Origin of the sequence: Rhodospira trueperi (genome assembly GCF_900101965.1) — a bacterium.
GTDB classification, from domain to species: Bacteria; Pseudomonadota; Alphaproteobacteria; order Rhodospirillales; family Rhodospirillaceae; genus Rhodospira; species Rhodospira trueperi.
The window spans coordinates 57,672-114,498 of the sequence record NZ_FNAP01000003.1 but is presented as its reverse complement, the minus strand read 5'-3'; the positions used below and the strand labels follow the sequence as shown (position 1 = coordinate 114,498).

Sequence of the window (56,827 nt, the reverse complement as noted above, 5' to 3'; positions counted from 1 at the left end):
GGCCTCATCGTCGGTCAGGCCGGTCCGGTTCAGTTTCTCGTACGACACGGCCGGAGCCGGTTTTGCGGAAGCAGGTTTTTCAGCCATTACGTCATCCCCTCAGCAAGGATTGATCCTCAATCCGACCCGGATTGTCCTCGACATGGCTCCGCGACGCGGAACCATCGCCGCACCACGAACGCCCCGCCTAGGGCCGTCTGTCAGCCATTTCCGTCTCATGAACGGAATTCGGCGCGCCAGGAGCGTTCGCTGCATCTCCACAAACTGGAAGCAGTTTTCCCCCATTGGCATGGGGGTGTCAACATTGGTTTTCGTGTCTGATGTCATTCGCGATTGACACTGGGGGCGCACGGCTGGAAAGCGTCGCCTTATCTCATCGAAAGGTTGGACCGGCGGGGCATCGCATGCGGTCGTCCGGGGGGCGCTGGTCCCGGCGGGGCGGCGGCGCGGTTTCGAGTCGGGCCATCCGCGATCCGCGCAGATTAACAATTCTTCATATTGCGGACGGAGCATCGTTAGGGGCACCTCAGCACTATAAAGGGGTCGCGGGTCATCGGCGAGAGCGGTCTCAGGTCGGTGCGTCCGTTGACACGGATTGCCAGCGCGCCCGTGCCTCCAATCGAACCGGCGCCGCCATCCGGGATCACCGCGTACCCACCGATCACCGCGTCTGTTGTCTCGTTGCTTTCGTCTCACACCACGTACATGACCTTTCCGGGTACCGGCGGCGCGCCCTGATCGCGCCGCCGGTTCGCTTTTGTATCGCCGTCCGAAAAGGGTGACCCTTTCGGAGGGGGCGGCGCGGCGGGTCAGAAAGCGGCGGGTCAGAAAGAAGACTCGTCGCCTCCGGTTCGTTGCAATGATCCCGAGATCGATGCGTCAATCCTGTCGTCGGCCGGTCCCCGTTCTCCCGCGTTCAGCGGGCCAGCACGCTCTTCACCGTTTCGGCCAGCAGCTTGAGGCTGAACGGCTTGGGCAGGAAATGGGTGCGCGGCTGGTCCAGGATATCGCCGCGCGCGCTGTCCTCCGAATACCCGGAGATGATGATCACCCGTAGGTCCGGCCGTTGTTCCCGCGCCGTGCGCGCCAGCGTGGCGCCATCGACGCCGGGCATGACCATGTCGGTGATGAGCAGGGCGATGGGGTGCGGCTCGCCGAGGATGTCCAGGGCGCTTTCGCCGGAGCGTGCCTCCAGCACGGTATAGCCCTTGTTGCGGAGCGCGCGGGCGGCGAAGGCGCGCACCGGGTCCTCATCCTCGACCAGCAGAATGGTGCCGGCGCCGGACAGATCCTCGATCTCCTCGTGTGATGGCGGCTGATCCGCGCCGGGTTCGGCGTCGTCCAGCCCGGCGCTCGCCGTGGTGTCCGCCGGAACCGGTCCCGCGCCGTCGGAGTCGGCGTGACCGTCCGCGTCGGCCTGGGCGGTCCAGCGCGGCAGCCGGATCGTGAACGCCGTGCCCTCACCGGGGGCCGACTCGACGTCTATGAAACCGCCGGTCTGGCGTAGGATGCCGTAGACCGTGGACAGGCCCAGGCCGGTGCCGGCGGTCGAGCCGCCCTTGGTGGTGAAGAAGGGCTCGAAGATGCGGGCCACATGCTCGTGATCGATGCCCTTGCCGGTGTCGCGGATCTCGATGACCACGTACTCGCCGGACGGCATGGTCTCCACACCCCGTTCCACCGGTTTTTCAACCACGTCCAGGCGGGTGGCGATGGTCAGGGTGCCTCCGTCCGGCATGGCATCGCGGGCATTGACGGCCAGATTGATGATGACCTGATCGAACTGGCCCGGGTCGGCCACCACATGGTCCACGTCCCGGCCGTGCAGCAGGCGGAACTGGATGGTCTCGCCCAGCAGCCGGCGCAGCAGATGCGACAGTTCCGACAAGGCGGCGGCGACATCCAGGCGGCGCGGCTGTAGCGGTTGGCGCCGGGAAAACGCCAGCAACTGACGGACCAGATTGGCGGCGCGGTTGGCGTTCTGGCGGATCTGCATGATGTCGGCGAAGGACGGATCGCCGGTGCCGTGGCGTTGCAGCAGCAGGTCGGAGTATCCGATCATGGCCGTCAGAAGGTTGTTGAAGTCGTGGGCCACGCCCCCGGCGAGCTGACCCATCGCCTGCATTTTCTGGGCTTGGGCGAACTGCCGCTCCAGGCTGCGTTGCGCGCTGGTGTCGATCAGGTGGGCGACGATGCCCTCGACCACCGGGGGTGCGGGGGGCGGCGCGTTCTCTTCGGGACCGTGGCCGGCGTCTTCCGTCCCGCCCATGGGGCCGAGAAACAGGGCGGCCGTGACGGGGCCAGAGTCGCTCTGATGGCGGCCGGGACCGGGCGCCAGCGTGACATCGATCTGCTCGCCCGCGTTGGCGGCGCCCCGCAACACGCGGTTCACGGCTTCGGTGATGCGCGCCCGGTCGGGTTCGGCGACCAGGGCCACCAGAGACTGATCGAGAAGGTCGTCGCGCCGCTGTCCGAGCAACGCCTGGAGCGCATGGTTGCAGTCCGTCAGGTGGCCTTCCGGGTCGGTCAATGCGATGCCCACGGGGGCGCCGTCGAACAGCCAGCGGAACATGCGATCCCAGCGCCACGGCCCGACACCATCCTGGCCGACGGCGGCCGGAGGCGCGTCGATGGCATCGCGCATCACAACCGTGCGGGTCAGGAGTTCGCCCGCGTCATCATGCGAGCCCTGGCTGACAAGCGCTGAAAAGCGCCGCCCGCTGGCCGAGACGAAGCGGACCTCGCCGCGCCAATCCCCGTCCAGCATCGGCGGTGCCCCGCCATCCACGAGCTTGGACAGCGATGCCTCGCGCAGGGCTTCGGGCTCGCGGTCCAGCCACCGGGCCATGCGCTGATTGACGAAGCGGATGCGGCCGTTGGCGTCGGCGGAATACAGCCCCACCGGCAGGAAGTACAGGAAGTCCGACAGGCTTTCGCGCTCGCGAGTCAAAACCTCGTCGATGGCGCGGCGGGCGGTGACGTCGCGGGCCAGCCAGAGACGGGGCCACCGCGTCGCGGATGAGGCGGCGTCCGGGGTCCTTCCGGCGGGGCGGACCAGACGTAGCGCGACGTCCCACCACTCCGGTTCCTGAAGGGCGGGCGTGTTCGGCGCTTCCGGGTCGTCCGCGTCGTAGGGGCGCAGGGCGAGGGTCAGGTGCTCGCCATATCCCGCCGTGTTGGCTGCGGCCAGTCGGCCGAGCGGTTCGGCTAAATCGTCCAGCCCGGCCAGTCGCAACGGGTCGAACAGGCGCGCGCGCAGATCGGTGGGCGGGTCCAGGGTTGGCCACAGACGGCGCGCGGCGGCGTTGGCCAGCAATACGGTTCCGTCGCAGTCCAGGACCAGTCGGGCTTCCGATTCGTCGTCGAGCATCTCGATCAGGACGCGATTGACGGCGGCGTTCCGCTGGGACTGGGCCAGGACCCGCGCCAATCCGATCAGCGACAGAACCAGCAGGGTCACGCCGACACCCGCCAGTGTCGGCGCGGCCACTTCCACCGTGTCGGGCAGGGCGGCACGCACGGCCGGATGGTCGGCCACCAGCGCCCCGAGAAGGACAAGGGTGCCCATCACCAAACCCCACACGGCCGGTAGTCTAATGAAACGGCGTTTTCCGGAGACGCATGACATACCCGATCACCTCGGCCACCGCCTGATAATGCTCGGGCGGAATCTCTTGGTCCAGATCGACGGTGGCATAAAGCGCGCGGGCCAGGGGCGGATTTTCCACGACGGGCACGTCGTTGTCCTCGGCGACATCGCGAATCCTCAGGGCAAGGCTGTCCTGTCCCTTGGCGACCAGGCGCGGCGCGGCCATGGTCTCCATCTCGTATTTCAGGGCAACGGCGAAGTGAGTCGGGTTGGTGACCACCACGTCGGCCTCGGGCACGGCCTGCATCATGCGCTGGCGTGACCGTTCCGCGCGCAGGCTGCGGATGCGGGCCTTGACCTGGGGGTCGCCCTCGGCGGTTTTGTTCTCGTCCTTGACCTCCTGTTTTGTCATGCGCAGGTCATCGTGGTGTTTGAATCGCGTGTAGACAAGATCAATTGTAGCGATCACAGACATGAACAAAAGAACGCCAACGAGAAGCGCGATGATGGCGTCGCGGAAGTCTTCAAGGCTGGCGACCATGTCCTGGTCAATAAAATGATGTGGCGTTTCTATAACCGGCAGCAACACAACATAGGTCATCACGGCCACGAAGGCCAGCTTGAACAAGCCTTTCACGGTCTCAAGCAGCTGCTTGATTGAAAATATCTTCTTCACGCCCTTGATGGGGGAAATTTTGTCAAGCTTGGGTGTGAGTGGCTTGGTCGTGATCAGCAGGCCCACCTGACCGACCTGGGCCATAACCCCCATGAACATGAAGATGGCCATCGGGATGGCGATATAGGGGAAAACGGACATCACGACGGTCGAAATGCCGGTGGCCATTTCAGCCCGCCCCAACGGGAGTTGATGAGCCTTGCCCAGAAGGCCGGCCAGTTCCAGGGTGATCCGCTCGGCGCTCCATGGCAGCAGCACGATCACGAACAGCGTCGCGCCCAACAGGACGGCGAAGTTGCCCACCTCGCGCGAGTTGGCCACGTTGCCTTCCTTGCGAGCCTCGTCGAGCCGTCGTGAGGTCGGGTCTTCTGTTTTCGATGCCTTGTCTTCTTCGGCCATCGGGGCGACTTTCCGTTGCCGTCACAGACGCAGGAAGGCGATCAGGCCTTCCTCGAAATAGGACAGATAGACCAGCATGATGGCGGGGAGGGTCAGGAACAACATGCCCAGCCCAATCAGGATGATCAACGGCAGGCCCACGAAGAATACGTTCATCTGCGGCATCAGGCGCGCCATGATTCCCATCGCGACATAGAACACGATCGAGAAGATCACCATGGGGGATGCCAGTTGCCAGCCGATGCGGAAGGACCGCGCCAGGACCTCCGTGGAATGGGTCACGAAGTCTCCCGTCGGCGGCAGCAGGCCCGGCGGAAAAATCCGGTAGCTGTCGACCAGGGCGCGAATGATCAGATGGTGCAGGTCCATGGCGAACATCACGACGAGCGCCAACAGCATCAAGAAGGTCAGGATCAGGGCACTGGTCTGGGTCGTGTTGGGATCGAAGGCCTGGGCGTTCATCAGGCCGCCGGCATATCCGATGGCTGTTCCGCCCAAGTGCATCGCGGCCTGCAGCAGGTGGGCCATCAGTGCCAGGAAGGTGCCGATCAGGACTTCGGTCGTGATCAGCAGGACCAGGGCGGCGGCGTTCTCGGGCTCCGGCGGTAGGGCCGGCTCGACCAAGGGCGTGATGATCAGGCACAGAGGAAAGGCAAAGGCAAGGCGCACGCGCGGCGTGACATAGGCGGCACCGAAGCCGGGCAGCAGCATGAAAGCGAATCCCAGCCGGGTGAAGACCAGCATGAGATTGAACAGCGGCGTGGCGATCAGGTCCTCAAGCACGTGCCGGCCTCCCCGCGCCAAAGTCCCGACGGTTTGAGCGGCCCCCCGAATCTCGGTTCCACACGGCAGACCGGTCACGTTTCGCCGCGCCGGGGCGGCTCACGGCAGGCTGATGGCCAGATCCATCAGGCGTTCGGTCAGTTCGACCAGTTGCTGGATCATGAACGGCAGCAGAATCAAAACCGCCATATAGACGATGATGATCTTCGGCACGAAGACCAGCGTCATTTCCTGAATCTGGGTCAGCGTCTGGAACAGTGAGATGATCAGGCCCACGGTCAGTCCCGCCAGCAGAACCGGCGCGGCAATGATGACCATGGTCAGGATGCCGTCGCGGGCGACATCAAGGATCTGGGTCGCCTCCATGGTTCACACGGTCCTCGGATCCCTGGCGGTCGTCTCGACGGGTGGGCGCGGCCTCACAGCGGCATGCGCATGATGGTGTCGTACGCGCTGACGACCTTGTCACGTACCGCCACCATGGTCTGCAGGGTCAGTTCGGCGCTGTTGACCGCCAACACAACGTCCCGGGTATCGGCCAGCCCGGCGATGCCCTGCATGCTCATGCGCTCGCCTTCTTCCAGCGTCTGGACCGACGCCTTCAGGGTGTCCCTGACCATGCCGGCGAAGTTGGAGTCGGGCCCGGCCGCCGCGCCGGCTTTGTCCGCATGTGTTTCGTGCGGCACGATATCCCCGGCATGACGCGCGCTTGCCCGATAGGCGGCGATGGCACTGGAGAAATTGATGTCCGGCATCCTGGTCTATCCTGAATAAGCGGGAGCGCGCCCTGTTCATCGACGCGGTGACGGCCCCTCAGCGCAGCAGCTCAAGGGTTTTTTTCGACATCTCGCGAGCCACGCTGATGGCGTTCATGTTGGCCTCGTAGGAGCGCTGCGCCTCGTGCAGGTCCATGAGTTCGATCAAGGGATTGACGTTGGGCATCATCACGTATCCGTCGGCGTCCGCCGCCGGGTGGTCGGGATCGTGCTCCTTGGGAAAGGGCGACATGTCCTGTCGCACACGATTGACCTCCACGGTTTCGATGCCGAGCTGCCGGTCCACGGCGTTCTGGAACGTGATGACCTGCCGCCGATAGGGCTGTTCGCCCGGACGCTCCCCCACGGACTCGGCGTTCGCGAGGTTCTGGGCCACGATTCGCAGGCGCTCGGCCTGGGCCTTCATGCCCGCCACCGATATGTTTTGCGATCTGCTCAGTTCGTCCATGGGGTACGATCCTCCGGTGTGAGGGCCGTTCCGGCCCGGGCCATGGGACCACGGCCGGTCAGCGATTCGGCCTGATGGCGGTTTTCAGCATAGCCATGTTCCGCTCGAACAGGCTGGCGGCCATCATGTAACGGCTTTTCGTCTCGCCTATCTTCCGCATCTGCTCTTCCAGAACCACGCTATTGTCGTCCAGTGTCGTCTCGAAAGAGCGCCTCTGCTCGCTGACCCTGTACGGGTCCGGGTCCGGCAGCGTTCCCGGAAGGTGATTCGGGTCGGTGCGGACCGCCCCGACATCCGCCGGGTTCCGGCGATGCTGTGTCAGGCTGTCCTGCCGCGCCATTATCTCGCGGAAGTCGGGTTCGCGGACGTCCTGGCCACGATACCCGGGCGTGTTGACGTTGCTGACGTTCTGCGCCAGCACGCGTTGCCTTTGGGCGCCCCATTGCAAGCGGGCATGGACCATGCGAAACAGCGGCAGATTGGTCAGGTCCATCTTTTCGGGTCCCGGGCAAAGGTCGTGGCGGTCTGTCACGACGGTGGTTCGCCGGGGCTGTCCGGCGGGCGGTCTTCCTTCCCTTCACTGTCCGCCGTCGCCTTTAATATTCGGTAAAGCGGGCGAGGGTAGGGTGATCCGGTCGGGGAGGCGCCCACATTGAACGCCGGTCGCCGGCGGCTTTCGCGAACGCGTCGACACATGGTTCGGCGCCGCAGTCTGGAAGCAGGACGCGCCATGCCGGATCGCCCTCCCCCGCAGTCCCACTCCGATCCTTCCGCGCTTGCCGTGGCATTGGGCCATGAGCCGGGGAGCGGTCGGGCTCCCACGGTGCTCGCCAGTGGGCGGGGTGCGATGGCGGAGCAGATCCTCGCGCTTGCGTTCGCGCATGGCGTTCGGGTGCGTGAGGATGCGGATCTGGCCCAGGTGCTGGCGGCGGTCGATGTGGACAGTGAGATTCCGGTCGAGGCAATGCTCGCCGTGGCCGAAATCCTCACCTATGTTTACCGGGCGAATGCCGGCCTCGCCGAGGGACCCGGCGGCGGCGATGGGTGCCGCGTGGCACCGCCTTTGGCGTCGTGGGCCAGCGTGTTTGCCGGGGATGTCCCTGCGACGGGGACGAGGGCGGATGATCGCGGTTCCGGTGAAGGGGACCAGACACCATGACTGGCCGGCGTTCTGAGACGACCATGGAGGTGGCGGCCACGCCGGAAGGCATTGGTGCCGCCCTGACTCAGGTGATCAGCCTGATCGTGACCGCCGAACGTATGTCGGCGGATTATCAGTTGGTGAACCTGAATTCCCTGGACCACCGCGTGGCCGCCGTCTGCGAGGCCATCACGGCCCTGCCGGAGGAAGAGGCGCGCCAGTTCAGATCCGGCATGAGGGCGCTGATGGACGGACTGGACCGTCTTGAGGTGGCGACGCGGGAGGCGTACCGGGCACTGTCCTCGCCGACGGCGGCCGAAGAGGCCGCCTCTCTGACCGAACTGGCGGTCTCCACCCGTGCGTCGGCGGCCTATGCGCGGGCGCTGTCGGTTGCCCCGCCACCGATGTCCGAGCCGTCCCGGCCGGGTGACGAGCGGCGTCGGGTCGACCGCCGATTCCAGGACCGGCGCAAGGGCCAGGATCGCCGCCAGGAAGACCGGCGCGACGGCGAGGCCAGCGAGGCCGGGGGCTGATCCGTGGGCGCATCCGCGCGGTTGGTCAGGCAGACGGGGGGATATCGCCCGAGGCGTACTCCGAGCCCCGCGTTTCAAGGAATGCCGTCAACCGGCCCTCACCGATGGCGCCGCGAAGGCCGGCCATGAGATCCTGATAATGCTGGAGGTTGTGCGCCGTCAGCAGCATCGGCCCCAGCATCTCGCCGGCCTTGACCAGATGATGCAGATAGGCGCGGGAATAGTCCCGGCAGCACGGGCAGTCGCAGGTTTCATCCAGGGGCCGGGAATCGTCGGCGTGACGGGCGTTGCGCAGGTTCACCGTGCCACGTCGGGTGAAGGCCTGGGCGGTGCGTCCCGATCGCGTCGGCATGACGCAGTCGAACAGATCCACCCCGCGCGCCACGGCGGCGATGATGTCCTGGGGCCGCCCCACGCCCATCAGGTACCGCGGGCGGTCGTCCGGCAGCAAGGGTGTGACGCTCTCCAGCACCCGCAGCATCTCGTCATGGGGCTCGCCCACGGCCAGGCCGCCGATGGCGTAGCCGTCGAAGCCGATGTCGGTCAGGGCGTCCACCGATTGGCGGCGAAGATCCTCGTACACGCCCCCCTGCACGATGCCGAACAGGGCGTATCCGTTGCGCTGCTCGAAGGCCGCCCGTGACCGTTTCGCCCAGCGCATGGACAGGTGCATGGACTCGGCGGCTTGGTCGCGTGTGGCGGGGTAGGGGGTGCACTCGTCGAAGGCCATGGTGATGGTCGATCCCAGCAGGTGCTGGATCTCGATGGATCGTTCCGGCGTCAGGCGGTGGCGCGAGCCGTCGATGTGCGACTGGAAGGTCACCCCGTCCTCGTCGAGCTTGCGCAGGGTGGACAGGCTCATGACCTGGAAGCCGCCGGAATCGGTGAGGACAGGGCCGGGCCAGTTCATGAACCGGCGCAGGCCGCCCAGGCGGGCGATGCGCTCTGCGCCGGGGCGAAGCATCAGGTGATAGGTGTTGCCCAGCACGATCTGGGCGCCGGTCTCGGCCACCTGCTCCGGGCGCATGGCCTTGACTGTGCCGGCCGTGCCCACGGGCATAAAGGCGGGCGTGTCGATGGGGCCGTGGGCCGTCTCGACACGGCCCAGGCGGGCGGCGCCGTCGGTGGCGAGATAGGTGTAGCGGAAGAGCGAGGCGGTGGCGGCGTCGGTCATGGCAGGGTGATAGACCGTCGTCGGCGCGTCCTCAAGGAAAAGCGCCGTGGCGGCGGGGGACCGGATCAGTGCCGCGTTCCCCGGAACACCTCGTCGAGAGTGGTGGCGTCCAGGGCGGCGTCGAACCAGGATTGCAGCGTGTCCGGAGATGCGGTCGCGATGTGCCGCCGCGTCGCGCTGGGCAGCGGGCCAAAGCGTCGTTCCAGCAGACGCAGGAGTAGGACCGCCTGTTCCTGGGCCTTGCCCATGGCGATGCCCTCGGCGATGCCCTCGGCCTTGCCTTTGGCGATGCCCTCGGCCTTGCCTTCGTTGAAGATTTCCTCGGCCACGGTGCCCATGACGGCCTCCCAGCGTTCCGGTTTCGTGCGGCGCAACGCGTCCATGACTGTATCACGACTGGTATCGTGCACGGTCAATATATAGGTCATGAGGCGGATCTCGAGAGGGTGTCCATCGGGAACGCCGCTCAGGATCGACTCCAGCACATCGGCCGTTACGCTGGCCTGGAAGGCATATTTGAGCGCCGTCAGGCCGGAGCGCAATAGGCGATCCTGCGACAGATCGGCGACCGTGATCGGCCCCAGGTCAAGCACCGTGTAGCGTAGCGACCGGGCCTGCTCCAAGGCGCCGCCGTCATCTATGGCAAGGCAGTCAAGGGCCGACGGCGGGACCGCCCAGGGTGTCACGCCGTGATAGACAACCAGCGGAAAGATCGGCGGTAGCGCGCGCAGGCGCCCGGCCCTGCCCTCGGCGTAGGCCTCCCAGATGCGCACCATGTAGCCGAGCAACTGCAAAGGCGTCGACGGGTCCGGCGTGCTCTTGTGTTCCAGAAGCACATACAGGAAAGCCGGCCCGCCCGACTTGAGGGGCGTCCGGAACAGCCGGTCGCTCCGCGTCGACCGCAGGGTATCGTCGATGAAGGTGCCGTCGACAGGCTCCGGTGGGACGTCGGCTAGACAGGCCACGACCTCGGCCGGGAGGCGCTCCCGGATCAGGGTCGCGGCCCGCTCCGGGTCGTCCAGCAGGGCGCGGAACAGGCTGTCGTGCGGAGTCTGCGACAGGGCCATGGGCTATTCCTGTCCGGGATGACCCCGGTCATCGCCGCCAGCGGACCCACAGGTCGGTGAGGTGAAACACCAGAGAGACCAGCAGCCACGCGCCCACCCAGGTCCAGTCGGCGCCGCGCAAGGCGGCCCCCAGGGCCATGACCAGGGCGGCGCCAGGGATCAGGGCCAGGACCATGTGCCAGGGCCAGCCGTCCCGGCCGAGCCGGCGGTGAAGCCAGGCCAGCCCGACGGCCTCCAGCACGATGACGGCAACGATCAGGTCGGCCACGAGCCCGGACTCGTGCAGCCAGCGCAGGGTCTCCATTGGCAACGGACCCTCTGACGAGAGCGCGTTGCGTGAGTCCTGACACACGCAACGCGCTCTATTGAATTGATATTGAAGCAAATCGTCGTCGCGATTCGTTCCGGATCGCTCGGGATTTGCTTTAGCCCGCCGCCACGCCGGTGAACGGCGCGTTCAGCCACCATACCCCGGCGTTCAGCAGGGCGGCGAAACTGACCCATGCGAGGTGAGGCATCAGCCACCACGCGGCGATCCGGTCACAGCGGGCGGTCTCGATGATGAGAGTCAGCACCGACAGCCACAGCACCAGCACTTCCGCCAGCGCCCAATCCGGCCGCTGCAGCGTGAAGAACAGGTAGCTCCACAGGATGTTGGCGCCGGCGCTGAAGATGTACGCCATCACCAGGGTGCCGCGCGCGCCGTTGGACGGGGCGCGTTGCCACGCCAGCACCGCCGAGGCGGCGGTACACAGGTAGATGAGACTCCAGCCCGCCGGGAAGGCCCAGTCCGGCGGCTTGAAGTCGGGCTGGGCAAGCCCGTAGTACCAGTCACTCAGAACCGTGACCTGGTTGCCGACGCCGCCGACGACGCCGATCCAGATCAGAATGCCAAGCAAGGGGATCACGACCGATCCGCCGCCCATTTTCTTGCCCTCTTGGGCCATTGCTTCCGTCGTCATGGCTTTACCAATCCCAGCAGATGGGCCAGATCCTTGAAGAAGATGCGCACGTGCGCGAGCGGACTGGTCTTTACCAGGGCCTTGTTCATGTAGGCCTCCCAGGTCAGCCGCTGCACATCGGGATCCTGGCAGATGGACACAAACCGCTCGCGTCGCTTGTCGTTCGTATACCAGAAATCCTGGAGCAAACCGAGGATCCAGAAGACGCGGCCGTGTTCCTTCATGAAGCGCTTGCGGGCGTCGGCCAGATGCGACGACTCGCCGGTGCGCAACATCGCGTCCACCGCCTCGCCGGCCAGCCGGCCGCCGACCATGGCGTAATAGATTCCCTCGCCTGAGGACGGGGCCACGACCCCGGCGGCGTCACCGGCGAGAACGACATCCTTGCCGTTGTCCCACACCTTGAGCGGCCGCAACGGAATGGGCGCGCCCTCGCGGCGCAGCGTCTCCACCTTGTCCAGCCCGGTGCGTCGGCGCAGATCATTGGTCGCGGCGCGCAGGTCGACGCCCTTCTTCTCGGTGCCCATGCCGATGCTGACGGTCTCGCCGTGCGGAAAGACCCAGCCGTAGAAGTCGGGCGAGATGGTGCCGTCGTACCAGACGTCGCAGCGTTCCGGCTCGTAGCCGGGCACCTCGCCCGGCTCCGGCGCGCGGACGATCTCGTGGTAGGCCACCACCATCGGCCGGGTGGCGCCGCCCGGGACCTGGGTCTTGGCGATGGCCGAGCGGGCGCCGTCGGCGCCGATGACGGCGCGGGCGCGGATGCGGCGGACGGGCGCGTTGTCCCCCTCCGTCTGGGGCCGGTAGACGATGACCGCCGTGCCGTCGTGGTCACGCTCGAAGTCCTCGAAGATGGCCGCCTTCCAGTCGGCGCCGGCCTCGGCGGCGCGCGTCCGCAGCCAGGGATCGAAGTCCTTGCGGTCCACCATGCCGACATAGCCGCTGAGGATGGGCATGTCGACGATGCGGCCGGACGGCGAGATGACCCGCGCGCCCTTGACCTTGCTGACAAGGCAGCTTTCGGGAATGTCGAAGTCCTTCATGGCGCGGGGCGGGATGGCGCCGCCGCACGGCTTGATGCGGCCCTCGCGGTCCAGCATCACCACCTTTCGCCCCTTGCGGGCCAGATCCGTAGCCGCCGTGGCGCCGGCCGGGCCGCCGCCGACGACGACCACGTCCACGGTTTCGATGGCGTCCCCGTCTCCGCTCATGGTCGTGCAGTCCTCAATGGTGGGTGAAGCGCTATTGGGCCGGCATGCTTTGATCGGCCGTCGCCTCCCCCGAGCCGCCGCGCAGGCGGGACAGGGCGGCGACGCCACCGACACGGGCAGCCAGCAGCGCGGAAGAGGCGAACAGAAGGCCCTCGGCGGCGAAAACGACGCCGTAGGCGTTGGCCGGGGTATCCATCAGCGCCCGTGTGGCGTCCACCGCCACGGTACCCAGGAACCCGCCCAGGGCGAAGGCGATGGCCTGGGCCGCGCCCCAGACACCCATGCGGATGCCCTCGCGGTCGGGCGCACCGGCCCCGGCCAGGCCCATCATGGTGCTGATAGCGGCGACGGCGAAGGCGCCGTTGGCCACGCCCATCAGGAACACGGTCACGCGCAGCGGCCAGACCTCGGGGAAGTGGCCCGAGACGGCAATGGCCAGCAGGCTCAGGCCGGAGGCGACGCATCCGCCCATGGTCCACAGCTTCAGGACCGCCGGTCGTCCGCCGCCGAAGCCGCTGGCCAGGATGCCGACCAGCAGCATCCCCGCAAGGGCGCCGCTGTGCTGTACACTGGTCAGCTGGGTCGAGGCCCCGACCGTGTAGCTGAACACGGCGCCGGCGAACGGTTCCAGGATCAGATCCTGGATGTTGTAGGCCAGCATCGATACGAAGATGAAGATGGCCAGTCGGCGCGACTCGTCCTCATGCCAGATCTCTGCCAGGGCCTCCAGGAAGCGGGGCTTGGGCGCGGGCGCCGTGGTCGCGGGGGGGGCTTCCGGCGCGGGGGCCGGGGCGCGTCGGCCTTCCACGCCCCACATGGCGAGGGCGGAGACAAGGAAGGCGACGATACAGACGCCGGTGGTCACCACCACCAGTCGGTCGGGCGAATAGCCGCTGCCGCCGTCGGCGACGGAGTCGGCGATGTCCAGAAAGGCGCCGGCGACGGCGGCGGAAATGATGAAGCCGACAAACATCATCAGCCAGACGATGGTCGCCGCCGCCGCGCGACGGGCGGGCGCCACCCGCTTGGCCAGCAGGGCCAGCAGGTTGGTGCCGGCGGCGCCGACGCCGATGCCGATGACGATATAAGAGACGACGGCGCCGATCAGGCCGGTCGTCATGTCGGTGCCCATCCGGGCGGTGGACAGGCCGGCCCCGATGCCGCCCAGGGCCAGCAGTGCCATGCCGCCGACGATCCACGGTGTGCGCCGGCCGCCGACGTCGGAGCCGTGGCCCCAGCGCGGGCGCAGGAACTGGAGTCCTTCGCGAACGGTCACCAGGGCGCCGGGGATCATGGCCGCCAGCGCCAGTTCGACCACCATGACCCTGTTCAGGGTCGAGGTCGTTAGAACGATGATCGCGCCCAGCGAAGCCTGAACCAGCGCCAGCCGGGCGATGAACAGCCAGCCCATGAACGCGGGAGCCGGGGCGCCGCCGCTCATGACAGCCCCGCCACCCCGGCGTCGAAGCGCAACGCGAAGGCGCTGATCATCATGCCTGACACATAGAAGGGAACGCCGATGCCGCTGTACCACAGGGCGTGTTTGACCGGATCCTTCAGGAACCGGATCATCAAAAGGCCCTGCACGGCCAACAGCACGCCCACGAACAGCGCGTGCCACGGGTGCCCCATCCCCAGCAGAATGGCAATCACCACCGCTTGCGGTACGGCCATGACCCAGCAGGAGACGCGCGCGGCGCGCTCGGCGCCCAACTGAACCGGCAGGGTGCGCACGCCGAGCTTGGTGTCGCCCTCGATGGCCTTGAAGTCGTTCAGGGTCATGATGCCGTGGGCGCCGGCGCCGTACAGCAGGGCCAGGGCAATGATCGCCGGATGCGGCAGGCCGCCCACCATGACGGCGGCGCCGGTGAACCAGGGCAGGCTTTCATAACACAGGCCGACGGCCCCGTTGCCCCACCAGCCGTTCAGCTTCAGGCGGATCGGCGGCATCGAATAGGCCCAGGCCAGCGCCACCCCGAACACGGCAGCCCAGAACACCCAGGTGCCCAGCATCCAGGCCCAGGCCAGCGACAGCAGGGTCATGGCGATGGCGATGATCAGGCCCCAGGCGCCGGGGATGCGGCCGGAGGGAATCGGGCGATTCGGCTCGTTGATGGCATCGACGTGGCGGTCGTACCAGTCGTTGACCACCTGACTGGTGGCACAGACCAGCGGCCCGGCCAGAATGATGCCGCCCAGGATGAACAGCGCGTTGGACAGGAACGGCTGTCCCGACGACACCACGCCGCAGGTGAAGGCCCACATGGGGGCGAACCAAGTGATGGGATGCAGGACCTCAAGGAGGGCCGCAGGCTGTATCCGTTGCATGGCTGGGGACACTAGGCCGGGGTCCTGGGTCCGTCAATCAGAAGTGACACGGGCAGACGAGCTTCCGGAGGCGTCCGACGAGGACAGGTCCCCCAGATTGTATCGCCGCAGCTTCACATACAGGCTTTGCCGGCTCAGGCCCAGCATCTCGGCGGCGGAGGCCCGGTTGTCGCCGGTCAGTTCCAGGGCGGCCTGGATGCACAGCTTCTCGATCATGTCGTTGGTCTCGCGGATGATCTCCTTGAGCGAGACGCGGCCGACCAGTTCGGTCAGTTGCTCGACCGAGCGTGGCGCGGTCACCGCCGTGACACCGGATCCGGCGCCCTCCTCGCGGTCGGTGACGGCGCGGATGATGAAGCCCAGACAGGGGCGGTCGGTATGCGGCACCGCGACGGCCGAGATCTCCACCGTGGTGCTGGCGCCGATATCGCCGTGAACGGAGGTGGTGAACTGGCGCACCGTCTCCAGGTCTCGCAGATTGGCGATCAGCCGCGTCAGGTCCACGCCCGGTCGGCCGATGAACCGGCTCAACGGGCGGCCGCGCACCTGGGCCTCGGTGGCCACCTGCACGAAATCCAGAAAGGCGGTGTTGGACGACAGGATGATGCCGTCCATGTCGGTCACCACCATTCCGTCGGGGGCGTTGTCCATGACGTCCAGAAGGCGGGCGCGGGCCTGGGTCACCAGGGTGCCGTCCGACTCCGCCACGCGGGAGGACAGACGCACCAGGAACTGCACGGTCCGCTCGATGCGGAACAGGGCGGCGGAGACCAGCACCTCGCGCCGGGCCGGGCCCAGGCGCACGGCCACATCATCGCCGCGCCCGACAGCGCGCACGCTGGCCAGCAACGTCTCGATGGAATCGGCGTCATCGGTTTCCACGCCGTGCGGGAAGACGCGGTCGATCAGGGATTTGCCGCTGTCCCCAAACAGGGCTTGGGCGGCCGTGTTGGCCTCGACGATGCGGCGCGAGGCCGAGTCGACGAACAGCACGGCCTCGGACGACAGCTTGAACAGCAGGCGGTAGCGCGTTTCCAGGTGGCGCAGCCGGGCGTAGTCCCGCTCCATGGCCTGCTGCGCCAGAAGCAGGCGTTGCTGCATGTTGGCCACGGAGCGCAGGTCACGGCCCATGGCGACGACGCGCCCGTCGGGCCCGATCCGGGTTGCGGCGTACAGCATGGGGAGATCGGCGCCGTTGGGCACCGGATAGGACACCTGACGCCAGCCGGTGGGGACGTCGGCCAGAGCATCGCGCAGCAGGGCGTCAACCTTGGGCCGGCTGTCCTCGGTCACGGTCTCCGCCCAGGGCTGGCCGATCCAGGCGCCGGGCGGGGCGAGGCCCAGGTCGCTTTTGCCGACGGCCATGTCGCGCACCACGCCCTTCGGGTCCAGGATCAAGGCCACATCGGCGGACGCGGCGATGACCCGGGCGGCCTGATCGGCGTCGAGGTCTCCCAAGGAGATTCTGGGTGCGCTGAACTGGTGCACAACGCTCCTCGCCCTTGCGGGACCTCGAAAAGGTCCCGCTTGTTCAGTTATGCTCCAGGCTGGCGTCGAGCAGGCGCTCGGCCCGCAGGACGGCCGCCGGAGCGGTTGCGGCCAGGGCATCAGCGCCGTGTCCGCCCTCATCCAGGGTGTCACCCCTGAAACGGGGGCCAGCGACCAGCACCCTCAGGTTCGGATTGATGGAGGTGCGGCGCAGGGCGTCGATGGTGTTCCTCAGCCCCGCGAGGCAGCCCCTGGCGCCGACCCACAGGCCGACCACGGGATAGGAGGTGTCGCCGACGAAGCCGATCAGCTCGTCGGCGGAGTCGACCACCAAAGCGTCGGTGACATCCCAGCCGGCCCGGTGGAACACGGCCGAGAGCATGGAGACCCCGAAGGTGTGCCCCTCGCCGGGCGCGGCCACCAGCAGAATTCGTCTGTCCAGGCCATACAGCCGGTCGTCCGCGCCGCACATGCGGTCCAGGTCGTGCAAGACCCATTGCAGCCGTCCCAGCCCCAGCGTCAGGTCGGCGAAGTCGCAGGCATCGCCTGCGCAATAGGCCTCCAGAACACAGGCCGCCGGCTGCAGAAGGTCGGCGCAGATGTCTTCGAACGAGGCGCCCCGGGCGAGCCAGGACTCCGCCACGGCCAGGGCGAGGCCCATGTCGTCGTTCAGAATGAACTGGGCGAAGGCCTCAATGTCGTTGGCGGTGGGCGAGTCGTCGGCGTGCTGGCAACCATGGGCTCGGATGCCGGCGTCCCACGCGCCGATGGCCGCCGGTATGCGGCGATCCCCCCTGAGAGGACCGTGCGGCATTCCGCGATGGGGCCCCCGTTGGACCTCACGATGGGCCAGGACCAGGCGCGGGATGATGTCTCCCTCAATCACGCTCGCCAAGGCTCTGTCCTCCCGTGCCCCGGACGCCGGCTTGCCCCGCCACGGCGCTGTGTGCGTCTCCTGCGGAGTTGTATACGGTCGCGGACACCACCCGGACGAGGATCGTCCGACCGTTTGAGCCGGAAAGGGATCGGTCGGCGTGCCGATGCTGGCCCCGCCGACACCCTCTTCCCCTTCCGGGTCCGCGCATCCCCTTTTCCCCCACGGACCGGCGCCGGGAGACCGTTGTCGCGGCCAATCCCGATCCGGCCCTATCGTCGTGTGTGCGATCTCCAGGCCGTTGACGTCGAGGCGCCTTGACTCCGCCATGACGCTGCCCCCTCCCTGTCTGCCGATGATCCGGATCCATGATCATCCGACGGGCTTGCTCCGGTGGCTTTGGCGGTGTCTCCCGGCCCGACCGCCCCACCCTATCGGTCGGGGGATCGGTGGCAACACCAGAACAGAGCCAAACAAACCCGTTCCACACGGACCCGTATCCGCGCAGTTCACCAACAAACAGACCCGGATGCAACGGAAGAGCACCCGAGGAGAGACTGTCACCTCATCCCACGAGGGGGTTTTTGTCAATAGCAATTGACGTCTTGTTTGGTTGACACGTCCCGTCCCTCCCCATAGAGTCAGCGAGGACGGATGGAAGGCTAAGGACGGGGACGGTCGCGCCCAGCGAGAGGGCAATGAGGCGCGGTCTCGTGGGCTCTTTTCCGCATGGACCCACCCCCCCGACATCATGTTAGGACGTCGAGCCATCGCTGGTGGCGCTCGGGTGAGCGACCGCTCGCGTGACGGAGCGGCTTTCACGGAGGGTTGGCTGAGCCATGCTGAAGCTGAATATCGACCGCATGATCGCGACCGTTGACCGGTGTCCCTGGTCGGCTCACGCTGGTCTGACGGTGCCCAACACGGCCAGCCTACCGACTCCGCCGGCCGAGGCGCCGCCGCCAGCCCTGTATACGCCGGAGGAACGCCGCCGCCGCGACGAGTCTCCTTGGACCATCGTTCAGGGCGTGCTGGCGCCGCTACAGTTCGCTGTGTTCCTGGTGAGCCTGTATCTGGTCGTGGATTATCTGCTGACCGGCGAGGGATATGCCATCGCCACGGCTTCCGTGGTCATCAAAACCATCGTGCTGTACGTGATCATGATCACCGGCGCGATCTGGGAAAAAGAAGTGTTCGGGCGCTATCTGTTCGCCCCGGCCTTCTATTGGGAAGACGTCTTCAGCATGCTGGTGCTGGCCCTGCACACGGCGTATCTCGTCGCCCTGTTCCTTGATGTCCTGAGCAGCACCGGGCTGATGGTGCTGGCCCTGGCGGCCTACACCACCTATGTGATCAATGCGGGCCAGTTCGTGCTGAAGTTGCGGGCGGCGCGCCTTCAGGCTGCCGCCGACGGCCGGACCAACACGGATGCGGCGGGTCCGATGGCATGACCGTCTCCTCCGCCGCCCTTGCCGCGCCGTCCCGCCCGGCGCCGGATACCGGCGCATCGGATGCGTCGGACGGCGCCTGCGCCGTGACGGTGGAGCGAGGGCCGCGCGAGGTGTTCTGCGGCCTGACCGGCATCATCTGGCTGCACCGCAAAATCCAGGACGCCTTTTTCCTCGTCGTCGGCTCGCGCACCTGCGCCCACCTGATGCAGTCGGCGGCTGGGGTGATGATCTTCGCCGAGCCGCGCTTCGCCACCGCGATCCTGGAAGAGCGCGACCTTGCCGGGCTGGCCGACGCCAACGATGAGCTCGACCGGGAGGTGACCCGCCTGCTGGAGCGGCGGCCGGACATTAAGCTGCTGTTTCTGGTCGGCTCCTGCCCGTCCGAGGTCATCAAGCTCGATTTGTCGCGCGCCGCCGAGCGCCTGTCCGCCCGACATGCCGGCCGCACCCGCGTCCTGAGCTATTCCGGCAGCGGCCTCGATACGACCTTCACGGAGGGCGAGGACGCCGCTCTGGCCGCACTGGTGCCGGAGATGCCGGCGGCGGCGGCCGAGGCCGCGCCCAATCTGCTCGTGGTGGGGACCCTGGCCGACGTGGTCGAGGATCAATTCGCCCGCTTGTTTGCGGCCATGGGGCTCGACTCCGTCCACTTCCTGCCCGCCCGTCATGCCGACGCGCTGCCGCCGGTCGGCCCCAGCACCCGCGTTCTGCTGGCCCAACCGTTCCTGGCCGAAACCGCCCGCCTGCTGGAAAAACGCGGCGCGCGGCGCATTCCAGCGCCGTTCCCCCTGGGCGAGGAGGGCACGACGCTTTGGCTGTCGGCCGCCGCCGAGGCCTTCGGCGTGGACGCCGCCACCGTCGAGCGGGTGACCGCCCCGGGCCGCGAGCGCGCCCGCGCCGCCCTCGCCCGTCACAAAGGCGCGCTGGCCGGCCGGCGCATCTTCTTCTTCCCCGACTCGCAACTGGAGCCTGCCCTGGCCCGGGTGCTGTCGCGCGAACTGGACATGGTCCCCGTTGAGGTTGCGACCCCGTACCTGCATCGTGGTCTGATGGGGCCGGAGTTGGATCTGCTGCCCGATGGCGTGTCCGTGGTCGAGGGGCAACACGTTTACGAGCAGATGGACCGCTGCCGCGCCGCCCGGCCGGACCTGACGGTGTGCGGCCTGGGCTTGGCCAATCCGCTGGAGGCGGAAGGCCTGACGACGAAGTGGTCGATCGAACTGGTGTTTTCGCCCATTCAAGGGTATGAGCAAGCCGGGGACTTGGCGGAACTGTTCGCCCGTCCCCTGCTGCGTGCCGGGTTGCTGAAGGTCTGAACCCCATGCGCCTGACGGTGTGGACATACGAGGGACCGCCGCATGTCGGGGCGATGCGCGTCGCCACCGGGATGCAGGGGGTGCACTATGTCTTGCACGCGCCGCAGGGGGATACCTACGCCGACCTTCTGTTCACCATGATCGAGCGCCGGCCATCGCGTCCGGCCGTCAGCTACACCACCTTCCAGGCCCGCGACCTGGGGCGGGACACCGCCGATCTGGTGCGCGAGACCGCGCGCGACGCGTGTGAGCGGTTCAAACCGGACGCGCTGCTGGTCGGCTCGTCCTGTACCGCCGAACTGCTTCAGGACGACCCCGGCGGTTTGACGAAGACTCTGGGGCTTTCCGTTCCGGTGGTGCCGCTGGACCTTCCGTCCTATCAGCGCAAGGAAACCTGGGGGGCGGCGGAGACCTTCTATCGCCTGGCCCGCGCCCTTGCGGGGCCGAAGGCGCCGCCGCCGGGCACGGATCGTCCGCCGCGCGCCGAGGGCGCCGCGCCGTCCTGCAACCTGCTGGGGCCGACCGCGCTGGGCTTCCGCCATCGCGACGACGTGCGCGAGATCACCGGCCTGCTGGAGAGCATGGGGATTCGCGTTCACGTCACCGCGCCCCTGGGGGCCACGGCGGCCGATGTGACGCGCCTGGGTGAGGCCGACTTCAACGTCGTGCTGTATCCCGAGATCGGCGAGACCGCGGCGCGCTGGCTGGAAAAGGCGTTCGGACAGCCGCGCACCACCACGGTTCCCATCGGGGTCGGGGCGACCCGCGATTTCGTGCGCGAGGTGGCGGGGCTGGCCGGGCTCGATCCGGAGCCGACGCTGGCCGCTCTGGCGCCCCGCCTGCCCTGGTTCTCGCGCTCCGTGGACAGCACCTATCTGACCGGCAAGCGCGCGTTCGTGTTCGGCGACGCCACCCACGCCATCGCTGCCGCCCGGGTGGCGGCCGAGGAGATGGGCTTCGAGGTGGTCGGCCTGGGCACCTACATGCGCGAGTTCGCTCGCGACGTGCGCGCCGTCGCCAAGGGATACGGCGTCGAGGCGCTGATCACCGACGACTATCTGGAGGTGGAGGAGGCGATCGCCGAGGCCCGGCCCGATCTGGTCCTGGGCACGCAGATGGAACGCCACATCGCCAAGCGGCTGGGCCTGCCTTGCGCCGTCATCTCCGCGCCCGTCCACGTTCAGGATTTTCCCGCCCGCCATGCCCCGCAGATGGGGGTGGAGGGGGCCAACGTCCTGTTCGATACCTGGGTCCATCCCTTGATGATGGGCCTGGAAGAGCACCTTCTGGGCATGTTCCGGGAGGATTTCGAGTTCCACGCCGATGCCGGCCCGTCGCATCTCGCCGGCGCCTCTGGTTCGTCGTCCGTCCGCTCCGTCGCCGAGCCCTCGGCTCCCCCGTCCTCTCCGTCCGAACCATCGGGCCAGGGCGCGGCGGCGGCTTTTCCCTCCCCTGTCGCCGAAAGCGGGTCCGTTGTCTGGGCCGCCGAGGCCGAGCGGGAGTTGCACAAGATCCCCTTCTTCGTTCGCGGCAAGGCGCGCCGCAACACCGAGCGATATGCCGCCGAGCGCGGCGTTCACACGATCACGGTTGAGACTCTGTACGATGCCAAAGCCTACTTCAGTCGGTGAGCAGACGCCCATTCGCGTGGTGATCGTGACCCTGGACGGGCACTTGTCCGGGGCCACGGAGCGCGCGGCGCGGACCCTGCGCAAGGATTTGCCGGGCCTGCACCTGAGCCTGCATGCCGCTTCGGAATGGGGCGAGGACACAGACGCCTTGGGGCGCTGCCTGCATGACATCGAGCACGGCGACATCATCATCGTCACCATGCTGTTCATGGAGGATCACATCCAGGCGGTGCTGCCGGCCCTGAAGGCGCGCCGCGAAACGTGCGACGCCATGGTGGGCGCCATGTGCGCCGGCGAGGTGGTCAAGCTGACCAAGCTGGGGCCGTTCCGCATGGACGCCAAGCAGGGGGGCGTGGGCGCCCTGCTGAAGAAGCTGCGCGGCAGCTTCAAGAAGAAGGACGACAAGGGGTTCGACTCGGGCGCCGGCCAGATGGCCATGCTGCGCCGCATCCCCCAGATCCTGCGGTTCATTCCGGGCAAGGCCCAGGACATGCGGGCCTACTTCCTCACCCTGCAATACTGGCTGGCGGGGTCCGAGGAGAACATGGCCAACCTCGTCCGCTTCATGGTGGACCGCTACGCCGACGGCCCGCGCCGCGTGCTGCGCGGTCAGATCAAGCCGGAGGCCCCGGCCGAGTATCCCGAGACCGGGCTGTATCATCCCCGCTTGCCGGGGCGCATGGGCACCGACGTCTCGCGCCTGCCCAAGCCGGACGGCGCGATCAAGGGCACCGTCGGCGTGCTGGTGATGCGCTCCTACATCCTCGCCGGCAACACCGCGCACTACGACGCCGTGATCGGCGCGCTGGAGGCGCGCGGCCTGCGGGTCATCCCGGCCTTCTCCAGCGGCCTCGACTCGCGTCCGGCCATCGAGACGTTTTTCGTGGAGCGCGAGCGCCCGGTGATCGACGCCATGCTGTCGCTAACGGGCTTCTCGCTGGTCGGCGGCCCGGCCTACAACGATGCCCGCGCCGCCGAGGACCTGCTGTCGCGGCTCGATCTGCCGTACATGACCGCCATGGCGGTGGAGTTCCAGTCGCTGGATCAGTGGCGCGGGTCCGACCGGGGCCTGCTGCCGGTCGAGTCGACCATGATGATCGCCATCCCCGAGCTGGACGGCGCCACCGCGCCCCTGTTGTTCGGCGGCCGCACCGACGAGGCCGAGGGTGAGTCGGCCCGTGACATGTTCCCCGAGCCCGAGCGCGTGGCGGCGCTGGCGGCGCGCGTGGACCGCTTGATCCGGCTGCGGCGGACGCCGAAGGCCGAGCGTCGCGTGGCCATCGTGCTGTTCAACTTCCCGCCAAATTCCGGTGCCGTGGGCACGGCGGCCTATCTTTCGGTGTTCGAGTCCCTGTTCAACACCCTGAAGGCCATGGCTGCGGCCGGCTACCGGGTCGAGGTGCCGGACAGCGTTGATGACCTGCGCGAGCGGGTGCTGGTCGGCAACGCCGCCCAGCACGGCGCCCAGGCCAACGTGCTGACCCGCATTTCCGTGGACGATCACGTCAAGGGCCAGCGCTGGCTCAACGAGATCGAGGCCCAGTGGGGGCCGGCGCCGGGTCGCCAGCAGAGCGACGGCCAGTCGATCCAGGTCCTGGGCGTGCAGTTGGGCAACGTGGTCGTGGCGGTGCAGCCGGCGTTCGGTTACGAGGGTGACCCGATGCGCCTTCTGTTTGAGAAAGGCTTCACGCCGACCCACGCCTTCGCCGCCTTCTACCGCTGGATCTCCAGCCTGTTCGGCGCCCACGCCGTGGTTCATTTCGGCATGCACGGCGCCCTGGAATTCATGCCCGGAAAGCAGACCGGCCTGTCCGGTCAGTGCTGGCCGGAGCGGCTGATCGGCGATCTGCCCAACATCTATCTCTATGCCGCCAACAACCCGTCCGAGGGCGCCATCGCCAAGCGCCGGTCGGCGGCCACCCTGGTCAGCTACATGACGCCGCCGGTGTCGCAGTCCGGGCTGTACAAGGGGCTGTCTGACCTGAAGGGCTCGATCGAGCGCTGGCGCACGTTGCCGCCCGATGACGCCGCCGAGCGGGCGCGCCTGATCCCGCTGATCCAGACCGAGGCCGCCGAACTGGACCTGGCCGAGGCCGAGCCGGCGTGGCAGGACACCCTGGACGCCGCCGGGATCGACGCCCGCATGGACACGCTGCGCGTCGCGCTGCAGGAACTTGAGGATACGCTGATCCCGCACGGGCTGCATGTCGTGGGGCGGGCGCCGACGCTGGAGGAGCGCGTCGATCTGCTGCTGGCGCTGGCCGAGGCGACGCGCGAGATCGAGCTTGAACGCGCGGTGATCGAGCGTCTGGTCGAGACCGGCGATCCCAAGGAGGCCCTGAGCCGGGCGCGCTACGCCGCCGGGCTGGTGGACGACGAGGCGGCCGCCAAGGTGGGGCTGGACGTGGCGTTGTTCGAGGAGCTGCTGCGCATCGACGGTTTGCTGACCACCGATAGCGAGATTCCGGCGCTGCTGCACGCGCTCGACGGCGGCTTCATCCGCCCGGCGCCGGGTGGCGACCTGCTGCGCACGCCGGCGGTGCTGCCCACGGGGCGCAACCTGCACGGCTTTGATCCGTTCCGCCTGCCGTCCGCGTTCGCCGTGAAGGACGGGGCGCTCCAGGCCAAGCTGGTGCTGGACCGTCACATCGCCGAGGGCAACACCATGCCCGAGACCATCGCCATCGTGCTGTGGGGGACCGACAACCTGAAGACCGAGGGTGGCCCCATCGGGCAGGCCCTGGCGCTGATGGGCGCCCGTCCGCGCGTGGACGGCTATGGCCGGCTGTCTGGGGCCGAGTTGATCCCGCTGGAGGATCTGGGCCGGCCGCGCGTCGACGTGGTCATGACGCTGTCCGGCATCTTCCGCGACCTGCTGCCGTTGCAGACGCGCCTGCTGGCCGAGGCGGCCTTCCTGGCGGCGTCGGCCGAGGACGAGCCGGTGGAGATGAACTTCATCCGTAAGCACGCGGTTGAGTACATGGCGGCCCACGGCTGCGACCTGGAGACGGCGGCGCTGCGCGTGTTCTCCAACGCCGACGGGGCCTATGGCTCCAACGTCAACATGCTGGTGGACTCCGGTGGCTGGACCGAGGAGGACGAACTCGCCGAGACCTACACCCGGCGCAAGTGCTTCGCCTATGGCCGCGCCGGCAACCCGACGCAGCGGGCCGAGCAGTTGGGCGAGATTCTGTCGGGGGTCGATCTGGCCTATCAGAACCTGGAGTCCATGGAGTTGGGCGTCACCACCGTGGACCACTACTTCGACACCCTGGGCGGCATCAGCCGCGCGGTGTCGCGGGCCCGGGGCGATGGCTCGTCGGTGCCGGTCTACATCGGGGACCAGACCATGGGCGAGGGCAAGGTGCGTACCCTGGCCGAGCAGGTGGCGCTGGAAACCCGCACCCGCATGCTGAACCCGAAGTGGTACGAAAGCATGCTGGAGCATGGATACGAGGGCGTGCGCCAGATTGAGGCGGCGATTACCAACACGCTGGGCTGGTCGGCCACCACCGGGCAGGTGGCGCCGTGGGTGTACGATCAATTGACAGAAACGTTCATGCTGGACGAGGAGATGCGCAAGCGGCTCGCCGAGCTGAACCCGATGGCGTCGGCGCGGGTGGCCAACCGCCTGCTGGAGGCGCACGAGCGGAACTACTGGTCGCCGGACGAGTCGGTGCTGGAGACCCTGCGCAACGCGGGTGAGGAATTGGAGGACCGCCTGGAAGGCGTGTCCGAGGGCGTCGCGGCCTGAGTGGCGTCTGGTGTTGGATGGTGTTTGATGGGAGCAGTTGTCGGTGCTGGATACAGTAAACCCCAATTCCGGAAGCCCGGGGCGCCTGGACGGTGAAGGCAGCACCCAGGTTCATATGGACCCGTCCTTGCAGATCGACGGGGCGAAGGTCTTTGCCGTCTATGGCAAGGGCGGCATCGGCAAGAGCACGACCTCGTCCAATCTTTCCGTTGCGTTTTCCAAGCTGGGCAAGCGTGTGTTGCAGATCGGCTGCGACCCCAAGCACGACTCGACCTTCACTCTGACCAAGTCGCTGATCCCGACGGTGATCGACGTGCTAGAGGAGGTCAATTTCCACACGGAAGAGCTGCGGCCAGAGGACTTCGTGTTCGAGGGCACCAACGGCGTGATGTGTGTCGAGGCGGGCGGGCCGCCTGCTGGCACCGGCTGCGGCGGGTACGTGGTGGGCCAGACGGTCAAGCTGCTCAAGGAACACCATCTGCTCGACGACACCGATGTGGTGATCTTCGATGTGCTCGGCGATGTGGTGTGCGGTGGTTTTGCCGCGCCTCTCCAACACGCCGAGCGGGCGGTGATCGTCACCGCCAACGACTTCGACTCGATCTTCGCCATGAACCGGATCATCGCCGCCATCCGGGCGAAGACCCGGAACTATGCGGTTCGGGTGGGGGGGTGCATTGCCAACCGCAGCCATGAGACCGACCAGATCGACAAGTTCAACGCGCGCACCGGCATGGAAATGCTGGCCCACGTGCCGGACCTGGACGACCTGCGGCGCAGCCGGCTGCAGAAGCGCACGCTGTTCGAAATGGAGGCCACGCCAGAGGTGGAGCGGGTTCAGCAGGAGTATCTTCAGTTGGCGGCGCGCCTGTACGCGGGCGTCGAGCCGCTGGACGCGCGGGATCTGAAGGACCGCGAGCTTTTTGACTTGTTGGGGTACGACTGATGCCTGAGGCGACCTACGAGGAACGCCGCGGCGAGGTCGAGACCTACTTCGACCGCACCGCCGCCGAGGCCTGGAAACGCCTGACGTCGGACGCGCCGGTCGGGCGCATCCGTGCGACCGTGCGGGCCGGCCGCGACCAGATGAGGGCGACTCTGCTGGGCTGGCTGCCGGCCGACCTGAGCGGCCTGACGGTTCTGGATGCCGGCTGCGGCCCCGGCGCGGCCACCATCGAACTGGCCCGGCGTGGGGCTCATGTGATCGCCGCCGACCTGTCGCCGACCCTGGTGGATCTGGCGCGGGAGCGTCTGCCGGCCGACCTGGGACCGGGTCGGGTTGACTTCCATGTCGGGGACATGCTTGACCCGACGATAGGCATAGTCGATCATGTCGTGGCCATGGACTCATTCATCCATTATCGCCGCGCCGACATCATTGGCGCGCTTAAGACGTTGGCCGCGCGCACGCGCGGGTCCATGGTGTTCACCTACGCCCCGCGCACGGCGGCCCTGGCCACCATGCATGTGGTCGGTCGGCTGTTCCCGCGCGGCGATCGCGCCCCGGCCATCGAGCCGGTGTCCGGTCGCGTGCTGCATCGGATGGTCGCGGTGGAACCGGCCCTGGCGCACTGGCGTACCGGGCGCACGGAACGGGTGACAAGCGGGTTTTATATCTCGCAGGCTCTGGAGTTGACGACGTCATGAGCAAGCGAGTCTCCCCCGCCGTTCGGCTTCTGATGAGCACCGGCACCCGGTTCCTTCCGTTCGCCGACGCCGCGACTCCCGAACTGCCGCTCGGCCGTCTGCTGCGGCTGTCGCTGTTCCAGGTGACCGTCGGGATGGCCACCGTGCTGCTGATGGGCACGTTGAACCGGGTGATGATCGTCGAGTTGACGATGCCGGCGTCGATCGTGGCCGCCATGGTGGCCCTGCCGGTGCTGTTCGCGCCGTTCCGGGCCCTGATCGGCCACAAGTCGGACACCCACCGCTCCTATCTGGGTTGGCGCCGGCTGCCGTATATCTGGCTGGGCTCGCTGTTGCAGTTCGGTGGACTGTCGGTGATGCCGCTGGCCCTGATGGTGCTGGGCCGCAGTATTGAGGACGGCGCCCTGTTCCTGTGCGCCGTGACCTTCCTGTTGACCGGGGCCGGCCTGCACACGACGCAGACGGCCGGATTGGCGCTGGCCAACGATCTGGCGCCACCCGAGGCGCGCCCGCGTGTGGTGGCGTTGTTGTACGTCATGCTGCTTCTTGGCATGGTGGTCAGTGCGCTGGCCTATAGCTTCGCGCTCCAGGATTTCAGCAACGTGCTGCTGATCCGGGTGTTGCAGGCGTCGGCGGTGCTGACCGTCGTCATCAACGTGATTGCGGTCTGGAAACAGGAGGTCCGCAACAAGGTTCTGACCGACCCGACCCGTGAACGGCCGACATTCCGTGAGTCCTGGAAGGCCTTCGCGACGGGTGGGCAGTATACCCGGCTGCTGATCGTGGTCGGGTTGGGCACCCTGGGCTTCACCATGCAGGACATCCTGCTGGAGCCCTACGGCGCCCAGATCCTGGGGCTCTCGGTGTCGGCGACCACGCTGCTGAGTGCCCTTTGGGCGGGGGGAACCCTGGCCGGGTTCGCCCTGGCCGCGCGGTGGCTGTCGCGCGGCATGGGTCCCTACAGGCTGGCGGCCATCGGCTCCGTTGTCGGTGTGTTCGCCTTCGCCTGCGTTATCTTCGCCGCGCCGTTGGAGTCGGCCACCGTGTTTCGGGTGGGCGCCGGCTTCATCGGCCTGGGGGGAGGTCTGTTCGTCCTCGGTACCCTGACCGCCGCCATGGATTCGGCTGACTCTGAGCATGGCGGTCTGGCTCTGGGCGCGTGGGGGGCCGTACAGGCCACGGCAACCGGTGTCGCTGTCGCCCTGGGCGGGGCGATCCGGGATGGAGTGTCCGCGCTTGCTGGACAAGGGGTGTTCGGCGAGGTCCTGCAATCGCAGGGCATCAGCGTTGGATATGGTTTCGTGTATGTCATCGAGATCGGGCTGCTGATCGTCACTCTGGTGGTTATCGGTCCGCTCGTTCGCTCGAAACGGGATATCGGATCCCAACCGGGCCGGCGGCTCGGATTGTCTGATATCCCTGGATAGGGCTTCTTGCTCGTGGAGGATCCGCTATGGAATTGCCGATTGGTGCTTTGACTGCCTATATGGACATCGCACAGGTCGCCCTGTGGACGTTCTGGCTGTTTTTCTTCGGCCTGGTGTTCTACCTGCGCCGTGAGGACCGTCGTGAGGGCTATCCGCTCGAGGCCGACACCACCGGTCGCCTTGAGAAACACGGCTTGATCTGGGTTCCCAAGCCGAAGACGTTCAACCTGTATCACGGTGGTTCGGTCAGCAAGCCGGACTTCAAGCGCGACACGCGCCCCGTGAAGGCCCGCCGCGCCTATCCGTGGCCCGGCTCGCCGATCATCCCGACCGGCAGCAATCCCCAGGCTGATTGCGTTGGCCCCGCGTCCTATGCGCAGCGCGAGGACAAGCCGGAACTGGACATGGAGAACAAGCCGAAGATCGTGCCGATGCGCACGCAGAAGGAGTTCTTCATGGAGAAGAACAGCCCGGATCCGCGTGGCCTGAAGGTCATGGGCAGTGACGGCAAGTTCGCCGGCACGATCTCGGACATCTGGGTTGACGTTCCGGAAATCATGGTCCGCTACCTTGAGGTCGAGCTGTCCGGCGGTGCCAAGCCGGCGCCGAAGGCCGCGGGTGCCGAAGGCGCGGCCCCTGCCGCTCCGAAGGCGAAGACCGTGCTGCTGCCGATCAACTTTGCCGACGTGTGGCGCCGTGAGGGTTACGTCAAGGTCGCCGCCATCCGGAGCGATCAGTTCGCTCAGGTGCCGGCCACCGCGAAGCCCAACCAGGTGACCAAGCTGGAAGAAGACAAGATCTGCGCATTCTATGGCGGCGGGTTCTTCTTCGCCCAGTCGTAAGCACCGGGGGTCCGTATCGTGCATGATGATTTCGCCGTCGAGCCGATCCCAGGTCTGCCCGAAAGGCCGCCGGACGGTGAAAGGATCCTCTGGCAGGGCTCGCCTTCTTGGCGAGCCCTCGCCAGACACATGTTTCATCTGCCCTTGATCGCTCTGTATTTCATCGGTCTGTCGATCTGGAGCGGTTACAACGCCGTCGAGGATGGGTATGGCACCGGCGCCGTTGCGCTGTCGGCTGTCAGCATGCTCGGCGTCGGCGCGGGGTTGATGATCACGCTGACCTTGTTGGGGCTGTGGATTGATCGCACGACGGTCTACACGATCACCAGCGAGCGTGTTGTGGTCCGTTACGGCATGGCCATGCAGATGACCGTGAACTTTCCGTTCAGGGTGATTCGAGAGGCCACGCTGAAGGTGTTCAAGAGTGGCAGCGGGAACGTGAACATCAATCTGATGCCGGGTCACGGTGTGGCTTGGCTCATCCTGTGGCCACATGTGCGTCCATGGCGCTGGTTGCGCACCCAGCCGATGCTGCGGGGCGTGCCGGAGGCCCGGACGGCTGCCGAGGTTCTTGCCAAGGCTTTGGCCGCGCATGCCACCCGGGATCTGCAGGCCGCCGACGCGGCGGAGACCGAAGGTGGTGGGTTGCGGGTCGCCGTCAGGGGAGAGCCGAGCGAGGCGCCCGCCGCCTCCGCCGGCGAGTAAGCGTTGATCCACGGGGGCCCTGTTTCCGGGCGGGCTGCCGTGTGATTTCGTGTCGATATCCGGTCCCGGACCCTCGCGCGGCCGGCCGCCAGTGGTGGCCGCCGGCCCGCCGGGGCCCCACGCCGTCCGCCGCCGTCACGGCGGTGATCCTGCTTAAGGAGACTGAGGTATGAGCGGTGGTGTCGATCGCGACCCCCGAACCCATAGGGACGACAATCCCACCGAGGATGACGAGGACCTGTCGCCCGAGGAACTCGCCCGGTTGCGGGCCGAGATCCTGCGCGAACGCAACAAGGCCCTCTCGCCGCCGGCCCCCCTTCTGGTGGCCGCCTTCGGGACCGCGTTTCTGAGCGTCATTCTGGCCGCCGTGTACGTGTTCTGGCTGAAAGACGAAAATCCCTACGCCAACATGGCGTATATGCGCACCCAGGACTTCCTGATGCTGCCGCTCAAGCGTGGCCCGGAGCAGGAAGACCTGCACCTTGAACTGCGTCTGATGCCCGAAAACCGGTCCATGGGCATCCTCACCGGACGCGTTGGCCGCTTCCTGCAAAGCATGATGGTCGGCCTGGACCGGCAACGCGTGGTCGCCGGCCTGACGGACGCCGATCCGCTCTACAATCTGACGCAGTGGGACCCGCGCCACATCACCCTGCAGGACAAGATCACCGGCGAGCGGGTGGCCCTGGAATCCTATGGCAGCCAGAACATGTTGGGGCTGAAGGAACTCATGGACCTCGCCGAGGCCGTGGCGGGAGGCGAGGACCCGGCGGCCGCCGCGGAGCGCATCGGCGCGTTGGACCCGCCCCTCTCCTGGACGCCCCCACGCAGGCCCTGACGTGACCGAAAGACGCCGGACAGGACGGCCGGGCCGGCGGGGCGACAGGGTCTGTTCGTCCCGCTCCCCCGTTCCGTTCGGCAGGACAGGCCCGGGTCGGCGCCGGGCGAGCGGGCAGGCGGGCCGTAACGGAGGCAGGTTCGGTGGCAACCTATATCCTGCCGGTTCTTCATGCCATCTTCATTTGGTGGCTGCTGACCGGCCTCATTCTTTACATTGACGGGCTGCCCGCGCGCACCTTCAAGTGGAGCATGCTGGCGTGCACTGCCGCGTTCGTGTTCTGTCTGTACGGGCTGTGGACGAGCGCGGGGGACGACACCGTCTCGGGCGTCTATGCCGCCTTCACTTACGGGCTGCTGGTGTGGTCGTATCAGGATCTGACCTTCTATCTCGGGTTCGTCACCGGGCCACGAAAGAAGGCCTGCGAGCCGGGCTGCCGGGGCTGGCGGCACTTCGGCCACGCGCTTGGCGCCAGCCTGTACCATGAACTTTCGATCATCGTGACCTTGGGGGTGGTGGTGGCCCTGACCTGGGGTCAGCCCAATCAGGTCGCCCTGTGGACCTATCTGGTCCTGTGGTGGATGCATGAAAGCGCGCGCCTGAACGTGTTCCTGGGGGTGCGCAACGTCAGCGAGGAGTTCCTGCCCGACCACATGGAATTCCTGAAAAGCTTCCTGAACAATTCCAAGACCATCAACCTGTTGTTCCCGGTCTCGGTGACCGTCTCCACCGTGGCCATGGTGTTGATGGTGCTGGCCATCCTGGATCCGGCCACGACGGAGGTGGAGGCGGTCGGCCTGACCTTCGTCGCCGCCATCATGGGACTGGCGATCCTGGAGCACTGGTTCCTGGTGCTGCCGCTTCCGGTCACCGCGATGTGGAACTGGTCGTTGCGCTCGCGTACGCCGCATCCGGCGGTCACCGAGGTGGAGATCGTCGCCGGCTTCCTGGGCGCGGGAAAGACCACCGTGCTGCGCCAGCGTCTGGAGCATGCGCGCAACCGCGCCGGCAGTGTCGCGCTGGTGACGGACTGCGCGGTGCTGTCGCCGGACGGCACGGTCCAGAATACGCCGGACGGCAAGCGCGCGGACCTGCCCGGCGGGGCCGTCTGCCTGGGGCTGCGCGACGATCTGGCGCATCAAGTCAAGGAGGTGATCGCCAGCCGCCAGCCCGACCACATTTTCATCGAGCCCAGCGGGCTGGCCGACCTGGGCCTTCTGGTCCGCGTGCTGAACCGCGCCGACATCCGGCCCTCGATCAAGGCCGTGCATCTGACCGTGGTGATCGACGCCAGCGCCTTCATGGGCGATTACGCCCGCCTGCCGGAGTTCCTGAAGGCGCAGGTTCAGGCGCGCGGTCAGGCCGAGGACACGCCGGCCGGCACGCCGGTGCCGCTGTTCATCGTCAACAAGGCCGACATGGTGGACGCGGTGGAACTGGCGACCGTCACCAAGACGCTGCGGACCCTCAACCCATCGGCGCGGATCGTCACGGCCGTGCACGGCGTGCCCGAGGGCGCGTCCGGGGCCGCCGCGAACGACGACACCGGGGCCGCCGCCGACGATCTCGAATCCGGGATCGGGGCCCCGGCCCTGCCGCGCTCCGGGGCGCTGGTGCATCACCATCATCACTACCACCACCACCATTACCATGGGGGCGGACCGGACGAGGCGGTGTCCGCCAAGATGACGGGCGGGGCCGACGCGTCGGCCGAGACGGTGGTGCTCGACCTGCATCCGTGGACCGACGCCGATCAGGCCGCCGGCGCGGATCGCGAGCGGCTGACGGCGGTGCTCGAGGCTGTTGCTGGGGGCCGGTTCGGCGCGGTGGATCGCCTGTCCGGCACGCTGCGAGCCGGCGGGGACTGGGTCGAACTCGCGGTCAGTGATGGTCAGGCCAGTGTCACACCCTGCGCTGCGCCGCGCCCGGACGCGCGGGCCCGGGTGGTGGCCGTGGGCCATGCGCTCGACGGCGTGCGGCTGCGTCAGGCCTTTGATGGCGCCGGCGCGGTTGCGGTCGCCGTCGGCGAACCGGCCTAGGGGGCGCGAGATGGTGGACCACGCCGCGCCGGACCAGCCCCCGCGCATCGGCCCCAACAGTATCACCCGCATGGCCGAGGCGCTGACCGCGCACCGGGGCGACGACGAGACGGCCGCGCTGTTCGCGGCGGCCGGGCTGGCCCACCATTGGACCGCGCCGCCCGAGTCGATGGTCCCCGCCGACGACGTGACGGCCTTGCACCGCGTCCTGCGGGCGCGGCTGGACTCCGACATGCTGGCTCTGATCTGCCACGATGCCGGGGTGGCCACGGCGGATTACCTGTTGGCCCACCGCATCCCCAAACCCGCCCAGGCGATCCTGAAGCTGATGCCGCCAGTGCTGGCGGCGCGAATGCTCATCCAGGCCATGGGCAAGCACGCCTGGACCTTCGCTGGCGGCGGCCGGTTCCATGGCGAGCCCGGTAAGCCGACGCGGCTGGTCATCGCCGACGGGCCGATCCAGGCGGCGGTGCCGGACGCGACGGAGCCGCTGTGTGCCTACTATGCCGCCGTGTTCGAGCGTTTGTTCCGGGTGCTGGTGGCGCGCAAGACGACGGTGCGCGAGACCGCTTGTCAGGCCGTGGGCGCCCCGGCCTGCGTGTTCGAGGCGGTGTGGTAGGGGGGGCGGCCCCCTACCCGGCGCTCGGCTCGCCGAACGGCAGGCGCGGCATGCGGAACGGCAGCATCAATTTGACGATGGTCATGTTGAACCGGTCCATGTCGAGGTTCTCGTGCATGGCGCGCACCGGCTCGCCCAAAATGTGGGTGTCCAGGATCGAGCGGGCGTAGAACGGCGTATCCTCCACCGTCCGCGCGACCGACGGCGCATGCCCGGCGTCGGCGCGGGTCGCGCGGCCGATGCGCCAGACGCCGGTCGAGGGCAGGGCGGCCTCCGGCGGCGCCTCGAACGACTCGGCCTCGCCGCCGGGCGGGAAGCGCAGGGCGATTCGGGCGCCGTCTCCGCCGCCGCGCGGGGTGGTGTCGTACAGGATGGCCGCGCCGCCGTCGGCGAGGGGCGCGCGCGTCCACCACCAGCCCTTGAACCCGGCCTCCAGCGACTCGGTCCCCCAGTTGGAATCCCAATAGCCCTCACCGGTCCAGGACAGGCTGGGTTGGGTCATCTCCACGGAGATTTCGGAATGCGGCGCGATCGGCCACCAGCGGTGGCGGTCGTTGGGATCGAGCGAAAACGCCTTGGAGGTGACCTTGCGCGGTCTCAGCACCACCCGGCCCTCGACCGGGAAGGGCAGGGGGGCGCAGCGCTCCTTGATATGGAAGGTCAGCGCCGCGCCGTCCCACTCCACCCGGCTGGGGCCGATGGTCAGCCGGCGCGGCGCGCGGGCCACCTGCCCCTTGCCGCGTTCGGTCATGGCCCAGCGGCCGCCGGGGCCGTACAGACAGACGTTCAGCACACAGTGATTGAGTGGATCGCCGCGCCCCGACCATGCGTAATAAGGCGAGAACACGCTGCCCAGCATGGCGATCAGGGTCAGGGCGTGGCGTCCGTCGGAACTCAGGCCGTCGACATACCACCAGCCATAACCACCCGGGGGGATCGGCTGGTCGAGCGAAGGTCCGTCAGGATGCTCGAAGCGGCCTGCCGGCCCGACAGCGTTGCCATCGGTATCCCCGGCCCCGGGTGTACGCTGCCCCCCGCCACGTACAGGCCCGGCACCTTGGTCCGCGCTCCCGGACGGGTGAACGACGCTTGCCAGCCGTGAGAGGCCCGCCCGTACAGGCTGCCACCCGACGCCGGGAACAGGTGCTCGAACTCCCGGGGACTGGTGATCGTCACGCTGTCCGGATCCGGATGGACCGTCAGGCCACAGCGTTCCAGCAGGGCATGGCTTCGGTGCAGGCATGCGTCGATCTCCGCGCGGTCGAGGGACGGCGACGCGGTGTCGCCGGTGGGCGGCGCATTGATCAGCAGCAACAGGCGTTCAGCCCCGGACGGGGCGGCATCCTGGTCGGTGCCGTCCATGCGGTCCTGGGCACAGATATAAGTCGTGGGCTCGGCGGGCAAGCGATTCCGTTCGAAGATATCGCGGAACTCGCCCTTGTAGTCGGCGCCGTAGAAGACGTTGTGCCGTGACAGCGGGAAGCCCTCGGCGCGTGCATTCATGGTGACCGCCAGCAGCGACAGCGACCGGGCGCGCTGCGGCACCGGCGGCACGGCGCCGGTCACCTCCGGACCGAGCAGGCCGGAGGCCAGCGCATTGACCTCGCCGTTGAAGACCACGGCGTCGGCCTCGATGCGGCTGTCGTCGTCCAGGCGGACGCCGGTGGCGCGGCCGCCGGACACCTCGATGGTCTTGACCCCGCGCCCGTAATGGAAGGTGACCCCCCGGGACTCGGCCAGAGCCGCCAACCCGCGCGCCAGGGCGTGCATGCCGCCGTCCACGCTCCAGACGCCGGACTGCTCCACATGCAGCATCAGCATCAGGACCGCCGTGGCATGGTACGGCGAGGAGCCGCAATAGACCGAATAGCGCCCGAACAACTGGTGCAGGCGCGGATCCCGGAAATACTTACCCAGCACCGACCACATCGTGTCGAACGGCTTCGTGCGCAGAATGGAAGGGCCGGCGCGCCGGATCAGGCCGGGCATGCTGGGGCGCGAGGCCTGCATGAAGGTGTGGTCGAGGGCGCGGAAGGTGCGTTCGGAGTCCGCCAGCAGGTTGCGGTACCCCTTGGCCTCGGCGGCGCCGGCGAAGTCGCCGATGGCCTCCTCGGTGCGCTTGGGGTCGGCGAACATGTCCAGGCTCTGACCGCGGTCGCCATAGTCCCAGGCGTTGCGGCCCAGAACCTCCAGCGGGGTCATGGAGACATGGTCCTCCAGGCGCGAGCCCACGGCGCGCAGCAGGTCCTCGAACACCCAGCGCATGGTCAGGATGGTGGGACCGCCGTCCACCTGGGCGTCGCCGGCGGCGACCTGCCGCATCTTGCCGCCGGGACCGGGCAGGCGCTCGACCACCTCGACCTCGAATCCGCGGGCGGACAGCTCCAGGGCGGACGCCAGCCCCCCCATGCCGGCGCCGATCACCACAACCTTCTGGTCCGTGGGTCCGTTACGAGGCATCCTCAGACTCCTTCCGTTGGTGTGCCGGGCTTGGGGTTTGCCCCTAGGCGGCACATGGCCGTTGACTCGACAGACCCGGATGTCCACTCTGGATGACACTTCGGTGTGACCATCAGAGTTGACACTTGGTGCCGACGGACGTCTCGGGGAGCGTGCGCCGCACCCGGCGCCGCACCCGCCGCGCGGGTCCTTTGGTCACCCTTACGGAAACCGTGGGGAGATGGATCATGGAGTCTGGTCAACGGATCGAGGCCGCGCTGGAGCGCGCATTCGCCGCCATTGAGACGCCGGCGGGTCCGCCGCGTCTGGCGGCGGCCATGCGTCATGCCGCGTTCGGCGGCGGCCAGCGCATCCGTCCGCGCCTGTGTCTGGCGGTGGCCATGGCCTGCGGCGACGATCGGCCCGAAGTGACCGACGCCGCGCTGGCGGCCATCGAGGTTCTGCACTGCGCCTCTCTGGTTCATGATGATCTTCCCTGCTTCGATGACGCCGATACCCGCCGGGGCAAACCCACCGTGCATCGCGCCTTCAACGAGCCGTTGGCGGTGCTGACCGGCGATGCGCTGATCGTGCTGGCCTTCCAGACCCTGTCCCGGGGTGCCGCCGGGGCGCCGGATCGCATGGCCCGTCTGGTGGACATCGTGGCCGCGGCCATCGGGGCGCCGACCGGCCTGTGCGCTGGGCAGGCCTGGGAAAGCGAGCCCGACGTTGATCTGACCGAGTACCAGCGCGCCAAGACCGGCGTGCTGTTCGCCGCCGCCACCGAGGCCGGCGCCACCGCCGCCGGGGTCGGCTCGCCGACGTGGCGGACGTTGGGCGCCCGTCTGGGCGAGGCCTATCAGGTCGCCGACGACCTGCGCGATGTGGCGGCCGACCCCGAGAAGCTCGGCAAGCCGGTGGGGCAGGACGAGGCTTTGGGGCGTCCCAACGCGGTCAAGGAACTGGGCGTGCCCGGCGCCATCGCGCGCCTGAAGGCGTTGGTGACCGAGGCCGTCGACTCCATTCCCGAGTGCCCGGGGCGCGAGCCCTTGCGGACGCTGATTCTGGAAGAGACCGGCCGGTTCATCCCGGCCTCGCTGGCGCGGGAGGCCGCCTGACCATGACCGCCGCCGCGTCCGCTTCTTCCTCTCCGTCTTCCCCTTCCTCCACATCATCAAAGACCGACGTGACTCGCCCGATGACACAGGATGACCGTGCCCCCCATGGGCTGACCGACCGCTTTCTGGCGTTCCGCGACCGCAAGGTGTCCGATCCAAAGTTCCAGCGCTGGGCGGCCGAGACGCCGCTGGTTCGCCAACGGGCGAAGGCGCGGGCGCGCGATCTGTTCGATATCGTCTCGGGGTTCGTCTACTCTCAGGTGCTGCTGGCGACGGTGCGGCTGAAGCTGTGCGAGATCCTGGCCGACGGGCCGATCTCGGTGCCGGCGCTGGCCAACCGGCTGGCCATGACCGAGGACGCCACCCGCCGCCTGCTCGACGCCACCACGGTGTTGGAGTTGACGGCGCGGCGGTCGAATGATCGCTTCGGCCTGGGCGAGCTGGGCGCCGCGTTGCTGGGCACGCCTGGGCTGGCCGCCCTGATCGAGCATCACGCCATGTTCTACAAGGATCTGGAGGATCCGGTGGCGCTGCTGCGCGGTCATGCCGGCGAGACCAACCTGTCGCGGTACTGGTCCTACGCCCGTTCCGAGGATGCGGCGGCCGAGTCCGGCGACGCGGTGGCCGAGTACTCCGAACTGATGTCGACCTCGCAGGAGATGATCGCCGACGACATCCTGGCCGCGTTCCCGCCGACCGGGGTCAAGCACTGGATGGACTTGGGGGGCGGAGAGGGCGTCTTCGGCGCCGCCGTGGCGCGCAAGGGGCCGCATGCGAAGGTTACGGTCTTCGATCTGCCGGCGGTGGCCGAGCGGGCGCGCGAGCGCCTGAAGGCCGCCGGGCTGGGCGACCGCGTGCAGGCCGTCGGCGGCGACTTCCGCTCCGGCGATCTGCCCAAGGGGGTCGATGTCGTCTCGCTGGTGCGGGTGATCCACGACCACGACGACGACGTGGCCCTGGAGGTGCTACGCGCTGCTCGACAGGCCCTGGTGCCCGGGGGGCGCCTGGTGATCGCCGAGCAGATGGCGGGGACTCGGGGCGCCGAGCCGCTGGGCGGGGCCTACTTCGGCTTCTATCTGCTGGCCATGGGCAGCGGTCGTCCGCGCACGCCGGAGGCGCTGCGGTGGATGGTCGAGCGGGTCGGGTTCCGCGATGTGGTCCTGCCGCGCACCCGACAGCCGCTGTTGACGCGGCTGTTGGTGGCCCGGGCGCCGGATGCCCCTGGCCAGACGGCGAGATCGTAACGGATCCGCTATGACTTTTGGGAGGGGGGATTGTAAGTCGGGATTGACATCCCCCCCAGTCAAGCTAGACTGACAACACTCACTCAAGGCTTTGAACGGCACATCTTGGGGCAGTCGCCGCGAGGGTCCATGCACACCGACGCGATCGTCATTGAACAACCGGAGCGCCTGTCGCTGACACGGCTCGACCTCGACCCGCCCGCCGACGCGGACGTGGTTGTCGAGATTGAGTGGAGCGGCATCAGCACCGGGACGGAGCGCCTGCTGTGGACCGGGCGCATGCCGCCGTTCCCCGGGATGGGGTATCCGTTGGTGCCGGGATATGAATCGGTCGGGTGCATTGTCTCGGCCGGGCCGGAGTCCGGTCGGACGGTGGGGGAGAGGGTCTTCGTGCCGGGCGCCAAGTGTTATGGCGAGGTGCGGGGCCTGTTCGGTGGCGCGGCGTCCCGCATTGTGGTGCCGGGCGCGCGCGTGCTGCCGGTGCCGGCCGATCTGGACGAGCGGGCCGTTCTGCTGGCCCTGGCCGCGACCGCGCGGCACGCCCTGGCCGGCAACGACTCGATGCTGCCGGACCTGGTGGTCGGGCATGGTGTTCTGGGCCGTCTGGTGGCCCGGCTGATTGTCGCCATGGGCGGCGCGGCTCCGGTGGTCTGGGAAACCAATCCCGCCCGTGCCGATGGCGCCATGGGGTATGCGGTGGTCGATCCGGCCTCCGATGAGCGGCGTGACTATCGTTGCATCTGCGACGTCAGTGGCGACGCCGCGATCCTCGACAGCCTGATGGCGCGGCTGGCCAAGGGCGGCGAGATCGTGCTGGCCGGGTTCTATGAGGGGTCGCTGAGTTTCGATTTCGTCTCCGCATTCCTGCGCGAGGCTCGTCTGCGGGTTGCCGCCGAATGGCGCCCCGAGGACCTGGGCGCGGTGATCGCCCTGATCGAGGAGGGCCGCCTGTCGTTGGACGGCCTCATCACCCACCGGGCGGGTGTGGACCGAGCCGAAGAGGCCTACCGCACCGCGTTCGGTGACCCGACGTGCTTGAAAATGATTCTGGATTGGAGAGCCCGCGCATGACACCCGGACCCGGCGCCAGCACCACCGCACAGGCGAAGCCGGAGACGGCGCGCGGTCTTGGACCGCGAGTCGAGTCCGCCCTGGATGACGCCGCCGCCAAGCGGCCGCAGGTGATCGCCGTCTACGGCAAGGGCGGCATCGGCAAGAGCTTCACGCTCGCCAACCTGTCCTACATGATGGCCAGCCAGGGTCGGCGGGTGCTGCTGATCGGCTGCGATCCCAAGAGCGACACCACCTCGCTGCTGTTCGGCGGTCGCAACTGCCCGACCATCATCGAAACCTCGTCGCGCAAGAAGCAGGCCGGGGAAGACGTGACCATCGGCGACGTTTGCTTCAAACGCGACGGAGTCTACGCCATGGAGTTGGGCGGCCCGGAGGTGGGGCGCGGCTGCGGCGGACGCGGCATTATCCATGGTTTTGAAATCCTGGAATCGCTCGGATTCCATGAGTGGGATTTCGATTTTGTTCTCCTAGATTTTCTGGGGGATGTCGTCTGTGGCGGGTTCGGCTTGCCGATCGCCCGCGATATGTGTCAAAAGGTCATCGTCGTTGGCTCCAACGATCTGCAGTCCCTGTATGTCGCCAACAACGTCTGCTCGGCCGTGCAGTACTTCCGCAAGCTGGGGGGTACGGTCGGTGTGGCGGGCATGGTGATCAACAAGGACGACGGAACCGGGGAGGCGGCGGCGTTCGCCGAGGTGGCGGGCATTCCCGTTCTGTCGGCCATTCCGGCCGATGAGGACATCCGCCGCAAGAGCGCGAACTATCAGATCGTCGGTCATCCCGACAGCCCGTGGGGGGATCTGTTCTCCTCGCTGGCCGACAACGTCGCCGAGGCCCCGCCGGTCCAGCCCGCGCCCCTGTCGCAGGATGCGCTGCTGAACCTGTTCAAGAGCGAGGACGTGGGCCGCGACGTGGTGCTGGAGCCGGCGACGGCCGCCGACATGCGCGGCGGCAAGGTGATCGAGCGCAAGTCGCTCGAGGTTGTGTACGATACTGTGTGATTGACCGTGGAGAGCGAAAGGCAAGGGCCCGCATCGATGACCGATTTCACCGCCACACGCGACGATGATCGCGCCGCGGAGGCCGCAGAGACGGCCTATGACGCGGCCGGTGTGTCGTCGGCTGACGCCGGGGCCGAAGGCGCCCGGGGTGTCGGCGTGGCGGGGTGTCATGGCGGTGCCGAGCCGACGCTCAGCAACAGCGAGGCCCTCGCCCGCGTTGCCCGGTCTCACCGACCGGGTCCGCACGGGCGCCCGCAGACCATGTGCCCGGCCTTCGGGTCGCTGCGCGTCGGGCTGCGCATGCGGCGCACGGCGACGATCCTGAGCGGCTCGGCCTGCTGCGTATATGGTCTCAGCTTCACGGCGCACTTCTACGGCGCGCGACGGTCCATCGGGTATGTTCCGTTCGACTCCGAGACGCTGGTCACCGGCAAGCTGTTCGAGGACATCAAGGAGTCGGTGCACGATCTGGCCGACCCCGAGAAGTACGACGCCATCGTGGTCACCAATTTGTGCGTCCCGTCGGCCTCCGGCGTGCCGCTGCGGCTGTTGCCGCGCGAGATCAACGGCGTGCGCATCATCGGCATTGATGTGCCCGGGTTCGGGGTCACGACCCATGCCGAGGCCAAGGACGTTCTGTCCGGCGCGATGCTGGCCTATGCCCGCGCCGAGGCCGAGCAGGGCCCGGTGATGGCGCCGCGCGGTGGGCTGATCGAGAAGCCGACGGTGACTCTGCTCGGTGAAATGTTCCCGGCCGATCCCGTGGGCATCGCCCAGATGATCGAGCCGATGGATCTGGCCATCGGGCCGGTCGTGCCGACCCGCGAGTGGCGCGAACTGTATGCCGCGCTGGACTGCGCCGCCGCCGCCGCGATCCATCCGTTCTATACCCGTTGTGTGACCGAGTTCCAGACCGCCGGACGCCCGGTGGTCGGGTCGGCGCCTGTGGGTGTCGAGGGCACCGCCTCCTGGCTGGAGGCCATCGGCAAGGCGTGCAACGTGCCGGCCGACAAAGTTGACACCGCGAAGGCCCGGGTGCTGCCGGCGGTCAAGGGTGCGCTGGAAAAGACCTCGATTCCGCACCGGGTGATCGTCTCCGGGTACGAGGGCTCGGAACTGCTGGTCGCGCGCGTGCTGATGGAGGCCGGCGCCGATGTGCCTTACGTCGGCACGGCGACTCCGCGCACGCCCTGGTCGGCCGACGACGAGGCTTGGCTCCGGGCGCGTGGTGCACACGTCGAGTTCCGCGCTTCGCTGGAAAAAGACAAGCAGGCGGTGGACGCCTTCTCGCCCGACGTGGCCATCGGTCCGGTGGTCCAGTACGCCAAGCAGAAGGCCATTCCGGCGCTGTACTTCACCAACCTGATTTCCGCGCGGCCCATGATGGGACCGGCCGGCGCTGGCTCGCTGGCCCAGGTCATCAACGCCGCCGCCGCCAACCGCGAGCGGTTCCGCACCATGCATTCGTTCTTCTCGACCGTGGGCGGCGGCCGCAGCATCGACGTGGGGAGGGACGGCTGATGCTGGTTCTCGACCACGACCGCGCGGGCGGCTACTGGGGTGCGATCCACGTTTTGACCGCGATTCGCGGGCTTCAGGTCATCATCGACGGCCCCGTCGGCTGCGAGAACCTGCCCGTGACCGCCGTGCTGCACTACACCGACGGTCTGCCCCCGTTCGAGCTTCCGGTGGTGGTCACCGGGCTGGGCGAGGAGGAGTTGGGCCAGTTCGGGACCGAGGCGGCTATGGTTCGCGCGCGCAATGCGCTTGATCCGGACAAACCCGCCGTGGTGGTCACCGGCTCCATCGCCGAGATGATCGGTGGCGGCGTGACGCCCGAGGGGACCAACATCCGTCGCTTCCTTCCGCGCACGATCGACGAGGATCAGTGGCAGTGCGCCGACCGCGCGCTGGTGTGGCTGTGGAAGGAATACGGTCTGGTCAAGGGCCGTTGGCCGGAGCCGACTCAGCGCCAGCCGGGCGACACGCCGCGCGTCAACATCATCGGCGCCATCTACGGCATGTTCAATTCCTGGTCGGACGTGGCGGAGGTTGAGCGGCTGGTGCGCGGGATCGGCGCCGAGGTCAACCTGACGTTCCCGGTTGGCGTGCCGCTGGAGCAGGTCGGCCGACTCACGGATGCGGATGCGAATATCTGCCTGTACCGCGAGGTTGGCGAATCGCTCTGCGAGGCGCTGGAAAAACCGTGGCTTCGCGCGCCGTTCGGGCTACACTCGACCACGCGGTTCCTGCGGGCGCTGGGCGAGGTGCTGGGCCTGGATCCGGAACCGTTCATTGAGCGCGAGAAACAAACGACGATTCGCCCGATCTGGGATTTGTGGCGGTCGGTGACCCAGGACTTCTTCGGCACGGCGAGCTTCGGCATCTCGGCCACCGAGACCTATGCCAGCGGCGTGCGGGGGTTCCTGGAAGACGAGATGGGCCTGCCCTGCGCGTTTTCGTTTGCGCGGCGGGCGGGCGAGAAGCCGGACAACGCGGCCATCCGCAAGGCGGTGCAGGAGAAAACGCCGCTGATCCTGTTCGGCAGTCACAACGAGCGTACGTACCTGGCCGAAATCGGTGGCCGGGCGCAGTATATTCCCGCGTCGTTTCCGGGCGCGATCGTGCGGCGGCATACCGGCACGCCCTTCATGGGGTACGCCGGCGCCACGTACATCGTGCAGGAAGTCTGCAACAGTCTGTTCGACGCGGTCTTCAATATCCTCCCCCTGGGCACGGACCTGGATGCCGTGGACGCGACTCCATCGCGGCTGCACCGGGAACTGCCCTGGGACGACGAGGCCAAGGCGCTGCTGGATTCAAGCGTCGAGGCCCGGCCCATGCTGGTGCGAATCTCAGCGGCCAAGCGGCTGCGGGACATTGCCGAGCGTGAGGCCCGTCGGACCGGGGAGGAAATCGTGACGAGGGCGCGCGTTGCTGATACACTCGCCGCCTTCGCGGAGGGGCAACTGACATGACGGTCGCCACGTCGATCCAGGTTGCTTCTTCCGTACCCGCTCCATTGTCCCGAGGCTGTGTCGTGCTGACGGCCGCCGCGGGGCACGGAGGGTCCACCCGAAAACGTGGTGCGGGTGGGCCAGTCACACTGGACATGTTTCGGTTCGGTTTCGACCGGCCGGGATGTGCCTGGAACTGGCCAACTGTGGCCAACTACTAGGAGGTTATGGATATGGCTGAGAGCGCAGCGAACAACACCGGTCTGACCGAAGACGAAGCCAAGGAGTTTCACACCTTCTTCACCCAGGGCATCAGCTACTGGTTTGGCCTCGTCGTGGTTGCGCACGTCCTGGTGTGGATGTGGTGCCCGTGGCTGACGGACGCCCTGTGCAACGCCACCGTGTAAGACGGGCGTGCAACGATACTGTGTAACGAGGAGTTAGAACTATGCATAAGCTCTGGATGCTGCTTGATCCCGCCCGTACCCTGGTTGCGATTTTCGTTTTCCAGACCCTGGTCGGCCTGCTGCTGCACTTCATGCTGCTGAGCACGGACCGTCTGAACTGGTGGGAAGGCCCGCAGGAGATGGTTAACGTGGTGCTGCCGTACACCACGATGATCTCCTAAGGCTGATGGAGGTCGCGGTCCTGTCTAGGGCCGTGTCTCGTTGGTAGCGGTTGGGTCTCCGGCGCGAGGCCCGGAACCCGCCGCTACTGATCCTATTGTGGAGGCGGCCGGCTGCCGCCTTCTGGCCGGAGGGTCCCAACAATGGCCATGCTGGATTTCGAGCGAAAGTATCGTGTCCGGGGAGGGACGCTAGTCGGCGGCAACTTGTTTGATTACTGGGTGGGGCCGTTCTACGTCGGCTTCTTCGGGATCGCTGCTGTTGCCTGTGCCGGACTTGGCATCGCTCTTATGTTTTTGGGGGCTATCCAAAGCCCCGCCACTACCCTGTGGAACCTGAATATCGAACCGCCGGACCTGAGCGTGGGTCTGGGCGTGGCGCCCTACATGGAAGGGGGCATGTGGCAGATCATCTCCCTGTGCGCGGCTGGTGCCTTCATCTCGTGGGCGCTGCGTGAAGTCGAGATCTGCAATAAGCTGGGCATCGGCTATCATGTGCCGATCGCTTTCAGTGTTGCCATCTTCGCGTATCTGTGTCTGGTGTTCATTCGCCCGCTGCTGATGGGCGCGTGGGGTCATGGGTTCCCCTATGGCATTCTGGGCCACCTGGACTGGGTGTCGAACGTCGGCTACCAGTACCTGCACTGGCACTACAACCCGGGACACATGACCGGCATCTCGTTCTTCTTCGTGACGTGCTTCGCCCTGGCGCTGCACGGCGGCCTGATCCTGTCCGCGGCCAACCCCGGCAAAGGGGAAAAGGTCAAGCTGCCCGAGCATGAGAACACGTTCTTCCGGGATTTCATCGGTTACTCGATCGGTCCCCTCGGCATTCACCGTCTTGGCCTGTTCCTGGCCCTGACCGCGGTGCTGACGAGCTGCGTGCACATTCTCATCGCCGGTCCGCTCTGGACCCGTGGTTGGCCGGAATGGTGGATGTGGTGGCCGAAGATGTGGATCTGGCTTGCACCTGCTGTGTCGTGAGGGGGTCAACACGATGGCTGAATATCAAAGTATCTTCACGCGGGTTCAGGTGAGGTCTCCAGCCCACCTGGGCGTGCCGCTCTCGGAGGGGATGTCCCAACGCGTCGGCACACCGATCTTCTCGCGTGTCTTGGGGTGGATCGGCGATGCGCAGATCGGCCCCATCTACCTGGGCTTCTTTGGCCTCGCCGCGCTGTTCAGCGGGTTCATCGCCGTTGAGATCATCGGCCTGAACATGCTGGCGAGCGTGGACTGGAATATCTGGACGTTCATGCAGAAGTTCTTCTGGCTGGGTCTGGAGCCGCCGGCTCCCGAGTACGGCCTGAGCATTCCGCCTCTGAACGAAGGCGGCTGGTGGATCACCGCCGGCTTCTTCCTGACGCTGGCGCTGGGTCTGTGGTGGTGGCGGACGTACACCCGCGCGAAGGCGCTGGGCCTCGGCACGCACGTGGCGTGGGCCTGGACCGCCGCGATCTGGCTGTACTTGGCCCTGGGTCTGATCCGTCCGGCCCTGATGGGGGCGTGGAGTGAAGCGCCGCCGTTCGGTATCTTCCCGCACCTGGACTGGACCGCCGCGTTCTCTATCCGGTACGGCAACCTGTACTACTGCCCGTTCCACATGCTGACGATCGCCTTCCTGTACGGTTCGGCTCTGCTGTTCGCCATGCACGGCGCGACGATCCTGTCGGTCTCCCGCTACGGCGGCGACCGCGAGGTCGAGCAGATCACCGACCGTGGCACGGCGGCGGAACGTGCCGCTCTGTTCTGGCGCTGGACCATCGGCTTTAACGCCACGATGGAATCCATCCACCGCTGGGGCTGGTGGTTCGCGATCCTGACGCCGCTGAGCGGATCGATCGGCATCATCCTGACCGGTACGGCTGTGGACAACTGGTTCCTGTGGGGTGAGAAGCACGGCATCGTTCCGTTCATTCCCGACATTCTTCCGCCCGGGTCTGACCCGGCGCTGGTGAGCGGGGGGGCGCAGTAATGGCTTATCTTCCCAAAGGAAACAAACGCATCTTCGGCTTGGCCATCTGGGCGGCCGTGATCACGGTCCCGCTTGGACTGCTGTTGTACACCTATGCGCCCCGGTACTACGTGAACCAGCTCGGGTATCGTGGCCAGCAGCTCGGCGACATTCAGAACATCAATGCGGTTGCGGCGCGCAACGCCGAAAACGTGGCTCCGGAACTCTGGCCGGCGATGGAGGGCGAAGGCCCCCTGGCCTCCGAGGTCTACGAGAACGTTCCGGCGTTGGGTCACCTGACCCAGGCCAACTTCGACCGCCTGATGACCCTGATCACCGAGTGGGTGGCTCCGGACGAGGGCTGCGCCTACTGCCACGTCGGCGAAGGCACGGCGGTGGATTATGTCAGCGAGGACGTCTACACCAAGATCGTTTCGCGCCGCATGGTCCAGATGGTGCAGCACGTCAACGCCACGTGGGGTGACCACGTCTCTCCGGCGGGCGTGACTTGCTACACCTGCCACCGTGGCCAGCCGGTTCCGACCGAGCTGTTCTACACCGACCCGCGTCCGGTGACCCACGCGAACAAGAACGCGGGCAACCGTCGTGGTCAGAACCTGCCCCGTCGCGACAACGCCTATGCGGCGCTGCCGTACGAGACCTTCACCCTTTTCCTGTCGGAAATGGATGACGGCGTGGGCGATATTCGCGTGACGTCCAACACGGCCCTGCCGACCGTCAAGCAGGTGGAGCCGGACATCAACGCGGCCGAGCGGACCTTCGGTCTGATGATGTTCATCTCCGAGGCCCTGGGCACGAACTGCACCTACTGCCACAACTCCCGTGCGCTGGAGCAGTGGAACCAGTCCCTGCCGGCCCGTATCACCGCGTGGTACGGAATCCGGATGAACCAGGACATCAACGAGCACTTCCTGATCCCGCTGCAGCCTGAGTATCCGGCTGACAAGCTGGGTATCCTGGGCGACGCCCCGAAGGCTCACTGCGCGACGTGTCACTACGGGGCCACCAAGCCTCTGCTGGGCGCGGACGTGATCAGTGCCTACCCGTCCCTGCAGGGGCCGGGCGCGGACGTCGATCTGCGGACGGCGGCGTACCACCTGGACGCCATCGCCGAGGAAGCCGCTGCTGAGGAAGCGCCGGTCGCCGAGGAAGCCGCTGCTGAGGAGGCTCCGGCCGCCGAGGAAGTCGCTGCTGAGGAGGCTCCGGCCGTCGAGGAAGCCGCCGTCGAGGAAGCCGCTGCTGAGGAAGCGCCGGTCGCCGAGGAAGCCGCTGCTGAGGAAGCGCCGGTCGCCGAGGAAGCCGCTGCTGAGGAAGCGCCGGCCGCTGAGGAAGCCGCTGCTGAGGAAGCGCCGGCCGCCGAGGAAGCCGCTGCTGAGGAAGCGCCGGCTGCTGAGGAAGCGCCGGCCGCTGAGGAAGCCGCTGCTGAGGAAGCGCCGGCCGCTGAGGAAGTCGCCGAGGCGACCGAGGAAGTGGTCGAGGAAGCTGCCGAGGTTGTCGAACCGGAAGAGACCCCGGCCGCCCAATAAGGTGGTACCGCCACTCTCTACGCGGACGTATGTACCTGGGAGTTTGGGACCCTCCCATCACGGCGGGGCTGATCGGTGGCCCCGCCATGATGGGGCCCGCTTCAGGCGGGCGCGCAACCCCGGCACTGGGGCCCAGACTGTGACATGGGGACCCGTACCTTCGGTCGGTGGGAGGGGCGGATTGCAGAGGACCGGATCGTTAAGACTGTTATCCGAGCCTGACACGCCGACGAAGAACCACCCGGACGCGAACGTCGCGTGCCGGGTGTTCTTTGTTTTGGGGATCGCGCACGGGGGGCGGCCGGACGGGACGATAGAGGCAGTCCCGAACAATCCGGAACGGATCGCGGCGACGAATAGCTTCGATCAGAAATGGGTCGGGCGCAGTGCGTAATTCGGAACGCCCGCGACGCGTGCGCCAAAAAGGTGTGTGCGATCCGGGACGGATCGGTAGGATGATCAGTTGAAACAGGTATGAGTCGGGGCTTGTCGCGCGAGGTAGAGGTCACGGCAAGCGCCCTGGGACGGCAGCCGTCGCGCCCGCCACGCGGCACCGATGCTTCTGGACCAAAAACCAAGCGATCCGGAACGGATCGCGACGACGATGTGATTCCATCTCGAGGGGCTAAGGCGCGTTGGGTGCCCCAAATGAAACGCAAAGCGCTTGAGTGACGAATCGTTTTGGGGGACGTGGCGCCGCCGCTGGGGGCCGGTCGCGCAGCCTGTCCGCATGGCCCGGAGTCGCGGTCGGCGGCGCCGCCGGGCCCCCGATCTCCCTTGCATGGGCCCGATGATGGCACCTCTTGGTCCCCTGGTGAACGGAGACAGCCCATGGAAATGCATCAGGTGCGGTATTTCCTGGCTCTGGCCGAATCGCTGAATTTCACGCGCGCGGCAGACATGTGCAACGTCTCCCAACCGGCGTTGACCCGGGCGATCCGCAAGTTGGAAGAAGAGCTGGGCGGGCAGTTGTTCCGGCGCGAACGCACCCTGACCCACTTGACCGATCTCGGGCATTTGATGAAACCGCACCTGGAAGCCGTGATGGCCGCCAGCGCCGCCGCGCGCACGGAGGCCCTGGGGTTCCGCCACCTTGAGAAGGCTCCGCTCAAGCTGGGGGTGATGTGCACCATCGGCCCGCGTCGGCTGATTCGATTCTTTCAGACCCTGGAGCGGGACATTCCGACCCTCGAGGTCGCGTTGCGGGAGGGGCCGGCCGACTGGATCATGGACCGGATGCTCCACGGGGAATTGGATCTCGCGCTTCTGGCGCTGCCCTGTTTCCCGGATCGCCTTGAGTCCCGGGTTCTGTTTTCGGAGCGCTATGTCGTTGCGTTCCCAGAGGGGCACCGGTTCGGGACCTTGAACGCCGTATCATTGTCGGACCTGGACGGGGAGGACTATTTGAACCGGTCCAATTGCGAATTCGGGGAATACATGCTGGCCCGACATTCCGAACAGCCCGAGCCAGCGCTGCGCGTGCGGTATGAAACGGAACGCGACGATTGGATCCAGGCCATGATCCTGGCGGGCATGGGGTGCGCGATCATGCCAGAGTTCCTGCCCATCATGCCGGGGGTCGTCACGCGCGACCTGGTTGCCCCGGCGGTGAGTCGCGAAATCAGTCTGGTGACGGTCGGGGGCCGGCGCTTTTCTCCCGCTGTCCAGGCCGTGATCAGCCTGGCGAGGCGGTTTGATTGGACAGTGGACACCGCGTGACGCACAGTGCGGCCCCGTTTCACGCCGACCGCGATGCCACCGCCATGCGCGTTGACCTGTTCGACTTTGACCTCCCCGCAGACAGAATCGCGAGCCGCCCGGCCGATCCGCGCGACAGCGCGCGGTTGCTCCGGGTGACCGCCGATGGTGGCCTCGAAGACCGGGCGGTGGCGGATCTGCCGTCGGTGTTGTCGCCGGGGGATGTCCTGGTGCTGAACGATACCCGTGTCATTCCGGCGCGGTTGTTTGCTCGCGTTGGACAGGCCCGGGTCGAGGTGATGCTCCATCGACGGGTCGGCCCGGACGCGTGGTGGGCCTTTGCCCGTCCGGCCAAGAAGGTGCGCCCGGGAACCGACCTCCTGTTCGCTGAGGGCTTCACCGGGGCGTGCGCGGAGAAAGGCGAGGGCGGCGAGGTTCTCGTACGGTTTGACCGGGCCGGCGCCGCGTTGACGGCGGCCCTGGAGGACCATGGTCATGTGCCCTTGCCGCCCTATATCAAGCGGCCGGATGATCAGGCGGACCGGGAGACGTATCAGACCGTGTTCGCCCGGGCCGACGGCGCGGTGGCCGCGCCCACGGCCGGTTTGCATTTCACGGAGCGGCTGTTCGCGGCCTTGGACGAGCGCGGGGTCAGGCGGGTGACGGTGACACTGCATGTGGGCGCCGGGACGTTTCTGCCGGTGAAGGCGGAGGATACCGACGAGCACCGCATGCATGTCGAGGACGGCGAGATCTCGGCCGCGGCGGCCCAGGCCATTTGCGAGGCCCGCGCCGGCGGTGGTCGGGTCGTGGCGGTGGGGACGACCAGTCTGCGCATCCTGGAAAGCGCGGCCGCGCCGGACGGGACGCTGGGCGCGTTCTCGGGCGGCACGGACCTGTTCATCACGCCGGGATACCGCTTTCGCGCGGTGGACCGCCTGGTGACCAATTTCCACCTGCCGAAAAGCACGCTGTTCATGCTGGTCTCCGCCTTTAGCGGGCTGCGGACCATGCAGGCCGCGTATGCCCACGCCATCGCGGGCGGCTACCGGTTTTACAGTTACGGCGACGCCTGTCTATTGGACGGTCGCCCTCGGGAACGGTGTGATTGACGGCGCTGGGGCGCGGGCCTATGTGCCTCACGTGTCGCCGCCGCTCGCCCCCGCCCCCGCCGACGCCTCCGGAGCCCACCCGCATGATCCGCATTCCCCAACGCCACCGCATCGCCATGGAGGCCGTGCTGGATATCGCCTTCCATGGCGGGGCGGCGCCAGTGCGTGGGGCGGAGGTCGCCGATCGGGTGGGCGTGCCGCGCCGCTCTCTCGAAAACACGTTTCAGGCCCTGGTCCGGGCCGGCGTGCTCGTGGCGCAGCGCGGGCCCCGGGGCGGCTACCGACTGGCCCGGGAACGTCGGCGCATCGGGGTCGGAGAGATCGTCCAGGCCCTTGACGGTCTTGACGGCGACGGCGACGGCGCCGTGCCCGAGGCGGCGGGACCGGCCCTTTCATCCGATCTGGAACGGGCCGTCATCGCGCCGCTGGCGGAGGCGGCCGAGCGCGCGCTACAGGCCCACCTGGACACCCTGACGGTGGAGGACCTGTGTCGCCGGGCCAGGGAGAGCGGCGTGCGGGCCGTCCGCGATGGTCCCGCCGACTTCGCGATTTGATGTCCGGCGCCTCGGTTTCATGCCATCAACCGGCTGATGAGGAACGGTTTTCGGGTCGTCGGACGAAAAAGGTCCGCGATTCCATTCGCGCGTCACTTGCTCTAGGATGCCGCCCGATCTTCACCCCGGGAGAGACAGGGCATGACGAACAATAGCGGCACACCGGTCATCGGCGTCATTGGCGGATCAGGTCTATACGAGATCGATGGGCTGACCGACACCAGATGGGAAACCATGGACTCGCCCTTTGGCACGCCGTCCGACCAGATGCTGTTCGGCGATCTCGACGGCCAGCCCATGGTGTTCCTGCCCCGACACGGACGGGGCCACCGGATTCCGCCGTCGGGCCTGAACTATCGCGCCAACATCGACGCCCTGAAGCGCGCCGGGGTGACGGAGATCCTGTCGGTCTCGGCGGTCGGTTCGCTGGACGCCGACCTGCCGCCGGGCACGTTCGTGATCGTCGATCAATTCATCGACCGTACCTTCGCCCGCGAAAAGAGCTTTTTCGGAGAGGGTATGGTGGCCCATGTCTCCATGGCCCACCCCACCTGTGGCCGGGTGGGCGACGCCGTGGAGCAAGCCTGCCGCGACCTCGACATTCCGCATCAGCGCGGCGGCACCTATCTGGTGATGGAAGGGCCGCAGTTCTCGACCCGGGCCGAAAGCGAACTCTACCGCGCCTGGGGCTGCGACGTGATCGGCATGACCAACATGCCGGAGGCGAAGCTCGCCCGCGAGGCCGAGATGTGCTACTGCACGGTTGCCATGGTGACGGATTACGACTGTTGGCACCCCCACCACGACCACGTCACCGTGGATGCCATCATCAAGGTTCTGATGGACAACGCCGAGAAGGGCCGTGCCTTGGTCAAGGCAGTGGCGCCGCGTCTGTCGGGCCGGACGACGGCCTGTGATCGGGGGTGTCACGCGGCCCTGGAGACCGCGCTCATCACCCATCCGGACGTCCGAGACCCGGGCATGCTGGCCAAGTTGGACGCGGTTGCCGGGCGGGTGCTGGCGTAAGCGGCCCGACGGGCCGGTCGGTCGGCACCGGGGAAAGGCAGCGCCGCCATGCGGGTCGTGATCGCGCCGGATTCCTTCAAGGGTTCCGCCACCAGCCTACAGGTCGCCCGCGCCATCGAGTCCGGCCTGGGCCGGGCCGGGGGGGCCGTCGACGCCGTCCTGGTCCCGCTGGCCGACGGCGGCGAGGGGACGGTGGCGGCACTTCATGCCGTGCTGGGCGGCGAGATCGTGACCGTCACCGCACGGGACCCGCTGGACCGGCCGGTCAGTGCCTCCTATGCCTGGGTTCCCGGGCGGCGCCTCGCGGTGATCGAGATGGCGGCGGCCTCCGGTCTGCCGCTGATGGGCGCGACGCTTGATCCCCACGCGGCCTCCAGCCATGGCACCGGGGACCTGATCCGCGACGCCCTGGATCGCGGCGCCGAGCAGGTGATCCTGGGACTCGGCGGCAGTGCCACCGTCGATGCCGGCACCGGGCTGCTGGCCGCCCTGGGAGCGCGGTTTCTGGACGCCGAGGGGCGCGCGGTGCGGGGCGCGGGCGGCACGTTGGGGCGCATCGCCGCCATCGATCTGTCCGGCCTGGATGCGCGGGCGCGGCGGGCGCGCCTGACCATCGCGTCGGACGTGTCGAGCCCGCTGTTGGGTCCCAAGGGAGCCGTTGCCGTCTTCGGCCCGCAGAAGGGCGTTGCGGAGGACGAGATCGCCGCCTTCGAGGCCGCCATGGGCCGCTTTTCCAACTTGGTCGTCGAAACGACGGGGCGGGATGTGCGGGACGCCGCCGGCAGTGGCGCCGCTGGCGGCATCGGCTATTTGTTGCGTTCGATCCTGGACGCGGAGACCCGCGACGGCTTTTCCCTGATCGCCGGCCTGGCCGACCTTGAGGCCCGGATCGCTGGTGCCGATCTGGTCATCACCGGCGAGGGGCGGCTGGATGCCCAGTCGTTGGTCGGCAAGGTGCCGGTCAGCGTCGCCCGCATGGCGCGCGCCGGCGGGGTGCCGACGGTCGCCCTGGCGGGGTCCGTCGAAGGGGACGCGGCCGCGTTCGTCGCGGCGGGGCTGTCCCTGGTCGTGCCCGTGGTCGACCGCCCGATGACCCTGGCCGAGGCCATGGCCGACGCGTCGGGCCTGATCGAACGGGCGGCGATGCGTCTGATGACGGCGGTGCGGCTGGGCGGTGCGCTGGCCGGGCGGACCGGTTGACGGCGGTTTCGCTTGCATCACCCCGGCGGCTTCGCCATATCCGCCGACATGGAACAGCCTTCCGGCGCCGCCGCCGCGCCCTCCGACGTGCCACCGGTCAACGGGTGCTTCCTGGACCGTCTGCTGCTGATCGCCGCCGCCCACGGGTTGGGCGGGGATCGCGAGGTCCTGGCGCACGCCCACGGCATTGTCGGCGACGGCTTTTGCCTGCGCACCGTGCTGGCTGTGGCCGATGACCTGGGCCTGAACGCGTGCCACGCGCGGCTGTCATGGCGGGATCTCGGGGTCGTCGCGCCCGCGCTGCCGGCGCTGCTCATCTTCCGGGACGGGGCCACCGCCATTCTGGACGCGCTGGAGCCGGCGCGCCCGGCGCCCGGTCAGGGGCCGGACCTCGCCCGCCTGCGCGACGAAGGCGACCCGGCGGCCGATCCGCCCCGGCACCTGGACCTGACGGAGGGCGACCTCGCGCTGTTCTGGGCCGGGGATGTGATCGTGGCTGATGCGGCCCGTCGATGAATGGTGACGCGGCTCGGCCTCACGCCACCCGCTGCGGGAATGGCCGCACCTCGCGTTCGATGTCGCCGGCCATGACCTTGCCGGTGACATGCAGGTCGAAGCGGCTTTGCAGGTTCATCCAGTACAGCGGCGAGGTGCCGAAATAACGCCCAAGCCGCAGCGCCATGTCGGCGCTGATCGAGCGCTGCCCGGACAGCACGTCCTGCAGCCGGCTGACCGGCACGCCCAGGTCGGCGGCCACACGATCCGCGTCGAGGCCGTTGGGCGCCATGAACCGCTTACGCAGCACGGTACCGGGATGCTGGGAGCTGTCGCGATGGGCCATGGGTTGGCATCCGCCTGAGGGGCCGCCTTCCCGGTCCTGGCCGCACGAAAACGCGTCGCGCACGGGCGACCGGACGGGACGGGTCGTTTCGTCGGGTGATCGGGGCACGCCGCCCACGATGTCTCAAGCTAGGCCGGCGTTTGGGGGAAGTCAATTTCCCCTGGCCTCCACCACGGCTCCGACCTCGGGGGATCGAAAAATCACAAGGGTGAGGACCGCAGCCCGTCGAGGGAGAACTTCCGCGCCCTTAGGGTGTTCAGGATGACGCCATCGCCTCGAAAGAACGTCATTCCGACGGGAGCGCGGCGGTCGAGGGTTCTCCAACGGTAGGTAAAGGGTGGTCTGAAACGGATCCTCATTCGGGTTCGGAACCCTGGCGCCTCCAGACCCCCGGGTCCTGTTCACGACTCTGGCCTGGGTCCCGGATCCGGGGTCCGAGATCCTCCGTCGGGGCTTTGCGCAAACCCATCAAACCGTTATGGTCTTGTCTCCGTCATGGGGGTGACTCACACGATGACGTTTCGGTTTCGGTCCTGATCGCTTTCGGCTAAGGTCCCGCCCATCCAGGCGTGATTGGGCCCGGGCGACGCGTTCCGGGCCGAGGGGCGCCGACCGAACGGACATCACCGGATCAAGCAAGACGGCCTTGCAGGCCGAACAACAGGGGAGGACGGTTTCATGTTCAAACGGATGACCAAGGGGCTTCTGGCCGCCACGGTGGCGGTGTTCGCGCTGGGTGGCACCGCGCCGGCAGTCGCGCAGGACGACCCCATCCGCATCGGCTCGTTTCTGGCCGTGACCGGGCCGGCGTCGTTCCTGGGCGACCCGGAACTGAAGACGCTGGAGATGTACATCGCGCGCATCAACGGCGCCGGCGGACTGGTGGGCCGTCAGCTGGAACTGATCCACTACGACACCGGCGGCGACGCCAACAAGGCGCGCACCTTCGCCAAGCGCCTGCTGGAGGAGGACGAGGTCGACGTCATCCTGGGCGGCTCCACCACCGGCACGACCATGGCCGTCATTCCCCTGGTCGAGCGGGCCGAGATTCCGTTCATCTCGTTCGCCGGCGGCGTGGTCATCATCGACCCGGTCAAACCCTGGGTGTTCAAGACCCCGCACACCGACCGCATGGCCTGCGGCAAGATCTTCGAGGACATGCAGGCGCGCGGCATCTCCAACGTCGGCCTGATTTCCGGCACCGGCGGCTTCGGCAAGTCCATGCGCGCCCAGTGCCTTGAGGTGGCGCCGGAGTACGACATTGAGATCGTCGCCGACGAGACCTACGCCCCGTCGGACACCGACATGGTCGCCCAGTTGACCAAGATCAAGAACACCGAGGGCCTTGAGGCTGTGGTCAACCCGGGCTTCGGTCAGGGGCCGGCCATCGTCACCAAGAACTTTGCCCAGCTCGGCTTCGAGGTGCCGCTCTACCAGTCGCACGGTGTGGCCTCGAAGAAGTTCATCGAACTGGCCGGCGAGGCGGCCGAGGGTGTGCGTCTGCCCGCCGCCGCGCTGCTGGTGGCCGAGAAGCTGCCGATGGACGACCTGCAGCGGCCGATCGTCATGGGGTACATGACCACGTATGAGGCGGAGTACGGCGCGGGCTCCGTGTCCACGTTCGGGGGCCATGCCTACGACGGCCTGATGATGTACAAGGCCGCCGTCGAGGCCGCCGGTAGCGCTGACCCGGCTGCCGTGCGTGAGGCCCTGGAGGGCATCAGCGGCTTCATCGGCACCGCCGGCGAGGTCAACATGAGCGCCGACGATCACCTGGGCCTGGACCTGTCCGCCTTCCGCATGCTGGAAATCCAGGGCGGCGACTGGACCCTGGTGGAATAACCCCGATCCGAGCGGCGGGCCGGAGCCGACCCGGCCCGATCCGTCGGGAACGGGCGCGGCGTTTCCAGCAACCGCCCACATATCCCCCTTGCGAGACGCGCGCCGGTGCGGCACCGTGCCGGCGCGCGAGTCGCGTGGCATCTGTCGCCGGCGCGCGCGCCGGATCGACCCGCCAACGGATTCCTCCATGCCCCCCGCGTTCGTCGAACTCCTCCAATTCCTGCTGTCCGGTGTCACCAGCGGCGCGATCTACGCCCTCGTGGCGCTGGGATTCGCGCTGATCTACAACGCCAGCCACGTCATCAACTTCGCCCAGGGCGAGTTCGTCATGCTGGGCGGCATGGTCACATGGGTCCTGCTCAGTCAGGGGATCGACCTGCCGCTGGCCGTGCTGGGGGCGGTGGGGCTGACGATGCTCGTCGGTCTGCTGCTGGAGAAGCTGGCCATCGAGCCGGTGCGCAACGCCAACGTCGTGACCCTGATCATCATCACCATTGGCGCCGCGATTTTCCTGCGCGGTCTGACCAGCGTCACCTTGGGCAAGGATTTGCACGCGCTGCCGGCGTTCTCCGGCAACGAGCCCCTCGACCTGATGGGGGCGACGATCATGCCGCAGAGCCTCTGGATTCTGGGCACCACGGCGCTGATCGTCCTCTTGCTGCACGTCTTTTTCAATTACACCCTGCTGGGCAAGGCGATCCTGGCCACCAGTCACAACCGGCTGGCCGCGCGCCTGATGGGCATCAACGTGAATTTCGTGCTGTTGCTGAGCTTCGGCCTGTCGGCCCTGCTGGGCGCCATTGCCGGCATCCTGATCGCGCCCATCACCGCGACCCATTTCGAGGTCGGCATCATGCTGGGCCTGAAAGGCTTCGCC

53 protein-coding genes (2 of these 53 only partly in view) are annotated in these 56,827 nt (G+C 67.6%); 33 read left to right on the top strand and 20 right to left on the bottom strand.

The window, feature by feature from the left end; translation table 11 throughout:
• The 8 genes from BLS85_RS05670 to BLS85_RS05635 all read right to left on the bottom strand — a co-directional run.
• Positions 1-87: the beginning of a light-harvesting protein gene (locus BLS85_RS05670; protein ID WP_092783537.1), read on the bottom strand. Its footprint begins 117 nt before the window's first position; only the first 87 of its 204 coding nucleotides appear in the window; its start codon is at positions 85-87; its stop codon lies off the left edge, out of view.
• 829 nt (positions 88-916) lie between these two features.
• Positions 917-3,568, bottom strand: a complete 2,652-nt coding sequence (locus BLS85_RS05665) for a PAS domain-containing hybrid sensor histidine kinase/response regulator (RefSeq protein ID WP_245699096.1) — start codon at positions 3,566-3,568, stop codon at positions 917-919.
• 25 nt (positions 3,569-3,593) lie between these two features.
• Positions 3,594-4,664: a flagellar biosynthesis protein FlhB gene (gene flhB / locus BLS85_RS05660; protein WP_092783534.1), complete on the bottom strand. Its 1,071-nt coding sequence runs from the start codon at positions 4,662-4,664 to the stop codon at positions 3,594-3,596.
• 21 nt (positions 4,665-4,685) lie between these two features.
• Positions 4,686-5,447: a flagellar biosynthetic protein FliR gene (gene fliR, locus BLS85_RS05655; RefSeq protein WP_245699095.1), complete on the bottom strand. Its 762-nt coding sequence runs from the start codon at positions 5,445-5,447 to the stop codon at positions 4,686-4,688.
• 99 nt (positions 5,448-5,546) lie between these two features.
• Positions 5,547-5,813, bottom strand: coding sequence for a flagellar biosynthetic protein FliQ (locus BLS85_RS05650; protein ID WP_092783531.1), 267 nt, complete (start codon positions 5,811-5,813; stop codon positions 5,547-5,549).
• 53 nt (positions 5,814-5,866) lie between these two features.
• Positions 5,867-6,202: a flagellar hook-basal body complex protein FliE gene (gene fliE / locus BLS85_RS05645; RefSeq protein WP_092783528.1), complete on the bottom strand. Its 336-nt coding sequence runs from the start codon at positions 6,200-6,202 to the stop codon at positions 5,867-5,869.
• Between the two features lie 58 nt (positions 6,203-6,260).
• On the bottom strand, positions 6,261-6,671 hold the full coding sequence (gene flgC, locus BLS85_RS05640) for a flagellar basal body rod protein FlgC (RefSeq protein ID WP_092783525.1): 411 nt from the start codon (positions 6,669-6,671) through the stop codon (positions 6,261-6,263).
• A gap of 58 nt (positions 6,672-6,729) precedes the next feature.
• A complete protein-coding gene (locus tag BLS85_RS05635) occupies positions 6,730-7,164 on the bottom strand; it encodes a flagellar basal body rod protein FlgB (RefSeq protein WP_092783522.1) in 435 nt (144 codons plus the stop codon).
• 201 nt (positions 7,165-7,365) lie between these two features.
• Here BLS85_RS05635 and BLS85_RS19765 point away from each other — a divergent pair, with 201 nt between their 5' ends.
• Both BLS85_RS19765 and BLS85_RS05625 read left to right on the top strand, forming a co-directional pair.
• Complete coding sequence (locus tag BLS85_RS19765; protein WP_425438466.1) at positions 7,366-7,830, top strand: EscU/YscU/HrcU family type III secretion system export apparatus switch protein; 465 nt, start codon at positions 7,366-7,368, stop codon at positions 7,828-7,830.
• Entirely contained in the window at positions 7,827-8,345 is a 519-nt protein-coding gene (locus BLS85_RS05625) for a hypothetical protein (protein WP_143027097.1), read from the top strand. Before BLS85_RS19765 ends, BLS85_RS05625 begins: the two co-directional genes overlap by 4 nt.
• A gap of 25 nt (positions 8,346-8,370) precedes the next feature.
• Here BLS85_RS05625 and tgt read toward each other — a convergent pair whose 3' ends face one another.
• The 9 genes from tgt to BLS85_RS05580 all read right to left on the bottom strand — a co-directional run bounded on the left by tgt (position 8,371) and on the right by BLS85_RS05580 (position 17,389).
• Entirely contained in the window at positions 8,371-9,519 is a 1,149-nt protein-coding gene (tgt, locus tag BLS85_RS05620) for a tRNA guanosine(34) transglycosylase Tgt (RefSeq protein ID WP_092783495.1), read from the bottom strand.
• Between the two features lie 65 nt (positions 9,520-9,584).
• Entirely contained in the window at positions 9,585-10,586 is a 1,002-nt protein-coding gene (locus BLS85_RS05615) for an Rpn family recombination-promoting nuclease/putative transposase (RefSeq protein WP_092783492.1), read from the bottom strand.
• Positions 10,587-10,614: 28 nt separating this feature from the next.
• The gene (locus BLS85_RS05610) at positions 10,615-10,890 is read right to left on the bottom strand and encodes a hypothetical protein (protein ID WP_092783489.1); all 276 of its coding nucleotides are present in this window, start codon (positions 10,888-10,890) and stop codon (positions 10,615-10,617) included.
• Between the two features lie 121 nt (positions 10,891-11,011).
• A complete protein-coding gene (locus BLS85_RS05605; RefSeq protein ID WP_092783486.1) occupies positions 11,012-11,548 on the bottom strand; it encodes a TspO/MBR family protein in 537 nt (178 codons plus the stop codon).
• Positions 11,545-12,759: a geranylgeranyl diphosphate reductase gene (locus tag BLS85_RS05600; RefSeq protein ID WP_092783483.1), complete on the bottom strand. Its 1,215-nt coding sequence runs from the start codon at positions 12,757-12,759 to the stop codon at positions 11,545-11,547. The genes BLS85_RS05605 and BLS85_RS05600 overlap by 4 nt, the downstream gene beginning before the upstream one ends.
• Before the next feature lie 31 nt (positions 12,760-12,790).
• Positions 12,791-14,200, bottom strand: coding sequence for a BCD family MFS transporter (locus BLS85_RS05595; protein ID WP_092783480.1), 1,410 nt, complete (start codon positions 14,198-14,200; stop codon positions 12,791-12,793).
• Positions 14,197-15,087 (bottom strand): chlorophyll synthase ChlG, encoded by an 891-nt coding sequence (gene chlG / locus BLS85_RS05590; protein WP_092783477.1) that lies wholly within the window; start codon positions 15,085-15,087, stop codon positions 14,197-14,199. Before chlG ends, BLS85_RS05595 begins: the two co-directional genes overlap by 4 nt.
• A 33-nt stretch (positions 15,088-15,120) precedes the next feature.
• Complete coding sequence (gene ppsR, locus BLS85_RS05585; RefSeq protein WP_245699094.1) at positions 15,121-16,545, bottom strand: transcriptional regulator PpsR; 1,425 nt, start codon at positions 16,543-16,545, stop codon at positions 15,121-15,123.
• Positions 16,546-16,618: 73 nt separating this feature from the next.
• Positions 16,619-17,389 carry a cobalamin B12-binding domain-containing protein gene (locus BLS85_RS05580; protein WP_176793403.1) on the bottom strand — a complete coding sequence of 257 codons (771 nt, stop codon included), beginning with the start codon at positions 17,387-17,389 and terminating at the stop codon, positions 16,619-16,621.
• Positions 17,390-18,288: 899 nt separating this feature from the next.
• Between BLS85_RS05580 and bchF the strand changes: the two genes are divergently transcribed.
• The 12 genes from bchF to bchJ all read left to right on the top strand — a co-directional run bounded on the left by bchF (position 18,289) and on the right by bchJ (position 33,718).
• Positions 18,289-18,900, top strand: a complete 612-nt coding sequence (gene bchF, locus BLS85_RS05575) for a 2-vinyl bacteriochlorophyllide hydratase (protein WP_245699093.1) — start codon at positions 18,289-18,291, stop codon at positions 18,898-18,900.
• Positions 18,897-20,216, top strand: a complete 1,320-nt coding sequence (locus tag BLS85_RS05570; RefSeq protein WP_092783467.1) for a ferredoxin:protochlorophyllide reductase (ATP-dependent) subunit N — start codon at positions 18,897-18,899, stop codon at positions 20,214-20,216. Before bchF ends, BLS85_RS05570 begins: the two co-directional genes overlap by 4 nt.
• Positions 20,217-20,221: 5 nt before the next feature.
• Positions 20,222-21,847 (top strand): ferredoxin:protochlorophyllide reductase (ATP-dependent) subunit B, encoded by a 1,626-nt coding sequence (gene bchB, locus BLS85_RS05565; RefSeq protein WP_092783464.1) that lies wholly within the window; start codon positions 20,222-20,224, stop codon positions 21,845-21,847.
• On the top strand, positions 21,822-25,601 hold the full coding sequence (locus BLS85_RS05560; RefSeq protein ID WP_092783461.1) for a magnesium chelatase subunit H: 3,780 nt from the start codon (positions 21,822-21,824) through the stop codon (positions 25,599-25,601). Before bchB ends, BLS85_RS05560 begins: the two co-directional genes overlap by 26 nt.
• A gap of 115 nt (positions 25,602-25,716) precedes the next feature.
• Positions 25,717-26,547, top strand: a complete 831-nt coding sequence (gene bchL / locus BLS85_RS05555) for a ferredoxin:protochlorophyllide reductase (ATP-dependent) iron-sulfur ATP-binding protein (RefSeq protein WP_092783458.1) — start codon at positions 25,717-25,719, stop codon at positions 26,545-26,547.
• Positions 26,547-27,248, top strand: coding sequence for a magnesium protoporphyrin IX methyltransferase (bchM, locus tag BLS85_RS05550; protein WP_092783455.1), 702 nt, complete (start codon positions 26,547-26,549; stop codon positions 27,246-27,248). The genes bchL and bchM overlap by 1 nt, the downstream gene beginning before the upstream one ends.
• On the top strand, positions 27,245-28,675 hold the full coding sequence (locus tag BLS85_RS05545) for a BCD family MFS transporter (RefSeq protein ID WP_092783452.1): 1,431 nt from the start codon (positions 27,245-27,247) through the stop codon (positions 28,673-28,675). The genes bchM and BLS85_RS05545 overlap by 4 nt, the downstream gene beginning before the upstream one ends.
• Before the next feature lie 26 nt (positions 28,676-28,701).
• A complete protein-coding gene (gene puhA / locus BLS85_RS05540) occupies positions 28,702-29,517 on the top strand; it encodes a photosynthetic reaction center subunit H (RefSeq protein WP_092783449.1) in 816 nt (271 codons plus the stop codon).
• Between the two features lie 18 nt (positions 29,518-29,535).
• Positions 29,536-30,222: a photosynthetic complex putative assembly protein PuhB gene (puhB, locus tag BLS85_RS05535; RefSeq protein ID WP_281242493.1), complete on the top strand. Its 687-nt coding sequence runs from the start codon at positions 29,536-29,538 to the stop codon at positions 30,220-30,222.
• 169 nt (positions 30,223-30,391) lie between these two features.
• Positions 30,392-31,060, top strand: coding sequence for a hypothetical protein (locus BLS85_RS05530; RefSeq protein WP_092783443.1), 669 nt, complete (start codon positions 30,392-30,394; stop codon positions 31,058-31,060).
• A gap of 143 nt (positions 31,061-31,203) precedes the next feature.
• Positions 31,204-33,099: a putative photosynthetic complex assembly protein PuhE gene (gene puhE, locus BLS85_RS05525; protein ID WP_092783440.1), complete on the top strand. Its 1,896-nt coding sequence runs from the start codon at positions 31,204-31,206 to the stop codon at positions 33,097-33,099.
• A 10-nt stretch (positions 33,100-33,109) separates the two neighbouring features.
• Positions 33,110-33,718 carry a bacteriochlorophyll 4-vinyl reductase gene (bchJ, locus tag BLS85_RS05520; RefSeq protein ID WP_092783437.1) on the top strand — a complete coding sequence of 203 codons (609 nt, stop codon included), beginning with the start codon at positions 33,110-33,112 and terminating at the stop codon, positions 33,716-33,718.
• A 13-nt stretch (positions 33,719-33,731) separates the two neighbouring features.
• On the opposite strand, the gene BLS85_RS05515 is transcribed toward bchJ, so the two are convergent.
• On the bottom strand, positions 33,732-34,577 hold the full coding sequence (locus BLS85_RS05515; protein WP_245699092.1) for a carotenoid 1,2-hydratase: 846 nt from the start codon (positions 34,575-34,577) through the stop codon (positions 33,732-33,734).
• A 35-nt stretch (positions 34,578-34,612) separates the two neighbouring features.
• Positions 34,613-36,178: a 1-hydroxycarotenoid 3,4-desaturase CrtD gene (gene crtD, locus BLS85_RS05510; RefSeq protein ID WP_092783434.1), complete on the bottom strand. Its 1,566-nt coding sequence runs from the start codon at positions 36,176-36,178 to the stop codon at positions 34,613-34,615.
• 227 nt (positions 36,179-36,405) lie between these two features.
• Here crtD and BLS85_RS05505 point away from each other — a divergent pair, with 227 nt between their 5' ends.
• The 17 genes from BLS85_RS05505 to BLS85_RS05425 all read left to right on the top strand — a co-directional run bounded on the left by BLS85_RS05505 (position 36,406) and on the right by BLS85_RS05425 (position 53,783).
• Entirely contained in the window at positions 36,406-37,275 is an 870-nt protein-coding gene (locus BLS85_RS05505) for a polyprenyl synthetase family protein (RefSeq protein WP_092783432.1), read from the top strand.
• 80 nt (positions 37,276-37,355) lie between these two features.
• On the top strand, positions 37,356-38,519 hold the full coding sequence (locus BLS85_RS05500) for a methyltransferase (protein WP_092783429.1): 1,164 nt from the start codon (positions 37,356-37,358) through the stop codon (positions 38,517-38,519).
• Between the two features lie 129 nt (positions 38,520-38,648).
• Positions 38,649-39,590 (top strand): chlorophyll synthesis pathway protein BchC, encoded by a 942-nt coding sequence (gene bchC, locus BLS85_RS05495; protein ID WP_092783426.1) that lies wholly within the window; start codon positions 38,649-38,651, stop codon positions 39,588-39,590.
• A complete protein-coding gene (locus BLS85_RS05490) occupies positions 39,587-40,594 on the top strand; it encodes a chlorophyllide a reductase iron protein subunit X (RefSeq protein WP_092783423.1) in 1,008 nt (335 codons plus the stop codon). The genes bchC and BLS85_RS05490 overlap by 4 nt, the downstream gene beginning before the upstream one ends.
• Before the next feature lie 36 nt (positions 40,595-40,630).
• Complete coding sequence (gene bchY, locus BLS85_RS05485) at positions 40,631-42,115, top strand: chlorophyllide a reductase subunit Y (RefSeq protein WP_092783420.1); 1,485 nt, start codon at positions 40,631-40,633, stop codon at positions 42,113-42,115.
• Complete coding sequence (bchZ, locus tag BLS85_RS05480) at positions 42,115-43,572, top strand: chlorophyllide a reductase subunit Z (RefSeq protein WP_092783417.1); 1,458 nt, start codon at positions 42,115-42,117, stop codon at positions 43,570-43,572. The genes bchY and bchZ overlap by 1 nt, the downstream gene beginning before the upstream one ends.
• A 212-nt stretch (positions 43,573-43,784) precedes the next feature.
• Complete coding sequence (gene pufB / locus BLS85_RS05475; RefSeq protein WP_092783414.1) at positions 43,785-43,958, top strand: light-harvesting antenna LH1, beta subunit; 174 nt, start codon at positions 43,785-43,787, stop codon at positions 43,956-43,958.
• Between the two features lie 41 nt (positions 43,959-43,999).
• On the top strand, positions 44,000-44,179 hold the full coding sequence (gene pufA, locus BLS85_RS05470; protein ID WP_092783411.1) for a light-harvesting antenna LH1, alpha subunit: 180 nt from the start codon (positions 44,000-44,002) through the stop codon (positions 44,177-44,179).
• 141 nt (positions 44,180-44,320) lie between these two features.
• Positions 44,321-45,160: a photosynthetic reaction center subunit L gene (pufL, locus tag BLS85_RS05465; RefSeq protein ID WP_092783408.1), complete on the top strand. Its 840-nt coding sequence runs from the start codon at positions 44,321-44,323 to the stop codon at positions 45,158-45,160.
• Positions 45,161-45,173: 13 nt separating this feature from the next.
• Positions 45,174-46,151, top strand: a complete 978-nt coding sequence (pufM, locus tag BLS85_RS05460; protein WP_092783406.1) for a photosynthetic reaction center subunit M — start codon at positions 45,174-45,176, stop codon at positions 46,149-46,151.
• The gene (gene pufC, locus BLS85_RS05455) at positions 46,151-47,677 is read left to right on the top strand and encodes a photosynthetic reaction center cytochrome PufC (RefSeq protein WP_092783403.1); all 1,527 of its coding nucleotides are present in this window, start codon (positions 46,151-46,153) and stop codon (positions 47,675-47,677) included. The genes pufM and pufC overlap by 1 nt, the downstream gene beginning before the upstream one ends.
• Positions 47,678-48,508: 831 nt before the next feature.
• The gene (locus BLS85_RS05450) at positions 48,509-49,396 is read left to right on the top strand and encodes a LysR family transcriptional regulator (RefSeq protein ID WP_092783400.1); all 888 of its coding nucleotides are present in this window, start codon (positions 48,509-48,511) and stop codon (positions 49,394-49,396) included.
• 44 nt (positions 49,397-49,440) lie between these two features.
• Complete coding sequence (queA, locus tag BLS85_RS05445; RefSeq protein ID WP_092784018.1) at positions 49,441-50,487, top strand: tRNA preQ1(34) S-adenosylmethionine ribosyltransferase-isomerase QueA; 1,047 nt, start codon at positions 49,441-49,443, stop codon at positions 50,485-50,487.
• A gap of 83 nt (positions 50,488-50,570) precedes the next feature.
• Positions 50,571-51,041: an RrF2 family transcriptional regulator gene (locus tag BLS85_RS05440; protein WP_092783397.1), complete on the top strand. Its 471-nt coding sequence runs from the start codon at positions 50,571-50,573 to the stop codon at positions 51,039-51,041.
• A gap of 141 nt (positions 51,042-51,182) precedes the next feature.
• Positions 51,183-52,067, top strand: a complete 885-nt coding sequence (locus BLS85_RS05435) for an S-methyl-5'-thioadenosine phosphorylase (protein WP_092783394.1) — start codon at positions 51,183-51,185, stop codon at positions 52,065-52,067.
• Positions 52,068-52,115: 48 nt separating this feature from the next.
• Entirely contained in the window at positions 52,116-53,267 is a 1,152-nt protein-coding gene (locus BLS85_RS05430; RefSeq protein ID WP_092783391.1) for a glycerate kinase, read from the top strand.
• A 12-nt stretch (positions 53,268-53,279) separates the two neighbouring features.
• Positions 53,280-53,783, top strand: coding sequence for a cysteine peptidase family C39 domain-containing protein (locus BLS85_RS05425; RefSeq protein WP_092783388.1), 504 nt, complete (start codon positions 53,280-53,282; stop codon positions 53,781-53,783).
• A 19-nt stretch (positions 53,784-53,802) separates the two neighbouring features.
• Here BLS85_RS05425 and BLS85_RS05420 read toward each other — a convergent pair whose 3' ends face one another.
• Positions 53,803-54,108, bottom strand: a complete 306-nt coding sequence (locus BLS85_RS05420) for a HigA family addiction module antitoxin (RefSeq protein ID WP_092783385.1) — start codon at positions 54,106-54,108, stop codon at positions 53,803-53,805.
• Between the two features lie 678 nt (positions 54,109-54,786).
• On the opposite strand from BLS85_RS05420, the gene BLS85_RS05415 reads away from it, so the two are divergent.
• Together BLS85_RS05415 and BLS85_RS05410 are read left to right on the top strand one after the other, a co-directional pair.
• Complete coding sequence (locus BLS85_RS05415) at positions 54,787-55,950, top strand: ABC transporter substrate-binding protein (protein WP_092783382.1); 1,164 nt, start codon at positions 54,787-54,789, stop codon at positions 55,948-55,950.
• 187 nt (positions 55,951-56,137) lie between these two features.
• Positions 56,138-56,827 carry the 5' portion of a branched-chain amino acid ABC transporter permease gene (locus BLS85_RS05410; protein WP_092783379.1) on the top strand. Its footprint extends 195 nt past the window's final position, so the window shows 690 of its 885 coding nt (coding positions 1-690); it begins with the start codon at positions 56,138-56,140; its stop codon lies beyond the right edge, outside the window.

Coding starts and splice junctions, on each gene's coding strand:
- BLS85_RS05610 (WP_092783489.1), bottom strand. CDS start 10,890: ATGGAGACCCTGCGCTGGCTGCACGAGTCCGGGCTCGTGGCCGACCTG.
- BLS85_RS05665 (WP_245699096.1), bottom strand. CDS start 3,568: ATGGGCACCCTTGTCCTTCTCGGGGCGCTGGTGGCCGACCATCCGGCC.
- bchF (WP_245699093.1), top strand. CDS start 18,289: ATGCTGAAGCTGAATATCGACCGCATGATCGCGACCGTTGACCGGTGT.
- queA (WP_092784018.1), top strand. CDS start 49,441: ATGCGCGTTGACCTGTTCGACTTTGACCTCCCCGCAGACAGAATCGCG.
- BLS85_RS05530 (WP_092783443.1), top strand. CDS start 30,392: ATGAGCGGTGGTGTCGATCGCGACCCCCGAACCCATAGGGACGACAAT.
- bchM (WP_092783455.1), top strand. CDS start 26,547: ATGCCTGAGGCGACCTACGAGGAACGCCGCGGCGAGGTCGAGACCTAC.
- BLS85_RS05545 (WP_092783452.1), top strand. CDS start 27,245: ATGAGCAAGCGAGTCTCCCCCGCCGTTCGGCTTCTGATGAGCACCGGC.
- BLS85_RS05490 (WP_092783423.1), top strand. CDS start 39,587: ATGACACCCGGACCCGGCGCCAGCACCACCGCACAGGCGAAGCCGGAG.
- flhB (WP_092783534.1), bottom strand. CDS start 4,664: ATGGCCGAAGAAGACAAGGCATCGAAAACAGAAGACCCGACCTCACGA.
- BLS85_RS05600 (WP_092783483.1), bottom strand. CDS start 12,759: ATGAGCGGAGACGGGGACGCCATCGAAACCGTGGACGTGGTCGTCGTC.
- BLS85_RS05450 (WP_092783400.1), top strand. CDS start 48,509: ATGGAAATGCATCAGGTGCGGTATTTCCTGGCTCTGGCCGAATCGCTG.
- pufA (WP_092783411.1), top strand. CDS start 44,000: ATGCATAAGCTCTGGATGCTGCTTGATCCCGCCCGTACCCTGGTTGCG.
- tgt (WP_092783495.1), bottom strand. CDS start 9,519: ATGACCGACGCCGCCACCGCCTCGCTCTTCCGCTACACCTATCTCGCC.
- pufB (WP_092783414.1), top strand. CDS start 43,785: ATGGCTGAGAGCGCAGCGAACAACACCGGTCTGACCGAAGACGAAGCC.
- BLS85_RS05635 (WP_092783522.1), bottom strand. CDS start 7,164: ATGGACCTGACCAATCTGCCGCTGTTTCGCATGGTCCATGCCCGCTTG.
- BLS85_RS05500 (WP_092783429.1), top strand. CDS start 37,356: ATGACACAGGATGACCGTGCCCCCCATGGGCTGACCGACCGCTTTCTG.
- BLS85_RS05415 (WP_092783382.1), top strand. CDS start 54,787: ATGTTCAAACGGATGACCAAGGGGCTTCTGGCCGCCACGGTGGCGGTG.
- pufL (WP_092783408.1), top strand. CDS start 44,321: ATGGCCATGCTGGATTTCGAGCGAAAGTATCGTGTCCGGGGAGGGACG.
- BLS85_RS05595 (WP_092783480.1), bottom strand. CDS start 14,200: ATGAGCGGCGGCGCCCCGGCTCCCGCGTTCATGGGCTGGCTGTTCATC.
- BLS85_RS05580 (WP_176793403.1), bottom strand. CDS start 17,389: ATGCCGCACGGTCCTCTCAGGGGGGATCGCCGCATACCGGCGGCCATC.
- pufM (WP_092783406.1), top strand. CDS start 45,174: ATGGCTGAATATCAAAGTATCTTCACGCGGGTTCAGGTGAGGTCTCCA.
- bchZ (WP_092783417.1), top strand. CDS start 42,115: ATGCTGGTTCTCGACCACGACCGCGCGGGCGGCTACTGGGGTGCGATC.
- BLS85_RS05605 (WP_092783486.1), bottom strand. CDS start 11,548: ATGACGACGGAAGCAATGGCCCAAGAGGGCAAGAAAATGGGCGGCGGA.
- BLS85_RS05560 (WP_092783461.1), top strand. CDS start 21,822: ATGCCAAAGCCTACTTCAGTCGGTGAGCAGACGCCCATTCGCGTGGTG.
- BLS85_RS19765 (WP_425438466.1), top strand. CDS start 7,366: ATGGTTCGGCGCCGCAGTCTGGAAGCAGGACGCGCCATGCCGGATCGC.
- BLS85_RS05570 (WP_092783467.1), top strand. CDS start 18,897: ATGACCGTCTCCTCCGCCGCCCTTGCCGCGCCGTCCCGCCCGGCGCCG.
- bchJ (WP_092783437.1), top strand. CDS start 33,110: ATGGTGGACCACGCCGCGCCGGACCAGCCCCCGCGCATCGGCCCCAAC.
- pufC (WP_092783403.1), top strand. CDS start 46,151: ATGGCTTATCTTCCCAAAGGAAACAAACGCATCTTCGGCTTGGCCATC.
- bchB (WP_092783464.1), top strand. CDS start 20,222: ATGCGCCTGACGGTGTGGACATACGAGGGACCGCCGCATGTCGGGGCG.
- BLS85_RS05625 (WP_143027097.1), top strand. CDS start 7,827: ATGACTGGCCGGCGTTCTGAGACGACCATGGAGGTGGCGGCCACGCCG.
- bchC (WP_092783426.1), top strand. CDS start 38,649: ATGCACACCGACGCGATCGTCATTGAACAACCGGAGCGCCTGTCGCTG.
- BLS85_RS05440 (WP_092783397.1), top strand. CDS start 50,571: ATGATCCGCATTCCCCAACGCCACCGCATCGCCATGGAGGCCGTGCTG.
- BLS85_RS05650 (WP_092783531.1), bottom strand. CDS start 5,813: ATGGAGGCGACCCAGATCCTTGATGTCGCCCGCGACGGCATCCTGACC.
- chlG (WP_092783477.1), bottom strand. CDS start 15,087: ATGCAACGGATACAGCCTGCGGCCCTCCTTGAGGTCCTGCATCCCATC.
- fliE (WP_092783528.1), bottom strand. CDS start 6,202: ATGCCGGACATCAATTTCTCCAGTGCCATCGCCGCCTATCGGGCAAGC.
- BLS85_RS05515 (WP_245699092.1), bottom strand. CDS start 34,577: ATGCTGGGCAGCGTGTTCTCGCCTTATTACGCATGGTCGGGGCGCGGC.
- BLS85_RS05435 (WP_092783394.1), top strand. CDS start 51,183: ATGACGAACAATAGCGGCACACCGGTCATCGGCGTCATTGGCGGATCA.
- BLS85_RS05420 (WP_092783385.1), bottom strand. CDS start 54,108: ATGGCCCATCGCGACAGCTCCCAGCATCCCGGTACCGTGCTGCGTAAG.
- bchL (WP_092783458.1), top strand. CDS start 25,717: ATGGACCCGTCCTTGCAGATCGACGGGGCGAAGGTCTTTGCCGTCTAT.
- flgC (WP_092783525.1), bottom strand. CDS start 6,671: ATGGACGAACTGAGCAGATCGCAAAACATATCGGTGGCGGGCATGAAG.
- BLS85_RS05505 (WP_092783432.1), top strand. CDS start 36,406: ATGGAGTCTGGTCAACGGATCGAGGCCGCGCTGGAGCGCGCATTCGCC.
- bchY (WP_092783420.1), top strand. CDS start 40,631: ATGACCGATTTCACCGCCACACGCGACGATGATCGCGCCGCGGAGGCC.
- crtD (WP_092783434.1), bottom strand. CDS start 36,178: ATGCCTCGTAACGGACCCACGGACCAGAAGGTTGTGGTGATCGGCGCC.
- BLS85_RS05615 (WP_092783492.1), bottom strand. CDS start 10,586: ATGGCCCTGTCGCAGACTCCGCACGACAGCCTGTTCCGCGCCCTGCTG.
- BLS85_RS05430 (WP_092783391.1), top strand. CDS start 52,116: ATGCGGGTCGTGATCGCGCCGGATTCCTTCAAGGGTTCCGCCACCAGC.
- puhA (WP_092783449.1), top strand. CDS start 28,702: ATGGAATTGCCGATTGGTGCTTTGACTGCCTATATGGACATCGCACAG.